A 57,073-nucleotide genomic window follows, 5' to 3' on the forward strand; every position below is an offset into this window, starting at 1 on the left:
CTCGCGGCCATGAGACGGTCCTACTGGATCTGGATAAGGACGGGCACATGACGACCCAGCTTGGGTACGACGATGCGTACGACCGAGATGCTAACCTTGGTGACGCCCTCATCGATGGTGAAGATCCCGAAGAACTGCTTATTGAGACGGACTTCGGTGTTCACCTCCTTCCGTCGAGCAACGAGCTCGAGAACGTTGAGACGAGGTTGAAGGACGAACGGTTCGCAGACGTGAAGCTTCGGAGGAACGTCGTCGATCCGCTCATCCAAAACGGATACGACTACGTGATAATTGATGCCGCAGGCGGCCGCGGGAAACTCTCCGATAATGCCCTCATCGCCGTCCAGCGCGTCATAATCCCGTTGATCCCACGTGCTGGCTCGATTAACGGCCTCAACAAGATGATTGAACGCCAGATTTCTCCAATTCGGCAGAATATCGGGTTAGATATTCTCGCAGTTACCCCCAATATGATTCGAGAAACAATGGGGCAACGCAACGAGCACCGGACTCTCGTTGAAAATCTTAATCGAGAGTTCGGTTCGTTCGTCCCTGAGTACGCTCGTGTCGACCCGGAAATCTTCGATGCCCTCGATGACTCGGGACGCACCATCGAGAGTATTCCGAAGCCAGGGATTCGCGAACGAACCGCGATATCTCGTGCTTTCAAGCAAGGAATGCCCGTCTCGGAGTTCGACGAAGACTGCGACCAGATCCCGAATTTCGACCACTTAGCGGATCTCGTGGAGGAACACAGTCATGCCTAATGAGGACAACCGATTTGGAGACGTCGCTGAACAGCTCAAACAAACGGAGGAAGGGGTAGAATCCGACGACGAACGTACTGATACCGAGGATGAACCGCAACCGGAGGAGGAGATAACTACTGAAGACACAGAGTCGGGGACTGAGTCCGTACCTGATCCGGATGAGGAGGATGTGGACGAATCCACTGGTGGACCGGCCTTCTCCTTTGACGAGACCGATATGCACGGCTTCTATGTCCGGGATGAGACGTGGAATGGCGTTACTCGGATGCGATCTTCGGTAACTGCCGCGTGCTCAATGTTTGATGTCCCCGAGTTTGAGGGAAGAGAGTTCCAAGATGCGTGTCTCCGGGTGATTGCAGATCACGGTGACGAAGTTGCTCTCCAGATACTCCGAGAACGTGGTATCGAAGCTGATGAGGACCGTGTTCAGGAAATTGTGGAGATGCTGAGTGAGCAGGCCACAAACGACTAATCTTGAATCCGACCGATTTCCCCATTATTCGGATATCGGACATATTGTACACAATGTAGATAATGTAAATGCCCATCCGCTTGCTGTCCTGCGATTATTCTCTGCACTGGATACCGACAGCGGTTCCCATTTTAGTATAGCACCATACAATTTATAACAGGATCTAAGTCCGTAGATACGGGGATAGAGACCTCCTAACGTGGAAATACTGGCTATGAGACTTTCCAAACTACTGGTCCTGATTATTCTCGTAATCATGACCACTTTGAAGTACCCCGCCGCCGTCGGTGAAGCACGAATGCTGCAACCGCCTCACGACGGCGCTTCCCCGGGGTAGAGCCGTCGAGACCAGGGTTCGAGTTTGCTCTGGCTCTCCTCAGCCAAGGTAGAAGCGATGGCGAAGGATGCAATTCGATATAGGACTAATGACCTCAACCTATATTAAGGCAAAGCCCGAACTGTGTTGTATGACCGAAGACGAATCGAACTCCGAGGGCCTGATGGAACGCCAGACCACGGGTGAAGACCGCGTGCGGATGACCGCCCGGCAGCTGTCGGAGCCGCGGACGGCAAACTGGATCGCCTCCGAAGCGGGCTGGTCACACGAACCAACTAAGCGCGTCCTCGAGCGACTCGTCGACGACGGCATCCTCCACCGTGACGAAAGCGGTACTCACACGACGTATTACCCTGATTACCGCCGCCAAGCGATGCAGGAGGCGATGCGCCTCCGAGATAGCGGACACACTGTCGAGGAGCTTACGGACCGGCTCGCCAATATGAAGACGCAGATTCGCGACTGGGAGGACGAATTCGGCGTTGAATCACCGAATCAGCTTCGTGGGACGCTCGCTGACGAGTCCCTTGCCGGTGACGAGGAAGACCGTCGCCGTGAGATTGCCCGCGAGTGGGAGCACCTTCAACGGCGTATCCAGATCGTTGGCTTCGCCATCCGCGAATGGGACTTCCTCGCTCCGACAACAGAGCCTGCCGAGGCCAGCAGCTAACGGATGTCGGTCCCGCATCCAGGTGGTGGCCCGAACGCGAACCTATACGCCCAGCTGAAGCGAGATGTCCTCGACCGTGTGCCACAGATTTCGGCGGTCGAGTTCGTACCTGACGATATCGAGGCCAAGGAGCTGCGGGCGGTTTTTGATCCAGCCCGCTTTGATCCCCCAACGGGCCCTGATTCGCCGGAACTGACCGTCAAGTGGTATCGACAGGACCCACACGATTGGTTCCGTATCAACTACACAGACCCGAACACGAGCTTTCACGCCGGCTGGCACCAGGACGAAGACCATCCCGATCTCGGACAGACGCATTTCCAGTACTCAGCTGCCGATACGGAGGACCGCTGGGGGATCACATTTGAACACGAGACTCCTTCCCTGATCCTCTGGGAAATCGTCGAAGCCCTCCTCGAGGATGTTCGTCCGACTTACCAGTACGCGAACGAGGAACCATGACTCCCGATAAGACATCCCGAGAGCGCGCTGAGCAGTCACTTGCGAACTCTTTCGAGCGCTACCTCCAGGACAAGGGGAAAGGCCGCGGTGGGGACGGTGGGAACTATCGACGAAACGCTGCACGCGAGCTCGAGCGGTTCGCCGAGTGGGCCGCCGGCGACCGCGGCGCCGACGACTGGACCGGGATCGTCCCCGACGATGTCGACCGGGAGCCGACCTTCGAAGACCTCGACGAGCGAGTGTTCCGCGAGTACGCGCGGCATCTCGGGGGAGATCGGGGACTCAAGCAGAACACCGTACAAACCTATTACCGCTATATCTCTGCGTGGTGCGGGTGGTGCGTCAACGAAGGGTATCTCGAAGCGCATTTCGCGCAGCGGGCGAGTGCGATGGCGCCGCTGCCGGAGGACGACGGCCGCAAGCCCGGCGACCAGCAGGCCTGGACGTCCGAACAGCGCCACGCCCTCACCCGCCACGTCGACGAACGGGCCCGCGACGCCGTCGAGGCGTACACGACACTCCCGGAGGATACTGGCCCCATCGACAAGCAACGAGCGCGCTACGCGGCGCTGAAGGCGGCTCGTGACCGGGCGCTCGTGTTCGTCCTCGCGTACACAGCTGTCCGCGTCGGCGAACTCCTCCGGGACCCGAACGACCCGCGCCGACGCGGCGTTCGCTGGGAGGATCTCTCGCTCGACGACGGCAGTATGGACGTCTACCGGAAGAAACAGCAGTGGGACGCCGCGAGTCTCCCCGACCCGGTGATCTCGCCGCTGCGGAGTTACCGCCAGCTGATGGACCCGCCGACGGAGCGCTGGCCGGTGTTTCCGACGTTCGACCAACGGACGCTCGCAGGACTTATTCAGGAAGAGCTAGCCGAACGAGGGGAACGCCCGGAGGCGATTACTGAGTACCGTGACGAATACGCTCGCGACCTGCTGCTGGCACTCGATGAGGACATTCGGCCGCCGTCGATCACGACGGACGGCGCACGGTCGATTCTCCAACGGCTCTCGGAGGCCGCGGAGATCGACATCGACCATCCGAAACACGATTATCTTGCTCCGCACGGTGGACGACGTGGCATGGGTGAGGTGCTTGTCCGCGCGTTCGGGTACACGGTCGCAGCCCGGTATCTCGATAACTCGGAGGAGATGGTTCGGGAGCGATATTCGCACATCGAGGCCGGAGAACTCGGCGACGTCGCAACAGAGGCGCTCTCAGAGATTGATGGGTAATTAACGGTACTCCCAGGCACCGAGTTTTCGGCACTACACTCTTGTCAGTACCTCTCGAACTATTTCGTATGCCTGACAACGTTCTCGTCCCCTTGGACGGCTCCCCGCTTGCCGAGCGTGCACTCATGTACGCACTCGAGACCTTTCCGAACGCCACGATCACCACAATTTACGTCATCAACCCGATCGACTCGGTAATCGATGTAGAGGCCGGTGGCTTGCCAGTCGCAGAGGACTGGTACGATGCCGCCCAGGACCGGGCGACCGAGATTCACACGACCGCGACGGATCTTGCGGCAGAACACGATATTGTGCTCGATACTGTCACTGAAGTCGGGAAACCAGCGCGTGAGATTCTCGACTACGTTGCCGACAACGGCATCGATCAGATCGTTATGGGTAGCCACGGTCGGTCAGGCCTAGACCGGACGTTCCTCGGAAGTGTCGCCGAGACAGTCACCCGCCGAGCACAGATCCCGGTAACAATCATTGGATGAGATTCTCGACCCGGATACCGAAATCGGGATCGGACGAAGACTCGCGGCCACACCTAAAACGTGAAATCAAACCAAATCATAGGTATGGAGAACGTGTCTGTTACTGAATCACCATCCCTCTCGACGTACACTATCCATATTGAACGACGAGGTGGTCGTGGGGATACGGGAGCTCGGGCACTCGAAAGCCACCTCAAGCGTCTCTCCGGCGTCCACGATGTCGATGTTTCGTTTCGAACAGGGGACGCCCGGATCACCTACGATGGGAGCGTCATCTCGGAAGAAACGATTCGAGACGCTGTCCGCGACCGGAACGTGACGATTCAGGAGGAATCTGAGACGGTCACGGATGACGTGAGCACCCGCTCGGAACTTCGGCGGGAGGCCGTGTTCGTCGGCCTGACGCTCCTTGGGATGGTGACTGGTCTCGTGACGGGATGGCTCGAAGGACCACAGCTCCTCATGTGGGCTGGCTACGGCGTTGCATACGTCTTCGGCGGGGGGTACGGGCTTAAAGGCGCGATCGAGACGCTGCGTCACCGTGCGGTCGACATCGATCTGTTGATGATCGTTGCCGCGCTCGGCGCCCTCTCGATTGGTGCCCCGTTCGAGGGCGCAATGCTGCTATTCCTATTCTCGCTGTCGAACACGCTCCAGCACTACGCCATCGGCCGCTCGCGCCGGGCGATAAAGTCGCTCGTCGAGATGCGACCGGACGAGGCGCGTGTCCTCCGCGACGGTGAGGAGGTCACCATGCCTATCGACGAGGTTGCCGTCGGTGACGTGTTCGTTGTTCGGCCCGGCGACAAAATTCCGCTCGACGGCGTCGTCACGTCCGGCGAGGGAACCGTCGACCAGGCGTCGCTCACTGGTGAATCAGTCCCCGTACCGAAGGAACCCGGTGACGAGGTGTTCGGTGGGACGATCAACGAGAGCGGCAGCCTCGAGATAGAGGTCACACGACAGGCCCACGAGTCGGCGATCAGCCGCCTCATCACCATGGTCGAAGAGGCTCAGAGCGAGAAAGCACCGACACAGCGCCTCATCGACCACCTCGAACAGCCGTACGTCCTCGGCGTGTTCGCACTCACGATCGCGGCGATCGTGATTCCGCTCACGCTCGGAAGCGAGTTCACCAGCACGTTCTACCGCGCGATGACGCTGATGGTCGCTGCCTCGCCGTGTGCCGTCATCATTTCCACGCCAGCAGCAGTGTTATCGGCGATCGCCTCCGGCGGGAGGCAGGGCGTTTTGTTCAAGGGTGGCGAACACGTCGAGACCGCCGCGAACATCGATGCGGTCGCGTTCGACAAGACGGGCACGCTCACGCGGGGTGAGACAGAGTTGACGGACGTGTTCGTCCGGGACGACCTTGCAGATGAGTCTCTGACACCGGACGAACTGCTTTCGCTTGCGGCCGCCGTACAGGCCCGCTCGGAGCACCACCTCGCCCGTGCGACCGTAGCGGAAGCCGAAGACCGTGCACTCGACGTTCCCGACGCGCGGCGGTTTCAGTCAAACGCCGGGAAAGGCGTCCGTGCCGACGTCGATGACGGGATCATCCACATCGGGAATCGAAGTTACGTCGACACGGTTCTCGAAGACGCTACGATCGAGGGGATCGAACCGGGTCTTGACCAGCTCCTGTCCTTGGAGGCAGAAGGAAAAACGAGCGTCGTCGTCGTCCGCGAACATGGAAATGACGTCACGGTGTTGGGGTGGCTGGCGTTCACCGACACAGTCCGCCCTGGGGCTGCAGAGATGATCGAGGACCTCCGATCGCTCGGCGTGGAGCACATCGTCATGCTGACCGGCGACAACGAACGTGTCGCACAGCAGATCGCCGACGAGGTTGGCATCGACGAGGTGCAGGCAGAACTGCTTCCGGAGGAGAAGGTGGCTACCATCGAAGAGCTGGTCGAGCGGTACGAGAACGTGGCGATGGTCGGTGACGGGGTGAACGACGCACCTGCACTGGCCACGGCGACGCTCGGCATCGCGATGGGTGGCGCCGGGACCGACGTCGCGCTCGAGACCGCTGACGTGGTCTTGATGGGTGACGACATCGGGAAGATCCCCTACGTGCTCGGACTTGGTCGCCGGACGCGCCGGACGTTGACTGTCAATCTCGCAATCGCCTTCGGTGCGATCGCGTTGATGGTCGGCACGATTCTGTGGCGGGGGATCCCATTACCGCTGGCCGTGATCGGCCACGAGGGGTCGACGGTCCTCGTGTCTCTGAATGGCCTTCGGTTACTTGGCTTCCGCGAGTAGGATGTCAGGGGCAGTCACACTGTCTCGACGGTGAAAAGCGAGTCGTCACTAAGGACGGCCTGCACGCGGCGGTGCCAGTCCTCCGCGAACGCCTTGCGCTGCTCGTCGCTTGCGGACCCGGCGAGAATCGTCTGAAGATTCCCAACTGCGGGACCGCCGTCAGGAACATCGCTAACGTGGTAGGTCACTTCAACAGTCTCGTCCGTGTCGGTCCGCCGAAACTGGAATGTCGGCTCCGGGGTGGCTGCCTCGAACCCATCGAAGTGTAGGAGTCCCTGTCGGCCACCGTAGCCGCCAGTGAGTCCGCTAAATCCGTCATCTTGGGTTGCACCGGTGACGTACGAGATGATACGACTCATCACGCCGTACGTCGCGTCCTCCCGAGAGCCTGCCGCCTGGACCTCGATTTCGCTTCGGATTGGATAGTCGTCGGGATACAGGGCATCGAGCCCGAGCTGGACGATCCGGTAGGCGCCCGAGGCAGTCGGACAGGAGTGACCGGCCTCTTTCACCGCGTCCGTGTAGGTGACGACGAACGGATCGCCTGGTGTGAGGACGCCGAGGGCCTCCGCGACGGGGTCGCGGATTTCGATCGGGTCGGCGTCGTAGTCGACCTGCCAGTCGGTGCTAGTGTGCGTCGCGTCAGTCGCAGGTGAATTTGTTGTCATTGGTTGTGGAGATTAGTGTCGCAGCAGTCGCATCCCGTTGAGGATGACGAGGAGAACGCTGGCTTCGTGGACGAGCATCCCGGCGGCGAGCGTGACGTAACTCGTGAGCACGCCCGCCAGCAGGACGGTCACGGTCAGTACCGCGAGCCCGACGTTCTCGAGGACGTTCCAGCGGGTCGCCTTGCTCAGCGTGACGGCGTAGGGGATGCGTTCGAGATCGTCGGCCATCAGCGCCATGTCAGCCGTCTCGATGGCGGTGTCCGTGCCGGCAGCGCCCATCGCGATACCGACGTCGGCGGTCGCCAGCGACGGCGCGTCGTTGATGCCATCGCCGACCATCGCAACGACGTGGCCGTCGGCCTGGTATTCTTCGATGACGGTCTGTTTTTCCTCGGGGAGGAGTTCGGCGCGGTACTCGTCGATGCCCACTTCCCCTGCGACGGCACTTGCCGTCCGCTCGTTGTCGCCGGTGAGCATCACCGTCTCGATGCCGGCATCCTGAAGCGCCGCTACGACGCCAGGAGCGGCCTCTCGAAGTTCGTCTCGCATGGCGATCACGCCGATGACGCTGCCGTCTCGCACGACGTGGACGACCGTCTCACCGCGTTCCTCGCGGCCACGGACGTACTCGGCGATGTGATCCGGGATGTCGATGCTGCGGTCGTCGAGCAGCGCCCGGTTCCCAACGACGACCTCGTGGCCGTCCGTATGGGCGACGACACCCATTCCGGCGACCACGTCGAAATCATCCGGATCCGGAACCGACCGGTGTTCGGCGCTCGTGGCATCGGAATGGGCGACCGCAGTTCCGCCATCGGTTGCGGCGGTCGGACGGTCGCGTGCTGCGTCGACGATGGCGTCGGCGAGGTGGTGTTCGCTTTTCTTCTCGGCGGTCGCCGCGAGCGAGATTACCTCGTCGTCGTCGATGTCGAACCCCTCGACGTCGGCGACGGTGGTCCCACCTTTCGTGAGGGTGCCAGTCTTGTCGAAGGTAACGAGGTCGGTCTTGCCGGCACGTTCGAGGTGTTCGCCACCCTTCATCAGGACGCCCGAGCGGGCGGCGTTCCCGATGGCCGAGACGATACTGACCGGCGGTCCGATGACCAGCGCACCGGGACAGCCGATGACCAACAGCGTCAGCGACAGGATTGCGTTCTGCGTGACCGCGTACGCGCTGATAGCGAGCACGATGACGGCCGGGGTGTAGTACTTCGCGAACCGGTCGATGAGGCTCTCCGTGGGCGACTGGGCCTCCTGGGCCTCCTCGACGCGGCGGATGATGCGTTCGAGCGTCGTATCCGAGCCCGCACCCGTCGTCCGGACCTCTAGTGCGCCTTCCTGGTTGACCGTCCCCGCGTAGACTTCGTCGCCGTCGGCCTTGTGAACGGGCGCGCTCTCGCCGGTGACCGGGGCCTGATTGACGGCACTCTCGCCGTCGACGACGCTCCCGTCGACCGGGATCTTCCCGCCCGGCTTCACGAGGACAACTTCACCCTCCTCGACGTCGCGGGCAGGTACTTCTTGGAGGTCTCCGTCGCGACGGACGGTCGCCGTGTCGGGCGTCATCTCCAGAAGTTCTTGGAGGGCCGTCCGGGTCTTCCGCATCGTCCGGCCTTCTAGGTAGCTGCCGAGGCTGAACAGGAAGACGACGGCGGCGGCCTCCCAATATTCGCCGATGACGATGGCACCAATGGCCGCCAAGGTCACGAGCGTCTTGATGCCGAGCGTTCGGTTGGTGACCTCGTAGTAGGCGGTTTTGGCGATGTCGTAGCCGCCGATGATCGCCGCGAGGATGAGAATACCGGCACTCGCTGTATCGAAGCCGGTGAAGTGGCCGAGGCTCCAGCCGCCACCGTAGAGCAGGCCGCTGGACGCCGTGACGATGGCTTTCCGGTTCTTCCGGTAGTACTGTGTGATCGGTTGTGCGTTCATTGATCTAGGCGGGCTGGGGCGTGTAGCCCTGGTTTTCGATGGCTTGTGCGAAGGCGTCGGGGTCAGCGACGTCGTCGTCGTACTCGATCTCGACTCGGCCGGTCGTGTAGTGGACTTTCACATTCTGGACGCCGTCGACGTTCGAGAGGGCGCGTTCAACGGTGCTCGCGCATGTCGGGCAGTCGAAGTTAATCACACGGAGTTGGGTTGTTTCGTTCATCACAGTTCTACGTAGCACCCGGACCGCCATATACATTTTTTAAATGATATGTTTGAATAGGGACATAGGTCGTTGGAACAGTCCAATAGGTCGTCTAGGGCTTCGACTCGATCCGACAGCAGGCCAGTCGTCCGGTCGAAGCGTTCGACAGCAGTGTTCGCCGCTACCTTTTCCCGCACGTGTCTCGCAGTCCCATTATGAGCAGTTCCGGTGCCGACCACCATCTCGACGACATCGCAATCAGGGATACCCGCGTCTCGGACGCCATCGACGAACCGATGCGGGCGATGATCCTCGACATACTGGCCGATGAGGCACGGACGGCCGGCGAGGTTCATGACCGACTCGCTGACCGGGGTATCGAACGCACCGAAAACACCGTTCGACACCACATCAACGAACTCCGTGATTCGGGACTCGTGGACGTCGTCCGCTTCGAGGAAGGGCGTGGCGGCACGACGAAGTACTACCACGCGAACACGATCGTCCTCTCGTACTCCCTGCCCGACACCGCTGATGCCGCCGTCGAGGAGATGACCGACGCGATCCAGCCAGAGATTACAGAGGCACTGAACCGGCTTACCGGGGAGTACGAGGAGTCTATCGAGGAGATCACGAGGGAGATGCAGCCGTGCGACCACTGTCGGGATCAGAAGTACGAGACGTACGTCCTGTTGACAGTCCTGCGGCAAGCGTTCGTCCGCGCCCACCGGGAACCGTAAGCCAAGCCAGCGGCTCAGCAGTGGTGGTAGCCCACTCCCTCGGGCAACTGAGATCGGATTCCAAATCGAAAATCAGCGAACTCGAATTGACGCTGCAGACGGCCGTCAGTCGTCGTCTTCCGCCATCACCCGGTTGGGAATCGTGTCCTCTCCCAGAGTCTCCGCCGGGTCAGAGACGTCCCGGAGCGTGAACCGCTTTTTCACCATGTCGTAGGCGAACACGAGTGTCCCGATGATGATGATGAGCGTGTCACCCGGAAGCCGCGCCCAGAACAGGAGCTGGATGATCTCGCTGTTGTAGAAGGCGAGGCTCCGAGCGGCACCGTAGGTTTGCGTGAACGCCGTCTCGAGTTGGAGGAACCCGACCGGGAGCACCGAGACGAACACCATGACGGCCAGTCCCACGTTCCAAAGCCAGAACGACCAGCGGAGTCGACGCTCCGCGAATATCGGGTCTTGTTCGGCGATTTGCCCTTCGACTATCTGGAAGACGTTCACCATCCACAGCTATAAACGGATCAGGGCTGTATTTTCGTTGTATGACAAATGAGCGAGTAACCGAGCTCCTCCAGCGAGCGTATAGTGACGAAATCGAGACCGTGATGAACTACTTGACGAACTCCATCGTCCTCGACGGAGTCAGCGCGGAGGAGGTAAAACAGAGCCTCGAGGCAGACGTTCAGGAGGAACTGAATCACGCTCAAATGTTGGGCAACCGCCTCAAACAACTCGACGAGCGCCCACCTGCATCCGCCGATTTCGAAGCTCGTCAGGAAAGTCTTCAACCACCGGAAGACAGTACTGACGTCGTGTCGGTCATCGACGGCGTCTTAGACGCCGAAGAGGACGCCATTCAGATGTACCGCGACCTCATTACAGCCGCTACTGATGCCGATGACCCAGTCACCGAAGATCTCGCAGTCACAATTCTGAGCGACGAAGAGGCCCACCGTACGGAGTTCCGCGGCTTCAGACGCGAATACAAACAGGACTGAAGTGGTAACGACTACCCTCGTCGGTCCTTGCAGCGCTGTGGCTTTGTTGAAATCCTATCATTCCAACATTTGTCTCGCTGGAATAACCGTTAGGTAGGTGTGCGAACTGAGCAGATTGGCAGTCAAAACAGGACGGGGTATAATTGATGCTACCGGTGAGAGTGAGTTGGCTTAGTCGTCATCGTCGTCATCATCATCATCGTCGTCGTCATCGTCGTCACCGCTTTGGGTCTGTTGGCTCTGTTGCGATAATTCGGTCGTCTCTCCGGAGATTTCACCGTCAACTTCGGCAGTCGGATGGAGTTCGACAGTATTCGCGGTAACGTCGCCGTCTACCTCCGTGTCTTCTTCGAGGCGAACGTTCCCGTCCGCGTCCGGAATTGGTTCGAGGTCGTCTCGTTCGAAGAGCGAGACGCCCGCTTCGAGGTCACCATCGACTTCCGCGTCTGATTGAAGCAGTACGTCACCGCCTGCTGCGATGATTCCGTCGATTTCTGCCTCCTCTTGGAGCGCGACATGCCCTCCTGCAGTTACATCGTCATCGACTGCTGCATCCGCTTCGAGGCGAACATGCTGGCCCGCTGTAACGGTTCCATCAACCTCAGCATCTTCTTCGAGGACGACCGACCCGTCCGCAACGAGGTTGCCATCAAGTTCGACATCAGCAGTGACGACGACGTTGCCACCGCTCTCTACGTCGTCATCAGTATCACTGTCGATGAGTACGTCCGCGTTCTCTCGGTTCTCGATGGGCCACGAGTCATCGAGTTCCGCCGAGTCGAGCGGACTATACTCCGTCTCTTGGGGAGTCGTCTCACTCCCCTCTTGGGCGGCACTGACACCCACAAGTCCAGCAGTGACTATTCCCCCGGTCAGCGCAAGCACCTTTCGCCGATGCAGTTGATTGTCCACACGGTGGCAGAAGGTGCGCAGAGGTAAAAAGGAGCAGTGAAGAACAGCCACAGAAAGTAAGTACTTGATATATAAAGTCACTAGACTATTCAATCGTCTACTTTCAAAAATGACTGGTTCGGCGAAAGCGCGTTCAGAGAAATCACATGAAACTCGTAATCACTACCTCTCCTATATCTACCGTTCAAAGTACCTTGTCGATGTTGTGAGTGAGACAGCCAACAACGAGTTCCCGGAACTGCTTCCACCAGCGTCGTGAACGGACGAATGCACCGTACTTGCGCTTGAGTCGAGAGTTCACCGTCTCGTTCTGACTACGCTGCCCGTAGAGATCAGAGTTCAACCGAGCGTTCCACGCCTTCTGGAGCGACGAAAACTCGCGGTCCAAATATTGACTCTCTATGGAGAGATGGTAAGCCCATCTTCGGCCACGATCACGTCTCCATCGAATACTGACTCGGCGTCTCGGCGCATCGATTCGAGATCACGGTACGGCATGATGTGCGTGAGAACGAGCGTCTCGACGCCAGCGTCCTGGGCGAGTTCTCCCGCGTCTGTGGCATCACAGTGATTGGCCGTCAGCGTCGATTGGTCCAGGTCTCGTTCTCCCTCGGCATACCGTTGCCAGACGAACTGGTTGTCCTCGTCCGGCACGCGGTCTTTGTCGACTGGGGCGGTGTTACAGTCCTGAACGAGGACGTCTGCATCAGAAGCGAATTCGGCGAGCGATGGGATCTTCCGCGTGTCGCCGGAGAAGACGAACGACGAACCGGTTTCGTGTTCGGTAAACCGATATGCGTACGTCTCGATGGAATGTTCGACTGGGAGTGCGTCGACGTCCCAACCGTCCATCTCCCGACTGAACTCCTCTGTCACGAGTTCGGTTTCGATGTTCGAGATGCCATCAGTCGGATAGATGTCTTTGCGGTACTCGATATCCTCTGCGTAGACGTCGTACAGCGCGTCGACGAGCCGGTCGGTGCCGTCGGGTCCGTAGACGGTGAGCGATTCGCGGCCACCCTCGGTCCAACTCGTGAACGCGAAGTGGAAGAACGACGCGTTGTGGTCCAGGTGGTGGTGAGTGAAGAACATCGTCTCGATCTCTCCAAATGGAATTCGCGCATCCATGAGGCCGTAGACGGTGTTTGGCCCACAGTCAATCAGAACGCGTTCGTCTGCGATGTCAACGACGATGCTCGTGCCACCACGCTCGGGAATTGGGATGGGACTTCCCGTACCGACGAGGGTGATTTCCATAATCGTTCTACGGGACAAAGCCGTTTGTACGTTCGCACCGTCGCTCGGATCACAGGGTTCCTCCGACGGATAGGCATCACTACTGTAGATGTCACGCTTCGCTGAGACGGCCCCAGAGACTCGCAACTGGGCCCGAGATGACGAGACTGAGGAGTCCGAACGCAACGATGATGGTGAGCACGCCCGGGTCGCGGAAACTCGTCGTGGCGATGAGCAACGCGATGGCAACGTTTCGCGCGGCGGTCGTCGTCGCGAGGACTTCCCGCGTGCCTTTACCTGGGCCGCCGAGGACGTATCCGAGGAGTAACGCAGCGCCGACGACAGCGACCGAGATGAACAGTGTCCCGGTACCGACGAGCTGGATCATTTCGCCGGCATAGACGAGCGTCAAGAGGATAACCAGGAGAACGAGCAAGACGGTCGAGAGTCGCTGGATCGGTGGATGCAATCGAGTTGCAACTGACTGAAAGCGCGCTTTGACGCCGAGGCCACCGATCAGAGGGATCAGCTGCGTCACGACGACGATTCGGGCGATTCCGAGCGGGTCAGCTGAGACATCGCCGGGCATGAGGAGTGCCACCGTAATCGGTATCGTCGCGACGGAGACGACACCCAGTACAGCCATCAGTCCGCTCGCGAACGCGACGTCGCTGTTCGAGATCTCGGCTAGTTTCGGACCAAAGGGTGCTCCCGGGGCCATGGCGATCAACAGGAGTCCGACGACGTGACCGGTCTCCATCGGAACAACAATGACAAATACGAACGCCAGCAGCGGAACGAGGACGAGATTCACGAGTAGTGATTTCGCCAGCAGCCACCGTTGTCCGAGTGATATGAGGATCTCGTTGGTCGTCAACGCAAGCCCCATCGAAAGCATCGTCGCAAGCACGAAGACGACCGTCACAAAATCGATGACTGCGGTGACTGTTATCGGCCCCATTCGCCTACCACCGTATTTCGTGGGTTGGAGAGAAAAGTGGCCCGCACGTCGGTGGGCACAGCCTTCGCATCGATGAACTACGTGGTCGGTCGAGTTCCGAGGGTGTCTGACTCGCTTCTGCTTCGAGGTGGCTCCTCTCTTTCAGGTATAGGACCTTGCCAATCCGACCCAATTTGAAGGAGTTGAATCGATGGCGATCAAACACCCGGTGTTGCTGCTTATGATAAGGGATAGCAGGCGATATGACCGGCATGATGAGCAGTTAGCCGCTGTAGTAGTATTCCCCACTCGATTTCTGTTTACGGTCAAGTTGACTCCCCGGCTTGTTCACCCGTGGTCTACCGGTCCGCTCGTCTCGCCTGAACGTAATTTCGAGCGAGGCGAGGAACGCATTCATTCCCGACCGCATTGCTTGTGGGGCACTTGCCCGCCCGTGACGACTCGGTTCTCCATCGAACACAATCAGTCGGTCTGCGACACGGTCGATGACGAAAAGGTCGTGATCGACGACCAGTACGGGGTGGTCAGTTTGCTTGCTGAACTGATGAATCTTATCGGCGAGGGACACACGGCGACTGACGTCCAGGAAGGCTGAGGGCTCGTCCAGGAGATAGAGATCTGCGTCGCGTGCAAGACAGAGTGCAATCCCAGTACGCTGCAACTCTCCCCCTGAGAGCGAACCGAGCGAACGATCGTACAACGGCTCGAGCTCGAACGGATCCTGGATTCGCCTCGTGAATGACTGTGTGTGAAGATCGGCGACCGCTGTGAACCGCTCACGAACCGTTTCGTCGCTATCTGGCGTGATGTACTGTGGCTTGTACGATACTGTTACCTCATCCAGAACCGTTCTCTCGTCGGCTTCAACACTCCCAGCAAGTAATTTCACGAATGTCGTTTTCCCGAGCGCGTTCTCCCCAACGATTCCGATTGACTCACCGGTATGTATCTGACCGGACTCGACTGTCAGCGAAAAGTCCTCAAACGATTTTTCCAACCGAGGATAGTCGAGAACCGGGTCACCATACTGGACGCCACGTTCACCGGCCGTGGGGAAGTCGATCGAGTTGCGGCGAATCTGGACGTTTTCCTCTTTCAGTCGGCCATCGAGGAACTGGTTGATGCCTGTTCGAACTGCGAGTTGTTGGGCGACGACACCGAATCCACCTGGTTCACCGTACAGTACGTGGATCGCGTCCGAGAGGAGGTCCAGTGTCGCTAGGTCGTGTTCGACGACAAGGGCCGCTGCATCCGTTTCTTGGACATGGCTGCGGATCGTCTGCGCGACTGACAACCGCTGTTCGATATCTAGAAACGACGACGGTTCGTCGAACAGGTAGAGATCCGCATCGGCTGACAAGGTGGCACCGATCGCGACCCGCTGCCGTTCGCCACCCGAGAGATCAGCCAGCGACCGATCCCGGATCGACCGAAGATCGAGGTCGTCAACGAATCGGTCCGGATCGTCCGAATGCGCAACAAGCAGGTCTCTCACCGTCTCGGCATTTGCATCGTGAAGCGAGTCCACTCGCTGCTGCTTGTAACTGATCGTGACGCTGTCGTCTCGAAGCCGCTCAAGATGCGTCTGCAAGGTTGTCCCACGGAAGGCTTCGATAGCCTGATTCCAATCCAAATCCCCAATCGTGGTGCCGAAATTCGGCACCAGCTCGCCGGCCAGGATGCGGAGCACAGTGCTTTTCCCGATTCCGTTGGGACCGAGGAGGCCGACGATTCTACCATCCTCCGGGATGGGGAGGTCATACATCCGGAATCCGTTCTCGCCATACTGGTGAACGAGTTGGCCGGTTTCGGATGGGAGCGGAACGATCTGGATCGCGTCGTTCGGAATTTTCTTCTCGATGAGTTTGTGCTCGCGCATCACGTTCACGTCGTCGATGTGGAGTTCTGCGTCTTCGGTGACGTGGAACCCCTCGTGGCCGGATCGATTCAGCGGATCGTATTTGACGGCGATGTTCCGTACTTCGTCGGTGACCTTGTCTTGGTCAATAATCGCGATGTATTTCTGGTCTCGAGAATTCATAGAGTTAGTCATGGAGTGCCGTTTCTGCGGTTACTCGTGTCTTCGAACCGTCGCTGGCACCGTATCCCTCGTGGGACAGCGTACTCGAAGTCACCTGGAATACCACCCGATTCCGGTCGGTTGGGCTGGTGGTTCCAGTGGACTCGAGGGATAGGATTTGTCGGCTTGGTAGGTGTGATACGCCGGTGGTGCAAGGTCGTTTGGACCGTTTGGATAGAACAGCGAGGCGAGCGCCTGTGAGTGCGCTCGGCCAGCGTCGAGTTCGAACATTCCGCCACCATAGAGTTCGAGATCGTGTTGCAAGCCATATTCGAGAATACGACAGAGTGATTCGAGCGTCCCAGACCGACACGGCTTGATGTTGAGAGCAGTTGGTTCCCACGGGAGGTTCCGGATACTTTCGACACCCGTTATCGGGGCGTCCCAGGAGACTCGGTCAGCATATTCGTCGAGCACAGGTCGTGTCGTATCCGTGACGGCCGGGTCTTCGATGAGTGCATCCGGGAACGTCTCGAACAGCTGCCGGTAGAGGTCCGGATCAGTGGGAGCCCCGACGTCCGAACCGTACTGTGCTTTCAAATCCAGAATTCGAACCGCACCAGTATCCGAGAGGGCCGAGAGTAACTCGTCGCTCGGCGTGTCGGGGACGTCGATCTTGAATTCGATATCCGAATCCGCGTCGAGGAACCGGTTCACGGGACGGATGTGTTGTGAATCCCCGAGCTGTAGACTGACGACGAATGCCATCGGCTCGTACGTACTGTCCAGTACCGATGCCAGCGATCGCCCCGACTGTTTGAGTGCCAGATCTAGAACTGCACTCTCGATCGCCCAACGCAAATACTCGGGAGCGTCTCTGGGCGCAGTCTGTGTCAAGATATTCGAATCGGCATCGAGAGCGTCCGAAAACGTTCCGATCGTCCAGTCACCCGTCGGAAGCGCTAGTCCCTCTTCGCGAAGTCGCTCGTGAGCCTCTCTGGAACGGGTGACATCTTCTCCGAATCCAGTTACGCCTTGACCGCGAACACGAATAATGGTTCGCTCGAACGTCCGGTGTTCCGTCTCGATACGCCTTCCGTCGAACGAGACCGCTTCGACGGTGACCGGTAACGAATTTAGCTCTTCATAGAGCTCGGGGAACTCACTGTGTATCGCGTCCTCCCGATCCCCTCCGGGTTTGTGGTCGTCCATACGTTCAGTGAGTGCTCTGTGCTGAAATACCCCAGACGACTTTCCACCCAAAGGGAGGAGACACCACCAAACCCCTTATCCGAACAGCAGACCAATACTAGAGGATGGCAAGTCACTCCCATGATCACGGCGACGACCACGCACACGGTGAGACTGAACCTGTCACCGACCGAAACCACGATAATTCCTGGTCCGCCAACCTCGAGAAGCCACAGTACGAAGACGACCTCTCGCTACTCAAGCGCCACGGAATCGAGGCGGTCGAGCACACGACCAGCGGTCACCACGTGAATCTCGTCACGCACAAGGCACACGGCCATCCCGAGGGGTTCCTCTACGATGCGCTTGATGAGCGGTTTGGAGATGAGGGCGTCGAGTGGGAATATATCGAGCAGTGTGGCTGCGGTGGTCATGTCGTCCGCGTTCACGTTAACTGATCGGCGCGAATCAGAGACTACCGTCTCTCTTTATTGATCGGGCTCTGGTGAATCGCCAGAGTACGTCGAGTTGATCCGTCAGAACTAGGGAGTTGAAGCGGGAAACCGCGGATGCTCTATGTCCAAAATCTCCCGCTTCACCGGGAAGGTCGTGACGTTGGCTAAAAATGCTGTTGGTGGTCGAGGCGAATCCGCCGCCCCGCAGGGTGGCGGCGGATTCGCCGACTACGCCGTCGTTTCGCTGCATTGTCTGCGGATTTACTTGGAGAAGTCCTACCGCGAAGCGCTCGATCTCTTGAGCGAGATGCCGCAAATACTGGCAGAGATCGGCCTTGAGAAAGCCGATCTCCCTGATCACTCGACGCTAGTGAAGGCGTTTGACAGGATCAAGATGGAAGTCTGGCGAGTGCTGTTGCGCCTGTCGGCGCAACTGCACGAGCCATCTGGTCACGCGGCGATGGACGCGACGTTTTTCGACCGCGAAAGCGCCAGCAAACACTACTGCCGTCGGACGAATTATCGTGTTCAGACGCTCAAAACAACCGCTATCGTCGATACAGCGTCACAAGCTGTCCTCGACGTTCACTGCACGACCAAGAAACGTCACGACACGCAGATCGGCTGGCAACTCGCCCGCCGCAACGCGGGCAAGTTGCACAGCCTCGCCGCCGACAAAGGCTACGACTGGTATCGGTTACGTGATAAACTCCGGGAAGAGGACGTAAGGCCGCTGATCAAGCATCGAGAATTCCGTCCCATCGATCACGCGCATAACGCGCGGATCGATGAGACTCTCTACGGCCAGAGAGCGTTGTCTGAGGCCGTCTTCTCGGTGATCAAGCGCACGCTCGGCGACGCCGTGCGTGCGCGAAGCTGGTATCGTGAGTTCCGTGAAATCGTCCTGATGTGTGTCGTCTACAACATCAAGCGTGCCGTCAACTAGCGAAATCAAGATCCGTATGGCGATTCACCACGGCCATTGATCGTAACAGCTGGCAGTCCCAAATTCCGCGAACAGGTATCAGATGTGTATTACTGTATGGGTGCCTCTACCTGCCCTCTTTTACTGGCTTCAACTGAACCAGTAGCGCGGAGTCTCTTCCCTCAAGGAGCGAGCATAGCGAGCAAGTAAGGAGGGGAGGAGAGTGTCCGTATCGACTACAATCACTCACTATCGCTTGTTATTCGAGAACCAAGCATTCTCAGGATTGGGAAAACGCTCCTCTCGACCGATTACACGCACAGCACGTGGACTGAGCTGTCAGCCAGCTACTACTCGTCGTCAGCTAATTCTGTCCGGACGTAGTATGGCCCCTCCCAGTTTTGGACCCACTCTGGAGCCGCAGGGTGAGATTGCAACTGATTTGCTTCGTACGACTCGTCTGGGAATATCGTTCCCTCTTCATCGGTTCCGTCTTCCCACGGCACTTCGAACGTTACTGAATCCCGGTTTTCGGCGGGATTCAGTTGTTTGTCTGCCCCATCGTCTAGATGGTATGGTCCGTCGACCCATTCTTGCGGATTGAATGTGACGACTATGTTAGATTTTTCGTTTGTCATAGTATTGCTGTCCGGTGCGTATTCGAAACTACTCGTGGAAGGCGAAAAAGCATAGGGGCGAATCCCACTTTTGAGCCCGAGAAACGCCAATATTCCTGCTGGACGGTGACTGTCACAGCACGTAATAGAGCCATAGTTCGATGCACATAGGGCTGTTCAGTCCCATAATGGATTCATGGCACCGGTGAAATCAATTGAGGACTGTGAAGGTGTACCGCACGCTGCCGTGTTCCCGACCGAAGAACCGAAAACAATCCGATTATCCCTGGACGAAGGCGAAAGCGTTGGTGCACACAGTCATCCTGAAAGGCAGGTCATTCTCTATTTGATCTCAGGTGAGATCGATCTGCAACTCGATGGGGAGTCTCATATTGTACAGTCGGGAGATGTCGTCCAGTTCGACGGGACGCGTGAAGTAGCGCCAGCAGCACAGGCCGATAGTACTGCATTGATCGTTCTCGCCAAAAAGAGTGATTAACAGCGTTTCGGTCCAATTCGTCGACTCGTTGCGATGACCATCCTTATCGGCTAGCTGAACGAACGTTGCTCTATGTACGACCAGATTCTACTCGCCACGGATGGCACGATTGCATCGAAGAACGCGGAATCCCATGCGATCGAACTCGCCGAGATGCACGATGCTACCCTTCATGCGCTCTTCGTCGTCGACGAGAGCATCTACACGGCATACAGTGGAGATGAGTACGTCGACGAGGCAGAGGGACCCGAACATGGGCTCGAAGAACGCGGACAGGAGGCAATCGAGGAGGTCCGAAGGAGTGCGGAAGACAGTGAGGTCGAGATGATCGCGGCAGTAAAACACGGACATCCCGTCGAAACGATACTCGAGTATGGGGATCGACAGGATATCGATATGGTCGTCCTCGGGACGAAACACCGGCCAGCGGAATACCGCGCGCTACTCGGAAGTGTAACCGAACGCGTGCTTCGGCTAACCACCCGACCGACAGTCGTCGTGAAAACGGAAGTCGATGAATAAACGAATTCTGTATGTACTTTGATAAAACTACAATTCCTGAGTCTTGGGAGGATATCATAGAAACATTCTACTCACAGTGATTACTCAACTCAAATTATGTGGTTCAAACTGACGGAGCCGCTGTTTGTCAGACTGCCTCGACGGCCTTGATGAGTTCATCGTAGTCTGGTTCGTTCGTCGGATCTTCAGCTACCCACCTGTAGGCCACAGTCCGATCTTCGTCAAGGACGATCACAGCCCGGTTGGCGACACCGTACAGGCCTAAGTCTGGGATGTCGATTGAAAGGTCGTATTCCGGAATCGCTTCGCCCCCCATATCACTGACGAGGTCGAACTCGAGATCGTACTCGTCTGCGAACGCTCCAAGAGAGAATGATGAATCGGCGCTGATGCCGAAGAGTGTCGCTCCCGCATCTTGAAGTTCATCGAGACGTTCTTGGAGGGCTACCATCTCGTTCGAACACGGAGGTGTAAACGCCCCGGGGAAGAACGCTAATACGGTAGGACCCTCTCCAAGATGCTCGACAAGTTCGAATGTCTCATGTTCGCTTCCTCGGTACGTCGCTGTGAAATTCGGCGCAGTATCTCCTGTTGAAACCATAGCAGATCTATTTAAATGCGGAAGCGCCCTAAACCCTTGGCCGAACGGTTTCAAGAACTCAAACCGAACCCATATCCAAACCCCAGATTGTGCACCATAAGAGCAATGATACAGCCTTTCGGCTCTGTTGAAATCCTCAAAGAGTTACATGTTCGCTGTGTAATTTGACGAGATGAAGGCCCTCCCGAAGTCGCAGATTCTCCGTTTTACTGAGAAGGCGATTCATCTGGCGCGTCGAGCGGTCTCTCGATACTCCTCTAAATTCTCTAAACACCGTTATACACTTCCCCAACACGTTGTTCTGCTGTGTCTCAAAGTTCGGAAGAACACGACCTATCGTGGCCTGCTTGACGAATTAATCGAGATGCCACGTATCCGTCGTGTTCTTGGGCTAGCTGAGCTTCCTACGCCATCAACGCTCTGTAAGGCGTTCAACCGACTTGATATGGCCGTATGGCGTATCATATTGATTCTCTCAACGACGCTACTTCCGACGAGCGGAGTTGTTGGCGTTGATGCGTCAGGGTTTGACCGCAGTCACGCTTCGAAACACTACACAAAACGCGCTGAACTTACGATTCAGCAGCTCAAAGTGACGTTGCTGGTCGATGCGAAGGTAAACGCGATTCTCGATTTACACGTGACGACGACTCGGAAACACGATAGCCAGATCGCTCCGTCGTTGATCAAGCGCAACCCCGAGGATATTGACATTCTGCTCGGTGACAAGGGCTACGACGACCAGAAAATCAGGCGACTTACCCGGCAACACGAGGTTCGGCCACTGATTAAGTACCGTGAGTTCACGTCACTCCATAAGGCATGGAACGCACGCTTAGACACTGATCTCTACGGCCAGCGGAGTCAATCAGAGACAGTTAACTCAACTCTCAAGCGGAAGTACGGTGCGTTTGTCCGGTCACGACGCTGGTGGAAGCAGTTCCGTGAACTCACCATCGCCTGTCTCAGTCACAACATCGACCGATCACTCTGAACGGTCAATACAGGAACTGCACGTATCACAGGGGTCGGATTCTCGTGGCCTTAGTCGGCGTTCAGTTCTTTGACTACGCTCGCGGGGTTGCCCTGTACGACCACCTCGTCGGGAACGTCCTCAGTCACGACTGCACCGGACGCGATGACACTGTCATCTCCAACAGTTACGCCAGGATTGACGACCGCCTGTCCACCGATCCAGACGTTGTCACCGATCGTGACCGGTTTCGCGTACTCCGGCCCTTTGATTCGTTCGGCGGCATCGAGCGGATGAGTCGCGGTGTAGATGTGGACACCGGGTGCGATCATACAGTTACCGCCGATTTCCACTCGTGCCGCGTCCAAAACGACGCAGTCGAAGTTCGCATAGAAGTTCTCCCCTAGCTGGATATTGTAGCCGTAGTCACAGCGAAATGGCGGTTCTATCTGACACTCGGCACCGACTGAGCCGAGGAGGTCTTCGAGTACTTCTCGTCGGGCAGTCTGTTCGTCAGGTCTGGTGTCATTGTATCGCCGCGTGAGCTCCCGTGCACGGTTCCGGTCGGCCACAAGCTCGGGGTCGGTCGGGTCGTATAGCTCTCCGTCCACCATCTTCTCCTTCTCTCTACACATGCCTGCTACTGCGAAGCCGTCTCAATAGAACCCTTCGAGTCTGCTAAAGGTCGTTCAGTTCACATCTCTCATCGATCTGCTGTTTCAAATGGGAACCTATCTGAAGAAAAGTATTTCAACAGAGCCAGCCTTTCTAAAACAGCTCCTCATCTAGAAATCCGACTCGTTGGCGAGCCCGCTTTCGCTCAGCATCGGTCAATCTGTACGCTGGTAACTCATCCACGAGTGACCCCAACTGCCTTCGTCGTTCTTGGTGACGTTCGAGAAAATCAGCTATGTTCTCTGCCGCGATATCCTTGAGTTCACCACTCAACAGCGATCCATCACGATATTCCTGGGCGAGTCGTTCCAGCCGTTCGTCGTCCGCTTCGAAGAAATACGAAAGAAACTGGAACGACGTGTCTCTCTCGGGATCTCCACCCAGGTCTCTGTGCTCGTCGATGGTCGATTGACCACCGGAATACGCGTGGGCCCGAATCTTCTCGAACACGGCCTCTCTGTCGTCGGAGAGGAGAATACTGGGCGCGTCGTCCGAAGAGCTCATCTTGCCTGGCCCTGCGAGGCTCGGAAGGAATTTCGAGAGCAACGCGCTCGGTTTATCGACGTCGTATCGCTGTTTGTCCGCAATGTCCCGACAGATGCGGATATGGGGGTCTTGATCGATTGCGATCGGGACGAGCGTCGGATGACGGCCCTCGATGAGTTGCGGCAGGAGGAGGTGTGTCGCCTGCACTGCGGGATAGAATGACAGACCAATATTCGCAGGTTCTCCGTACGTTGCCTCGATAGTCGATTGGGTCACCGCCTTTGCAAATGCGGTTGCGAGGGGATACACCACGTCTCCATCCGCTGTATCCACGATGATACGCGTCCGATCTGGATCAAATCCTACTGCGAGCAGATCGAGTAAGTTCTCACGAGTGTGAGCGCCGATTACTTCGAGAGACATCTCTTTGAGGAAGTATTTCTCGTCATCGGATACTGGAATGTAGACGAGAGCGTTTGTCTGCTCTTGTAGGTACTTGGCGAAGTAGAATGGGAGGACGTGACCGATATGTATCGGCCCTGATGGGCCACGGCCCGTAACAATAGAGTGTGGGTTCCCTGTGTTGACAGCGGAGAGGAATCTGTCTATGTCGCGTTCTGCGTAGAATACGTTTCGATGAACTAATGGATGGACTGGGTCGGGAAAGGCTGTGATCTGGTCGTTTGAGAGTTGGTCAGCCCCGAACTGTTCGAGGAGTTTCTCGTAGTCGATTTCTCCGTCGACGCTGTAGGGCGTGACGGTAAACTCGTTTTCTGCTGTCATTTGTGGGTCATGATGACGGCGATACAATCGAGAAAGCGAGTGAGCATCGGGGTTGGGCCAGTCGGGGGAGACCGGCTGGCCGTACTCCGCGATACTGGCCACTTCCGGACCTAACTACCGCCAGAGCCGTTCGTAGGTTTCGGGGGAAGTGAACACTACGTCTAGTCGAAGGTATGGGGCGGGTATATGTGTTGCTGCTCTCTCCAATCCGTTGAATACGAAGTACCGGCGTGCTGTTCCTTCGAATTCTGATTAACTAGGCGACTCAGCAGAGATTCGACGTTCCGGTTTTCAGAGCATATGCTTGGTCAATGAGGCAGTTTCATGTGACTCCTCGGAGACAGCTATTTGGATGTCCCCGCGTTACATTTTCACATGGAACTCCGGCACCCTCCTGAGCAAATTTCAGTACTTTACCCCTAAATATGAGCTCCCAACAAACATCCTCAGAGACAGAGGAGAAATCCAACACTGGCCCTTCACCACAGCAGCAGCGTCTCGATAAGAAACAAGCAAAAGAACAGGAGGCACAAGCGGCCGCTGAAGCACAGTCTTCCGCCGATGAGGAGACAACGCTCCTGAAGGTCTTCCGGTACGATCCTGAAGTCGAAGCCAAGCAAGAACCCCGATTCGATGACTTCCACGTTCCCTACGAAAAGGGGATGACTGTCTTGGATGCACTCATCTACGCTCGTGACCACTTCGACTCGAGTCTCACATTCCGTCACTCGTGCCAAATGGCGGTGTGTGGAAGTGACGGCCTATTCATCAACGGCAGCCAGCGACTCGGCTGCCAAACGCAAATTTCCGATCTCAACGCTCCAGTCCGTGTCGAGCCGCTCCCGCATGAACCAGTGATCAAGGACCTGGTAGTGGATATGGATCACTTCTTCGAACGGATGGAATCCGTCGAACCATATTTCCAGCCCGACGAGCTTCCTGATGGGGAACTCGAAGAACAGCGCCAATCCCCCCAGAATCGTGAGAAGATCAAGATGGCCTCGCGTTGCATCCAATGTGGCTGTTGTACGTCGTCGTGTAATCCCTCACAGTTCGACGACGAGTACATCGGTCCTGCAGCCATCGTCAAGGGATACCGGTTCTACATGGATGAACGCGAAGGGGAGGCTGCACAGGAACGTCGACTGGAACTACTCGACAAAGAACATGGGGTCTGGCAGTGTCATACGCAGTTCTCGTGTACGACCGTCTGCCCGAAGGATATCCCAATCACCGAGGAGATCCAAGAGATGAAACGCGAATCCGTCAAACAGAACCTGAAATTTTGGTAGCCGTCAGAAGGAGACGTTCCGTTCGTCGTGCGGGTAGTCCCCAGTCACCTCTTCGACGTTGCTGTCACGATCGTCGTAGTACTTTCGTCCGATGTAACTATCGTCGAGACTACCATAGATCGACGCGAAGAGGTCTTCAAGAGTTTCGTACGGGTTGTCGTTGTCCCTTTCCAGCATCGCACTAATAGACTCCGAGTCATCGTCGTCGGGAGCATTAACCGTTACGTCTCCGGCACGTTCGATGACCCCCGCTCGGTCAACCGGAAACTCGAATTCCTCGTTCAGATAGCCGCGTAAGCGTGGGGGTCTCATTGTAGTTGATGTGTTATCGGGGGTATCCACCGGTCGAATGGTGAATGGGGTCGGTCAGAACTCCTTCAAGGAGTGTTTCGGGCGCTCACGGGAAAAGTGTGCTCCTCAATTCGTTCCCAAGCGGTGTTCGCGCTCGATATCCTGCAGCTGGGGGATCAGTTCAGAATCCCGTGCGACGTGGATGATATACCGGGGGACGTCCTGTGTCGTCCGGGCCATGAACGGTTCGCCCCAGAAACTTAACAGCGCGTCCGTCTGCTCGTTTTCCGTCCCGCGAAGAATGAACGAGACGTTTTCATCGAGGTCGCGCCAGACAGGTTCCCGTACCGTCTCGGCGCCTGTACACTCCTGTACTTTCGGTTTGACCTGTGTCTTCCAGCGCTCTCGTTCACTCTCGTCGAGGACGAACTGAATTGAGGAAACATCTGGATTTTCAATCGGTGGCCGAAGCAACGCGTCGAACAAATCCTGGGGAATGAACATAAGCAGACAGACATTGAACCAGATCATTTCACCACGGGCACCCTGACCGAACTGGGTACTCCGCGGTCTGAGTTGTGCTGGACCGATGAGTTCGAGGTCGGGAGTATCCATACCGGCTCGGATTTCTTCGACAGTGCGTTCGGTGTGAGCGACGGACTCAGAGAGGTTCTCTGTTTCTGATTCGCGTCGAAGATGGCTGATGAACAAGAACGCCATAAGAACGAGCGTAATCTGAAGAAGCACGGATTCGTCTACGATGTGCAAGAAATGGAGTACAAGCGCGAGAACAGCCGCCAGGATGCCCGCGACAGCTTCCCATTCAATCTCCTTAATTTGCCATCTCATATCGACTGTCTCCCTGGCACAGGATTCTGGCTATAGGCACATTACTCTGTGCAGTCAAGTAGCGAGGTTCACAGGAGGCGTTCGTGGTTGAACCCAGACGGCCTTGTCCACACAGAATGGAACTTCCTCAACCTCCTTGCTCTGAGTTTGATGCTCCGTCGAGGATTTGAACCTCGGTCCTCGACGTGAGATGCCGAGATGATTGGCCGAGCTACACCAACGGAGCAGGCTTACTTCGATGCCGGATTCTGTTAAACCTATCCACCGGACACGCCGGAGGTGGGTGTCTGTCCTCTACAGATAAATCAATGGTTTGTGAGCTTGCACTGTCCTTCTGTAGGTTCGGAGCATCTCGAGACGCGAAATGATTCGAAATGAGATACAGATCGACCACCCTGTTGAAGCGTATACAGACGCAAATTGTAGATAATGGACGAACAGCCAAGCAATTCGGACCATCATCGTCATCGAGAGGACCAAGGCAAACACGATAGCTCTCACATCGGGGCAGGGTCAGAACAAGCGCTACTCGAAGACGAGTCAGGTACGCAACACCACCACGAAGAGGAGGAACACGGCGATCACGGGAGTGGTCATGACGGCCATGGCGGGATGCACGAGGGCCACGAACAGATGTTCCGCCGACGCTTCTTCGTCTCGACGATCCTCTCGATTCCCGTTCTTCTCTATAGCGAAACACTGCAGGAGTGGCTTGGCTTCTCCGTCCCAACGTTTCCGGGTAGCGAGTGGATAGCCCCGGTGTTCTCCGTCGTCGTCTTCGCGTACGGTGGAATCCCGTTCCTCCAGATGGCGATGCCGGAACTGAAAGACCGAGCGCCGGGGATGATGACGCTCATCTCGATGGGGATTNCGCTCTTCCGATCTGAGCAATGTGTAGTCTTCCCGACGGAGTCTGCGTTCTTCTGGGAGCTCGTCACACTCATCGACATCATGCTGCTTGGGCACTGGATCGAGATGCGGTCGGTTCGGCGTGCATCGAGCGCCGTCGATGAGTTGGCGAGACTAATGCCCGATACCGCCGAACGGATCACCGACGACGGTAATACCGAAGACGTACCCGTGGACGAACTCTCTGAGGGCGACCTCGTGCTCGTCCGGCCGGGCGCGAGCGTCCCCGCCGACGGCGTCGTCGAGAAGGGCGATTCGGACGTCGAGGAGTCGATGATCACAGGTGAGTCGAAACCGGTCTCGAAAGAACCTGGCGACGAGGTCATCGGCGGTACCATCAACGGCGACGGCAGCCTTCGCGTGCGCGTCGGTGCGACGGGCGAGGAGACAACGCTCGCGGGTATCATGCGACTGGTCGAGGAAGCCCAGCAGAGCAAATCCAAGACTCAGGTGTTGGCTGACAGAGCGGCGGGGTGGTTGTTTTACGTCGCGCTCGGGACGGCAGTCGTGACGGCACTCGCGTGGACAGTCGCAGTCTCGTTCGATGCGACCGTGATCGAGCGCGTCGTCACGGTACTCGTCATCGCCTGTCCACACGCCCTCGGACTCGCCATCCCGTTGGTCGTCGCGATCAATACGTCACTCGCGGCTCGCAACGGGATGCTCGTCCGTGATCGGATCGCGATGGAGGACGCTCGGAATCTGGACGCCATCATCTTTGACAAGACCGGGACGCTCACCGAGGGCGAGCACGGCGTCGTCGATATGATGACCGGCGATGGCGTCGACGAGGACGACGCACTCGCCTTGGCGGCAGCCGTCGAGAGCGACTCCGAGCATATGATCGCGCGAGCTATCCGCGAGGCAGCCGACGAGCGTGGTCTTAGCGCATCTGACGCGAGTGACTTCGAGGCGATTAAAGGCAAGGGTGTCCGCGCGAGCGTCGACGGAAACGAGGTGTACGTCGGCGGGCCGAACCTGTTAACCCAACTCGATAGCGAGATTCCAGACAACCTCCAACAATTCGCTGACAAGGCCGGCGAAGACGCCCAGACCGTAGTGTATCTCATTCGCGACACAGAGTTGATCGCCGCGTTCGCGATGGCCGACGTAATCCGCGAGGAGAGTTTCCGCGTCGTCGACGCCCTCAAAGATCTAGGCATCGAGGTGGCGATGCTGACTGGCGACTCCCAGGACGTCGCCAAAGCTGTTGCTGACGAACTAGGCATCGATACAGTGTTCGCGGAGGTCCTCCCCGAAGACAAAGACAAGAAAGTCCAGGAACTCCAGAATCAGGGGAAGCTCGTGGGGATGGTCGGTGACGGCGTCAACGACGCACCGGCGCTGACGCGGGCCGATGTCGGCATCGCTATTGGTAGCGGCACGGACGTTGCCGTCCAGTCGGCGGACGTCATCCTCGTCCAGAACAACCCAATGGACGTGGTCCGGCTCGTGAAACTCAGCAAGGCGAGCTACCGAAAGATGCAGGAGAACATCGTGTGGGCCGCCGGATACAACGTCTTCGCACTTCCGCTTGCAGCGGGTGTCCTTGCGCCGGTCGGGATTCTCTTGTCGCCTGCCGTTGGTGCACTCCTGATGTCGCTGAGTACGGTGATTGTCGCGATCAACGCACAACTGCTCCGCCGCGTGGATCTGGCCATCCCAGAGCTTCCAGGCGGGACACCATCGATTGACGCACAATCTGCAGACTGAAACGCTCCAAATTGCCTCGGAGGGCTTCTTTCAATTGAGTCCGGCTGGTGGACAGCAAATGACGACACTGGTAATTTAGGCGGGATCGCTATGGGGTCACCGATTCCACAGTTTTTAGCCGGGGATGCGTCGTTCGGTTTATCCGGATGCTTTCCCTGATGGGCTACATAGCTGCGTCAGCACTAGGTTTATACCGCTTGACGGACTTCTTTTCAATATGAGCCTCGAAGAGACGGTTGACTACCTCGCCGAGGAACTCGACCTCGAGCGAAGTGAACACGTTCGAGAGGTCGGTCAGTCGGTCGCAGAGCTTCGCGACTGATCAGAACAATTCTCTGAAGTCTCGTTCGATGAGTCCGTCCTCCAGATACGTGATGAACTCTTGTTTCGTTGGTCCTTGACGATCGAGCAGATCGTTCCGTTCTGCTCGTTCAAGAACTGCCTGCGCAAAGTCCGTACAGTGGGATTCGTGCTGCTCAGCGTACTTCGAAAGGGCTTCTTGCCAGTGCATATCCAGCTCGAACTCAGCTAATCGGATTTGGATCCCATCTTTCCGTTCAACGAGGTCGACGTCCAGCTCTTGGAGCTGCTTGAAACGGAGGTTGTTCCGACGAATAGTAATAAGCCGCTTGGAATCGACGATGTAGGGATCAACCCACTCTCGCCAGGTATCGTCGTCGACGTGCGTTCGTGGCATCTCAAAATCCAGTTCCACACTCTCGATGCAGAATTGAAGCATCGCGATGCCAGTTCGATGATTCGCATTTGGCAGCGAATGTCGGAGAATCAAATTCGACATTACTTCTCCAGCGACGTTTGGAAGTGGTGCTCCCCATGATACGTGATCGAGTGCCTGTTGGATTTTTTGTGGTTCGAAATCCTTGTAGAGACGGAACTCCTCCGCTTCTCGAACCTCTACTGCGGCTTCGAGCAACTCTACTAACCGGAATGCTACAACTTGCCCAGCGCGAGGAAGGTCACTAATACGGTCGCTCAGCCACTCTTTATCGAAGTCGATATCATGTGCTGATTCGATCTCCGAATCTCCTTCGTAGAGCACATAGACCGGTGTATCAAAGGGGTATCCGATCAGCTTCGTCGACTCGTTGGATCGCTCTTGCTGAGATCGGAGCTCTGCAACTGATGACGAGCTAAACTTGAGCGAGAAATTTTCGGCCTGGGGGTGATGATAGAAGACGAGCCGAGCCATCGTAATGCGAACTCGTGGGGAGTAGGTAAAGCAGTCCTGCTTTTATACTGGTCAGCGAGGCGAATACCCCGACCCACTGTGGTCGGGGATGAAGCCGACAACTCGTGATACAAACCATTAAGTAAACATATCCGTAACCAGCAGATAGCGATGGAGTACAGTCACCGCCACCGTGCCTACCCAACAGAAACGGTAGCGGAAGGGCTGGAACATCATCTTGACGTTCATCGCCAGCTCTACAACCACGTTCTCTGGGACTACGAGAACAGCCCAGAGGACGACAAGCTAAGCGAGTACGACCAGAACAACAAACTCCCCGAGTGGAAGCGCAAGTGGCCGGTGTTCAGCGAGTTGCACTCGAAAGCCGCACAAGCCACTGTAGCTCGCTTTCACCGCTATCTCTCGAACCTTCGGAAGAAGAAAGAGAAAGGGTACAAAGTTGGTCGGCTCAAGCGGCAAGCGCCTACCGAGTATCGGAGCGTGACGTACAGTCAGTCTGGTTTCGACCTCAATGAAAAGAGGGGCCACGACAAGTACGCATACGTCCACTTCAGCAAAATCGGCTGGGTCAAAATCCGGTACTCGCGTCCAATTCCCGACCACGCCACCATCAAAGAAGTCACGTTCAAGAAGGAGACAACCGGCGAGTGGTTCGTTTCCTTCGGATTGGAAACTGACGACACCAACCTTCCCGAGAAACCCGACGTAGACTCGCTCAATACGAGCAACAGCGTCGGGATTGACCTCGGCATCCTGAACTACATCCACACTTCTGACGGGAAGACCGTGGATTGGCTCGACCTCAAAGACGAGTACGAGCGTCTTCGCCGCGAGCAACGCAAGCTCTCACGGAAGCAGAAAGGGTCGAACAACTACGAGAAACATCGTCGGGAAGTAGCGAAGGTCAAGCGTCACATCCGGCGGAAGGTACTGGACTATCAGCACAAGATTACAACGTGGCTCGTCCGCGAGTACGACGCCGTGTTCGTTGAAGACCTGAACGTCCAGAGTATGCTTCAGGGCGACGGGAACTCCCGGAACAAGCAGGACGCGGCGTGGAGACAATTCATCACGCTCCTCGAATACAAAGCCGACTTGCACGGAACGCACGTTGTTCAGGTCAAAGAGCGAGGAACCACCAAAGAATGTGCGTCATGCGGTGTGGAGACAGCGAAACCCATCTGGGTGCGTGAACACTCCTGTCCGAGTTGTGGCTTCGAGACAGATAGAGACGCGAACGCGGCGATGAACGTTCTCAAGCGTGGTTTTTCTGAGTTAGGGCTGGGATGGCCCGAAGACACGCCTGTGGAGACTGTGACCGCTACGGACACCGCTGATTTCCAGCGCGTGTCTGCAAGTCACGTCATCGAAACAGGAAGCCTACCCTCGTGAGAGCAGGATTCCCCGCGCCACCGTGTGCGGGGTAACATTCAAAATCGGCTTCAGCGACAATCTTCCGCGATCAGCGCTGGATCTCGACTGGATCTTTCGCCAGTAGATATGTGTCTGGATTTCCTTCTTCGTGGACACAGAGCCCCGCTCGAGTAAATGTCACCGCCAATCGTGGTGCATGTCCAGCAGGGGCTGGAATGTGACCGTGTTCAAGGCCGTGAGCTGGAAGAACAAATTTAGGTTTCATTGGATAGTTTTTTTGGAGGGACTACTCCTGGTCAGAGGAGCCTGTAATAAGAATTGTCACGTCTCTTCTGCTGACTCGCCGTCTGAGATCTCGGCGTAGGTCATACAGGTGGGACATCCGTGGACGTTATTCTCATCAACGGCGAAGACACGGACGAAGGTTGAGGTAACGTGACTTCCACAGTTGGAACATTCAGGCATATTGCTTGGTTAGTTTCGATATTTAGGTTTTAGCATCCTTGAGTGTTACGTAGTTTCCCTACACTGACCACTTCGCTAGTTATCTTCTTGAATATCTCATTTATAATCACAACGGATGATAGCGAAGATCCGAAGCTTTACGTTTGATTATCACTATACAGATAACCACACAATGATGGAGCACGTCGACGATATCGCGGCGAAAATCGTGTTAGCCACGAGCGACGGTGACTCCATCCGCCAAATCGCTCACAAGATCGACGGGACCTACTCGTGGGTGTACACCTGGATCGAACGCTTGGAAGAGATCGGTGTCGTCGAGCGAAACGACGGCGTTCATGTGACCGCACCCGCTGTCCGTGAAGGGTACGCTCATACCATGGAAGCAATCAGTCGGCAGTCTCCGCCAACTACCGCAGAGGCGTACGTGTTGCCACACTTTTCGCAAATGCCGTTCACATATACCAAAATCGACGCTGTCTATGTGTGGACACATGGTGGGTACCAGATTGCACGCGGTTCCGACGCCTATCCTGTATTTATGCGCGTTCATGATACGGACGTTGAACAATGGATATCGTTCTTCGAGCGATATGGGATTCCGAGCACCGTTGGCGAGCGCGATGACAGTGTTATCAACGACGCCTCAGGAGAGATCTACTACAGCTTGTACCCGACGACCGAACAGTTCGATCAAGAGTGGGTAGATGGGAACCCAGTGATTCCATTAGCCGAGGCAGTCGAGTACATGCAGGAGTATCGCTGGAATTTCGAGCCAGCATTACAGATGATCGCCGACGAATATAAGGTCGACATCGACGTTGACCGGCCCAGCTACATTCCATCGCAATGAGCCTCCCCGAACGTGAGAACGAGCTCTTATCGACGCTTCAAACAATTATCGATGCCGGTCACCCATACGTTCTCGTCGGTGGATGGGCTGTCACTGCATTCAACCAACGGTTCTCAACCGATGTAGATCTCGTCATTCCCGAGATGGCATTGGAAGAGTACGAATCCTTCCTTGCTGAACACGGGTACGAGCAGACTAACGAGTACGATACGAGTGCGCTCTACGAAGGCCGATTTATTCAGTTTTCGAAAGACGTTGGTAACCCAGTGAGCATCGAGTTGTTGGTGAACGCACTTCGGTGCCGACAGACAGACGCAGAATGGTCGTATCGATACCTCACACAACATTCACAGCCAGCGACTGTCGGGCGGACGCTTACAGTTGATGCTCAGATCCCAGAACAAGAGTTGTTGCTGGCAATCAAACTCCATAGCGGTCGATTAACGGACATTCGCGACGTAATCGCGGCTGCAACAGATGCGGACTTTGACCGCGTCGAAACCCATCTCCATCGGGGGAACCCAAGAGCGCTCTCCACCCAACTTGAAGACATTCTTGAACAATTGGCTGATGAATCGTTCATCGATGCCTTCAAAGGCGAATTCCAACAGAAAACCATCCCAGAAGACGACATCAAACGGGTCCGCAGGTTTCTTCGTGATCAGCAGAACCGACTCGAATGATCGGAACCAGCTGTCTCTTTGGTGAGCAGAAAGTATTGGTTTGATATCTGTACAACATAGATATGTCTGCTATATGACTGAGCCAACGGAGACAATTAAAATCGAAAACGTCGTTGCGTCGACGGGTATCGATCAAGAACTCAATCTCGAACAAGTCGGTGATGATCTTCCTGAGGCAGACTACAATCCCGAGCATTTTCCTGGACTCGTGTATCGGACACAGGAACCGAAAGCTGCTGCACTCATTTTTCGATCGGGAAAGATTGTCTGTACTGGGGCAAGTAGCGAACCGGCAGTACGGGAATCACTCAGTATTGTCTTCGAGGTCCTACGTGGCCTTGGAATTGACATTCCTGAGTCACCCACCATCGAGGTACAAAATATCGTTGCAAGCATCGACTTCGGTAGCCAATTCAACCTCAATGCGATCGCCATCGGACTTGGCCTCGAGGACGTCGAGTACGAACCGGAGCAATTCCCCGGATTGGTGTACCGACTTGACGACCCATCGGCGGTTGCGTTGCTCTTTGGCAGTGGGAAAGCCATTATCACTGGTGCGAAGACTACCGATGCAGTGACTCATGCAACAAACGCCGTTGAAACAAGACTCACGGATCTGGGCTTGTTCGGGTGATGAGTACGTTGGCATTCCAGGGATGGGTTTTGACACAATCACAGCCAGTACTGTTCCGATTGGTTGAATCGTCCCATCAGTCCATACGTGAACATTCCGATATTTTCCCGATATGCGGAGTATCACTTTCACTCTGGTTACATTACCTATAAACACATCCTCTCCCCTCTATCAGATAGCGGGGTGAAAATCCTCCCACCGGAGTTTGTCACACGCTCCGGTCCCCTTTAGTGATCGATGATGAGTGGCCAATACCCCACGCTCGGAGACTGTCCACGCTGTGGAGCCACTATTCCATCATCCCGGCTTCTCATTGAGTATGAGACTGATGCTGGTAGTGGAGTATTCGCCGAATGTCCTGCCTGTCAAGAAGTCGTCGCTCCCGAGTGACTTTCCGATTCTCGATGCCCAGTATCGCACATCATTTGAAACGTGTTCTTCCATTCCCAGATCAGCCGAATTTGCTGCACGAATGCCGTCGATGTGGGGCTACTGTCGACGAGGATTCAGAGTCGTGTTCTGAGTGTGGGTCCACGGAAATTGCTGTCTACGATCTGTGAACGAATAGGGTAGGTTCATTCAGACTTCCCAATAGCATCCCAAACACCGAGTGACGCAGCACACGGACAGGTTCATGACGCTCGGCCAGCAGCGGTATCGAACTGACGAGTTCCACATCGCATACACAGAACCCAACTACTATCATTGGAGTGATTAGAATCGATCTTCGTCAATTTGACGGAAGACTTGCTTCATTTCTTCAGGTAATTCCGATGGATGTGGTCGCTGCTCTTCCCACATCATTTCTGTATACTTTTGTATTTCGTCTGGATCATCAACCCACTGGAGGAACTCCTCTTTGCGATCAGTGTATTCCCGTCTTGCATTCACCAACCGTTCGTGACTCTCTGTGAGTCCAAGATGGCGCATTCGCTGCCTAATGTAATGGCCCAATGCAGTCAGGGTCCACACGCGACGAAGCGTATCATCCCGATACGCCTGGTCTGGTACAATCAGTCCAAGGTGGACCGCTTCGTCTCTCCGATCGTTGAGATAGCCACGACTCACATCCAATAAATCGTCAATCTCGTCAAACCGATACCCCTCAGCATCAAGGAGAGAGATCAATTCAACTGCTCCTTTTCGATCAAAGAACTCTGATAGCTCGGTGTAATCAATTTCATCGGCTCTGTTGAATCGCTGTAAGGCGGTGGATTTCACTGTTTGATGGCACGCTTGATGTTGTAGACGACACACATCAGGGCGATTTCACGGAACTCTCGATACCAGGTTTGCGCTCGCACGGCTCGTGGCACGGCGAGCACCGGCCACTGGATCACGATCCACAACTGCTCTAACAGGAAGCCGACGCCTACGTAGAACAGCCCGTGATGGTCCTCGGGCGGTCACGTGAGCCTCAATTGGGCCGTCTGCGGTCGGTCCCGTGAGTAACTACGCCCGAACCTGCCGCGGAGCTGCTCAGAGCGGGGGAACGAGCATCGCGAACTCGTAGTCGTAGATGTGGTTGAGCATGAAGTAGGTGACCACACCCAGCACGAGGCTCAGGATCCAGCTCCCCGCGGCGATGCGGCCGACGCGTGCGTGGGCAGTCTCTCGTAGCTCGGCGGGCGTATGGGTGAGCCCGAGGATCAGCGCGTACAACACGACCGGGACAGCAACGATCGAGAGCACGATGTGGATCGCGAGCATCGCGAGGTAGAGCTCGTATACCGGGGAGACGGCGACAAACTCCTTCGTCCCGCCGCCGCCGACCCGGATCAGGTAGACAACCAGAAACAGGATGATCGTGATGAATGCGCCCGTCATCGCCGCGCGGTGTTTGTCGACCTCATCCGCTCGGATCCAGTACCAGCCGGCGACGAGCAGTGCGGTCGTCACGGAGTTGATTACCGCGATCGCGTGGGTGAACAGGTTGACCTGCGCGTTCGTCAGATCGGGATAGATCGGAACGTCCGCGACGAAAGTTCCGATGACGAGTCCGTAGCCGACGATCGTCAACAGGATCGTTACGCCTACCGGCCGCTCTCGGAGTCGCTCTTTCGCGTCGGCAGTTGCCATCGGTCGACGTTAGGACAGGCCCCGTATCTGTCTTGCCGTTTCGAACCTTGATCCGTTAGGAGAGCTCTAGCGTGATCCCGTTGTCGCCGTCGACCGCGACGCAGACGCCGTTGACGCACTGGGCGTACTCGCTGGAGTGTCTACCCGACTAGCGGATCCGAGCCGCTCTTCGGGCAAGCCGCATCCTTGAGCAGCTCGTGCTTTCGGTACATCGTCGAGAGAGGACTGTCGCAGCGCTCGGAAAGCTCCGACGCGGTGACGATATTCGAGCGGTAGCTCTCGATTTCCTCGAGAACGGCCTGTCGGCCCTCGTCGTCGACGTCGAACAACACCAGCGCGTCGTTGAGGTGGGCCGCAATCGCATCAAACTCAGTCGACGTGATACCCATCCCCTCGTGGGCCGTCTCCATCTCCCCACCTGAGTACCCGACTGGTCCTCCTGTTACGGAGCTGATGAACTGCGCCTGGTGGATCCGCACTCTCTGCATGTCGATGTCCTCGAAGTAGTACGTGACTCGCTCGTCTTCGAGCATTCGGTTATAGAACTCGTCGACGATAGCACCGATCGCGTCCTGACCACCGAGTCAGTTGTCCAGTACCTCTGTCATTCCGCATAGTTTGTGACTTCGACCGGATGAATTCTCTCCTGATACTGTCTGGTTGAGTCAGTTTGAGAACTGAGCAGGTCGTGATGTTGAATTGAATTGAATTGATGCCCACAGACCTGCTCAGCGAGAGCTATGAGACGGAGTTAGAAGAATCTTGAGCTGGGACTCCGCTTTTCATCGCCTAAATCACTATTGCGTCAACCACAATTGCAAGCAGGATAGCCCCGAGGTAGGCATTGGAGGCGTGGAAGGCACGGAATGCGGCTTGTTTGGTCTGCTCGTGGTGAAGACGGATCGTCGCCCACAGAAAGATGATCCCGACAAAGGCAGTCGTGACAGCGACAAGCCAGCTTAGTTGCGTGAACCAGATCAGCACCGTTGTAGCGGCGAGCGTCGTTCCGAGCCAAAGTACGATGTGTTTGCGTGTCGTTGTTTCGCCACGAACCACCGACATCATCGGGAAGCCACCTCGGGCATAGTCTTCCTTGTATGCTAATGCAAGATTATAGAAATGAGCAGGTGTCCAGACGAAGATCACTGCGGCGAGAGCAATACCAGTGATGCCAATTCGGCCGGTGACGGCGGCCCAGCCGATCAACGCCGGGAGTGCCCCCGCGGCACCACCAATGACAGTATTCTGGACTGTGTTGGGCTTGAGAACAAGTGTGTAGATGACGCTGTAGAACAGGATTGCGATCAACCCAAGTGCAGCTGTGAGTGAGTTCAACTGTAGGAAGATGATCGTTGAAAGTACGGTAAGTGCGATTCCAAAGAGGATGGCATTCCGTTTGGGTAGCTGGTGAGTGACCAACGGTCGGTCGTTTGTTCGTGACATCTTCCGGTCTACATCGCGTTCAAAGACGTGATTGAACGTGCCACTTGCACCGATAGCAAGTACGCCACCGCCGATCGTGAGCAGAATCTCACGGGTTTCTAGGGCAGAACCAGCAGCAAGCGCCATCGCAGCAACGGCGACGAGACAAAGCAGCCACATCAGCCGAGGCTTCATCAACTGGAAGTATGCGAACATACGACCCTTCAGCCGAGTCCCGAGTGGCTGTTCTGAAAGGATGGTTGCTACGGAAGATAATTCAGAGTTGGCACATTCCATATCCTCCGAGTGAAGTGGTTCGTCCGCACTGCCGGTCTCGTATTCCAGTTGCCACGCAAGGGCAAGCACCAATGTTCCGAAGATAGTGAGTCCGAAGCCTAAATGGAGCCAAGGAATAGGGGGTGAACCAGCAGTTATTGACAGCAATGCGCCATGAGCCATCTGTAGTGGATAGAGCACAAGTGCTACAGCGATTGGTGCAGTCACGCGGCCGGAGGTGTCACCGTATACGATGGCATAGGTCGTGGCGAGTAAGAGAACCCCTGTCAGGAACGCAAGCAAGCGGTGTCCGGTTGCGACTGCCATCGTGAGATCGTTCGTTGCGCCGGAACAGATCGGCCAGGTCGTACAGGCTGCTGCTGCGTCCCCAAGCGAGGCTGTTGCCCCGATCACGACCAATAGGTAAACCGCCACGGTCGTAGTTCCTAACGCCGTTATAGGATTATCGATAAACGCCGCATATATCTGTGTTGGTCTTTTCATTATTTTGATCTTCGTTCCTACTCTCAGTACCTTCGATAGCTGATGGTACCTTTTGTGTGAGTAAATACCTTGGCTTGATTCAGAATGAATATCAGTTGGTGATCTGTCAAAAAACATCGGCAGAAAGAATGAGAGGTGTCATAACCGTTTGAGGTGACGGATTACCGTAAACTCACCGTATTATCACCGATCAAATCACAGAAGTAGTGTCAATCAGTCTGTCGAATTAAACCCCAGAAGTAATACTATAGGCTCTGATGAATCGCCATACAGCGTCGGGTTCTTGTGTTCCGATGGCGTTGTGAGAGCATCTACCCGCTTCATCACTCCCGGAACCCTCGACGTCACAGTCACATCCGTCCCAGTGTGACGCCTCAAGCGTCGTGCGTTTTCACCGAAGGTCGCCGCCATCTAGCGATTCACCAGAGCCTCCTCTAGCCAAATGTACCGGTCAGAGGGGACGAAGAGGTTCCCCAGGCGGTTGATTTCTTGTTCTCGGAGATCGGCTTCGTCCGCTTCCCGTTCCTCCATTTTGAACGGCTTCGCCGTCTTAATGACGTCCTCTGCCAGCGATCCAGCGGTCGTGATCAGTACGTCAACGTACCCTTCGCAAACGAGGTAGGCGACGACTTCACGCAGGCCCGACGAGATCATATTCGACGTACACGTGAGATAGATCGTTGCATCAGCGTCTCGCATCTTCTGTGATGTCGATGGCCTCTGCAAGTTGCATCGCCTGAAAGCCCGTCGTTGCATAGGCATCCAGCAGTTCCTGAAAATCGAGTTCTCCGCGGAAGTCGTAGCCTTGTACATTTGATGTGGACAGGCCTTCATCACTTCCTGACAATGTATTTGTGAGAGTTGTCGTCCATACCACCAATTAGAAAGATGTTAGTTTGAAACGTTCGAGATCGGTCGGCGAGTCTCGACACACACAAGTCCAGCATCGACCAACTGTCTGGCATGTCCCGGCCAACGGTGGCTGTGCTCCGACCCGACGACAACCGGATCGTCGAGGCGGTCGAGTATCTCCAGTCACTCGGTGTATCTCCGATCTCAGACCCGATGCTGACAGTCGATCCGACCGGTCAGAGCCCACAGCACGCGGACTACTGTGTCTTTACGAGCGAGACTGGCGTCGACCTGACTGCCACAGCGGGGTGGGAACAACGGGACACCACCGTTTGTGCCGTTGGGGATCAGACTGCGACCGCGTTACGTAACCACGAATACTCGGTCGACGTTGTTCCGTCGACGTTCACGTCCGCAGGTCTTGTCAACGAGTTATCCGCCGGTGTTGACGGACAAACGGTTGAACTTGCTCGGAGTGCACACGGCAGCGACGTACTGGTTGAGGGGCTAAAAGCAGCGGGTGCAACCGTCCACGATACGCACCTGTATCGCTTGCAACGACCAGGGACTGCTGGACAGTCAGTTTCACTTGCCGTAGACGGTGAACTGGACGGGATACTGTTCACATCGCCGAAGACCGTCGAGCACTTCTTCGGGATCGCGATTGAACGCGACGCTGTCGCTACACTACAACGCGGGCTAAAGGAGACAGTTGTCAGTGCGATTGGGGCACCGACAGAGCGTGCTGTCCACAATAACGGTGCCGCTGTCGATGTCATGCCTGATACAGTAGATTTCACCCGGCTTGCTGAGGTCACCGTAAACCAAATTCAGAGGATTCAACGGTGAATTCGCTCCATTTCCAATCAATCAGGCCGTCACGAAAGGTATTACGAGCGTCTAATTATGAAGGCGCTGTATCCGTCTTTAGCTAAGCGAGAAACCACGTGACAGCGGCGACTTATCGAGGCATCTTTTCGAGAGGAATGAGGAGGGAACGGCTGTGTCAACCAATGCCTCCTCATCTCGGATTATGCGTCGGCTCACTCCATTGTTTCCCTCCGAGTTCCTCGAAGAGCACGCCGAGGAACTCGGCGTGGTCGAACGTGACCGCAAGCTCCAGATTCCGGCCTTCGTTTGGGCATTCGTGTTCGGCTTCGCCGCAGGCGAAAGCCGAACACTCGCTGGCTTCAGACGCAGCTACAACTCCACTGCCGACGAGACGATCTCTCCCGGCGGTTTCTATCACCGGTTGACGCCGTCTCTCGCAGAGTACTTCCGCAACCTCGTCGAGCGTGGCCTCGACGAGGTCGCTGTCCCTGACACTGTTGATGCCGATATCGACCGATTCAGGGACGTGATGATCGCTGATGGAACGGTATTGCGGTTGCACGAGTTCCTTGCCGATGAGTACGAAGCTCGCAAGGAGGAGCAGGCTGGAGCGAAGCTCCACCTGCTCCATAATGCCACTGAGCAGACGATAGAACAGCTCGACGTGACTGACGAGAAAACGCACGACAGCACGTTGTTTAACACAGGATCGTGGCTCGAAGATCGGCTCGTTCTGTTCGACCGAGCCTACTTCAAGTACCGCCGCTTCGCGTTGATCGATGAGAACGACGGCTACTTCGTGAGTCGGCTGAAAGAGAACGCAAACCCGGTCGTAACGGAGGAATTACGGGAATGGCGCGGACGCGCCATTCCCTTGGAAGGTGAGAAGATCCACGATGTTGTGGATGATCTGCACCGCGAGTACATCGACGTGGAAGTCAAAGCCGAATTCGACCGAAGACCGTACGGAGGGACGCAATCACGCGATACGAAGCGGTTTCGCGTCGTCGGCGTCCGCAAGGAGGACGCCGACGACTACCACCTGTATATTACGAATCTGCCGAGAGAGGAGTTCCTGCCGTCGGATCTAGGGACGATCTATCGCTGTCGGTGGGAGGTGGAGTTGCTGTTTCGGGAGTTGAAGACGCAGTACGAACTGGACGAGTTCGACACGACAAAGAAGCATGTTGTCGAAACTCTGCTGTACGCGGCGTTGCTGTCACTGCTGGTGAGTCGTGAATTGCTCGATCTGGTCACCGAACAGGCGGACGATGAGATCGTGTTCCCGCCGGAACGCTGGGCGGCGACCTTTCGGTCGCACGCCCAGCTCATCCTCCACGAACTTGGCGAATACCTCGGCTACTCGCCGCCACCGCTGCTCGACCGACTGATCGAAGACGCACAGAAGATCCACCAGCAACGGCCAGTGTTACAAGAGACGCTCGCTACTGCTACTCAACCGAGGTATGAGTCTTAGCTAAAGACGAATAGCTCGCTGACTTCCGAGTCCCATAGCGATGTCTGTCTCCTGGGCCGCGTTGGCCAGAGCCCGGTTGATGTCCGTTGTGTTTTGATGCCCACCAGTCATACTCTCGATGAAAATCGGAGCAGACAATTCGTGTCCCAAAAACTCAACGGAAAGATCGATAGCATCGTAATGGAGTTCCGGAAGCGCTTCGTGAACGAGTTGTACGTCCTCGAAGCCCGTTCCCGAGGTTTCAACGTCTTTCTCTTGAACAATTCGGATGTGGTCGTCTTTTCGATCCTCCGTTTCCGACGAGCTTCGCTCTACCATTGTTCGTCCTTGCGAGAGGGAGTAGTAAAACGGTGCTGTTCCTCCTACCCAAGTCGAGTCCGGCGGTTGCCAATGTCGAACTGTCTCGATACCAGCTGCGCGCTCTGTACGCACGTGAAGCGTGTGTGCGTGAATAAGTCTCTAAAGAAGAGGATTTCAACAGAGCTGTGTATTCATATGAAGCCCCATCACCATAGATGTATGAAGATTTGGCCCTTTGCGGCGGTGACGTACCCACTGGCGTAATCTGAACCGACCGAATAGATGATAGAGGAGATGCTACACCGAACCGGACGGGGTGTCTGAATGACAGCGCCCACTTAAACTGGGTCAAATAGTTCGGTGCGATTATAACCGAGAGAACCTAATATACGAGATGTCGAAGCTGACCTAACAAATAGGAGCCCGTACGAGAGCTTCGAGTCGAAAAACGTCATCGTTGTGGACACCACTAACCGCTGTCCTGACTGTGGCGGACCGATGCGAAATCGTCGAATATCGCTAAAATGACCATGGCATCCAATTCCGATAAAGACCGCAACAAGACGGAGGATTCGACAGTACAATCTGCGAAACCAGAATCAGCGCTCGAAACGGCACGCCGGCAGCTCCACCATGCCGCAGACCATCTCAGTATTGACCAGCATATCGTCGAACGACTCAAACACCCAAAGAAAGTCCATGAGGTTACCGTCCCTGTCGAACGTGATGACGGCACAGTCGAGGTCTTCACGGGATACCGAGCCCAACATGATAGCGTCAGAGGTCCGTATAAGGGAGGGCTCCGGTACCACCCTGAAGTGACCAGAGATGAATGTGTCGGACTCGGAATGTGGATGACCTGGAAGTGTGCATTAATGGATCTCCCGTTCGGCGGTGCCAAGGGTGGCGTCGCTGTCAATCCGAAAGACCTGAGTTCAGCGGAAAAAGAGCGGCTTACCCGGCGGTTTGCACAAGAGATTCGCAACGTCATCGGCCCCAACAAGGATATTCCTGCCCCAGACATGGGGACGGATCCACAGACGATGGCGTGGCTGATGGACGCGTACTCGATGCAAGAAGGTGAGACGACACCGGGCGTCGTAACCGGAAAGCCGCCGGTCGTCGGTGGCAGTAAAGGCCGTGAAGAAGCCCCCGGACGGAGCGTGGCGATCATCACACAACTCGTCTGCGAGTACTACGATCGTCAACTCGAGGAGACGACGATAGCAATACAGGGATATGGAAGTGTCGGCGCGAATGCTGCCCGACTGCTTGACGAATGGGGGGCAACGGTCGTCGGAATCAGCGACGTCAATGGAGCGATGTACGACCCAGAGGGGATCGATACGGCTTCAGTTCCCTCGCACGACGAGGAGCCGGAAGCCGTCACCGACTACGCGGATACCCTGATTTCGAACGAAGAGCTGCTCACGCTTGACGTCGACGTGCTCATTCCCGCGGCTCTGGGGAACGTTATTACGGAAGAGAACGCAGAGGCGATTGCTGCGGATCTCGTCGTCGAAGGAGCAAACGGTCCGACCACTTCGGCAGCAGATTCGATACTCACCGATCGAGATGTTGCAGTGATCCCCGACATTCTCGCCAACGCCGGTGGAGTTACAGTCAGCTACTTCGAGTGGCTCCAAGACATTAATCGTCGAGCGTGGTCTCTCGAACGAGTGAATGATGAACTCGAAACAGAGATGCAGGCCGCCTGGCGTGACGTCCAAGCAGAGTTCGAAAGCCGTGATGTCACCTGGCGTGATGCAGCCTACATCGTCGCGCTTTCTCGAATCGCTGAGGCTCACAGGGCCCGGGGGTTGTGGCCGTAATAGATGGGTCATCCTCCACTCAAGCGAACTCGGCAGCCATCCACTCCGCTTGAGCGAGGACTATTTCGGATATTCCGACTGTCATCGCTCGGTACCACTGCTGTAGTTGTTTGGTTATTTGGGTATCTATTCATCGCGTTTACACTCAGCGTGATTGGCATCTACGATCCTGAATTCGGCGTGATGAGCTTTACCGATCCCTTCTTTATTGTGTCGAGCTTCCTGGCGGGAGTTTTTATGTGTGCGATGTCCGGGACGCTCACACTACTCACACTCCTTCTTGAGACGAAGAATGCAAACGCGGAATTTGTTATACTGGTGAGTTTGATTGCCTTTGGCTTTGGTGCAGCCACGATGCGAGTTACATCCAATCCTGTGCAAGCGTGGCTCATTGATGTATGGAGCGCTATAGTGTGAACCGGCTTGAAGGCAAGTGGTTCGAGAGATTTATTCCCTCATCATCACGAGACGGCTTTTTTGTCGTCTCGGACGACTCCAAGCACGCCGCCTACTCAGCCTGGTGATCTGGATAATCCTATTCGAAGTGATCGACGGATTTCTCGTACTGCTCGGTCGCGTGTTCCCAGTCGACGACCTCGAAGAAGGCATCGATGAAGCTTCCCCGATCCGGGCCGTAGTCGTAGTAGTAGGAATGCTCCCAGACGTCGAGCGCAAGGACGGGATGAGCGCCCCAGAGCGCGCCCTGGTCGTGCTTGTCGACAACAACGTTCGCAGCTGCTTTGCGACCGGATCGTACACTAGGAGAGCCCAGCCACCAGCGGCGCTCGCGGCGGCTTCGAACTCTCCTTTCCAGCCCTCGTCGGTCCCGAAATCGTCTTCAATACGCTCGCGGAGATCGCCAGACGGTTCGCCGCCGCCGTTGGGCGACATATTGTTCCAGAACAGCGTGTGGAGATAATGGCCACAGCCGTTGTGGGTGACGCTGCGCATCGCGCTTCCGGAGGAACCGAAGTCACCTGATTCGCGGTTCTCCGCCAGCGTCTTTTCGGCGCTATCCAGGCCATTCACATAGCCCTGATGGTGGGTATCGTGGTGCCACGTCAACACTTGCTCGGAAATGTGCGGTTCGAGTGCATCATAGTCGTACGGGAGCGGTGGCAGTTCGGGATCGGATTGCTCGGACATTGCACTTGAGATGTTGTACCCCGTTCATCCATCCGTTCTAGTTTAGCGCAGCGATGCATCCAGAGACTCCGAACTATAATAGTCAGTAACTAGGAATGTAAGAATCCGGTAGAGAGTGTGTATACCCTACCGGATTCAGTAGTTGTGAACCGTATTCAAAGAGCGTTTCCATCCGATGAGTTGCGCGAGCGTGCTCGCGCAACGAATCTCATCCAGCGAGAGCGGAAACTCGACGTCGTCGCNGTTGTGAACCGTATTCAAAGAGCGTTTCCATCCGATGAGTTGCGCGAGCGTGCTCGCGCAACGAATCTCATCCAGCGAGAGCGGAAACTCGACGTCGTCGCGTTGTTTTACACGCTCTCCCTCGGCTTTGCCACCGGTTCTGATCGGTCAATTCAGGCGTTTCTCGAACGCTACGTTGAGATGGCTGACTGTGACGAACTCTCGTATGCGACGTTTCATGGGTGTGGTTCAAACCAGGGTTCGTTGCACTTCTCAGAGAGATTCTCGATGACGCCATCGAGAATCTCGACACGGGCCAAACCGATCTGACCGGACGTCTCGAACGGTTCCGAGATGTCCTGATCGTTGACGCTACGATCATCTCGCTCTATCAAGACGCCAGGGACGTCTACACACTTGATGAAGACCGAGCCGGGGCGAAACTCCATCTCACCGAATCGCTCTCGACTGGGCTTCCGACGCGATTCCAGACAACCGATGCAAGCACCCATGAACGGAGCCAGCTACCCACCGGAGAGTGGGTAGCTGGCGCCCTCATCCTGTTCGATCTTGGCTACTACGATTTCTGGCTGTTCGACCGCGTTGATGCCAATGACGGCTGGTTTGTCTCTCGCGTCAAAGATAACGCAGACTTCGAGATCGTCGAAGAACTCCGTACGTGGCGCGGGAACAGCATTCCGCTGGAGGGGCAGTCGCTGCAGGCCGTCCTGGACGACCTGCAGCGACAGGAAATCGACGTACAGATCACGCTCTCGTTCGACCGTAAACGAGGGTCGGGCGCCAGTGCGNCGATTAGTCGGCGTTCGCAACGATGACAGCGGCGAGTATCATCTGTACCTGACGAATCTGGACAGAGACGACTACCGCGCGCCCGATATTGCACAGCTCTATCGGGCGCGCTGGGAGATCGAACTGCTGTTCAAAGAACTGAAATCGCGGTTTGGCCTCGACGAAATCAACAGGACCGACGCTTACATCATCGAGGCGCTGATCATCATGGCAGCACTCTCGTTGCTGATGAGCCGGGTTATCGTCGACGAACTCCAGAAACTCGACGCAACCCAGCGAGACTGCGACGACGACGCCTTGGCGTCGTCGATGCGGCTTCCTCGACGACGATGTTCACACGCTGTCGAACGGCACGCGCATCTGATCCAGTTGTACCTGATGCTGGATTTGGGGTACGAGCTACCGGATCTCGATTCGTTGTTACTGTGGTCGTCACGAGATCCAAATCCACACCGTCCGAGGCTACGCGAGCAAGTAGAGTCAGGCGAGTTCTGGTAAGGAACTCGCCTGACGAAATGGGCCTGATCAGCGACGGCTCTGGAACGGCGGCGCACTCACGACCGCGAGTGCGCCGCCTTCGACGGGAGACATGACCGACCATCAGCCGGTCTGCCGGAACAGCAGCGACCTCGGTACGTTGCGGTCAGACTCGACGCAATTTCGGCGTGATCCCCGTCTCAGCCAGTCACTAAACTAGAACGGATGGGATAGATACAAACGGCTTTGTCGGGTCCACCATGGTACTCAAGATCCGCCTGACGACCACCCTCGAGATTCGTCTCACCGAGGAAGCAGTCACCCTCAATAGGATCTTTGAAGAAGGCCGTTTCCCTCGGTCGATTCATTGGATCAGAGGCACCCTCACTCCCGTAGGTGGCTGGCGTTCCCACCTGAATCGACCGGATGGATGCGGCAGTATCGACTGTCATTGTCTCATTGAAAGCACGTCCTGATATGAGTCGAGCGTCCGTTCGATGTCGGCTTCGGTATGAGCGTAACTCACGAACTGACTCTCGAGTTGGTTCGGCGTGAGTAACACGCCTCGCTCGGCCATTGCTGGCCAGAACGTTCGCTTCCACCGATCGGTCTCTCCGGCTTCGACGTCCGCACCGGTTTTCGGACATAGATCGAATCTTGGACAGTCCGGATCCTGTACACATCCGGCCCGACAGTGGCCATCGAACGTCTCGGGGGCCTCGCGGGTAAACAGCAGTTTGAACATTGAGTCCGTGCCCACGACGGTGTACTCGGGCGCGTAATCTTCGACGATATCTACTAATCCGGACCGGAGTTGGTCTCCGAGGTTGTCGACGTGTGAATAGACGTCGTGTTCCTTTGCGAACTGCAGGGTTTCGAGACCGGCAGCCATTGTTACCGGATGTCCGTTGAAGGTACCGGATTCGAAGACATCACCCGTCGGCGTAAATTCCTGCATGAGTTCGGCCCGACCGCCAATCGCCCCAACAGGGAATCCGCCACCAATGATCTTCGCGAATGTCGTGAGGTCTGGCTCGATATCGTACTTGCCCTGTGCACACTGCAAGCCGCCGATACGGAAGCCGGTGATCACTTCGTCTAGAATGAACAATGATCCGTATTCGTCACAGAGTTCCCGAATCGTCTCGTGGTAGCCTTCGATCGGAAGGACGATCCCACAGTTACCCAACAGCGGTTCGGTCACGACCGCCGCAATATCTTGACCGTACCGCTCGAAGACTTCTTTGAGTGCTTCACCGTCGTTGAACGGCACTGGGATCGTTTCCTCGGCGAATGTTTCGGGCACGCCTAAACTGCTCGGTCCACGCTTGTCGAGACTACCCTCGACGAGAACCGATTCGTGACCACCGTGGTAACCACCTTGCATTATAATGATTTTATCACGACCGGTATAACCTCGAGCGAGGCGGATTGCTGCTGCAGTCGCCTCCGTCCCGGAGTTAACAAACCGGAGCCGCTCGACACTGTCGACGTGGTCGATGACGAATTCCGCGAGTTTGACTTCGACGTCGGTCGGGATCCCGTACATCGGTCCGTCGGCGACCGCCTCCGAAATCGACTCTCGAACAGAATCGGGGAGATCGTGACCGAGGAGCAGGGGTCCGTACCCCATGATGTAGTCACAGTATTGGTTGCCGTCGGCGTCGACGATGTCGGCTCCCTCACCGTGATCAACGAATACTGGCGTCGGCTGTGGATCGGCCCGAACGGATGAGTTGACACCGCCAACCAGCAATTCGAGTGCGTGATCGTAGAGTTGAAAGGAGGTGCTCTCGTCGTGGTTCTGAGTCATATTTTTTCTTGATCGTGGTTTCTAAAGGGTCTGTTGAAACTCGTTGACAGGCGGTCGAGGTGAACGCCTAGGGTTTGACTGAGGCGGTTCACCAGTCGTTTCCTTCGACGTACGGGTAGCTCCAGAGCATCACCTGAAGTACAACAGCTTTGAACCAGGCGTGGTACATCGCGTCGACCTCGTCAGCGCTATGTTCACCATCGTCAAGGAAGTCTCGAACGGTCGCAGTGATTGGATAAATGAATCCGATCACGTACCGAAGATCGAGGACTGGGACAGCGTCTACATCGTCAGTCTCGTTTTCTTCATGTGGTGACGGCGACCGATCTCGAACAGGCCGGTCCCGACCGCGACGGGCACCCCGATGGTCGTACTCTCGACACCTACGAGCACCATGGTATTATGTCGATAGCTACTGCAGTAATTCCCCGTATGGGACTCAACGCGCTCACGCCGCGGCACGCGCTCTTAGTCGGGCTACTAGCGTTACTTCCCGTTGGCTGGTTCGCATTCGGGAGGTCGACAACTGGCGGGCTCGTAGCTGCTGTCAACGTCGTGCTGATCATCGTTGCACTATATGTTGCGTTGGGGCCGGTTGAAACCCGACACGGTACTACACAACGCGATAACTGATGTCCAGGATCGCGGCCTCCGTCACATTCGCAGCTAGCTCTCCGATCGTTTCCGGACCACACGTTGACCCGCTGGGGTTTTTCGCAGCTGGGTTACTCGCCGGGGGCGCACTGTCTCGGAATGTGTGGATCGCTCGTGACGGTGAACGCAGACAAGGTTCAATCCCACGGTTTCCTCCCATGTCCATCATTTTCCCCGCCTATCTCTATGCCTTCGTGCTCGGCGATCCTGCTCGCGGTGGGATATCCCTTGGAGTACTTGGAATCGATGTGGTTCCGACATTGTTCGCCTACGGAATACTCCTCGGTTCGCTGGACTCGTCAACCCGAAGGCGACTGCACCGCGTTCTCGGGTCTCCTTTCTCGTCCTCGGGTACGTCCCGCTGCAACACGGATTGGTACTCTATGGGATCCACCTTCCGCATCCACCTGTTCCGTCCTATCAGCCGCTCTAAATGGTCACCGTATCAATGACAGACCCACCTCGATCCGAACCGAACTCGACCGACGGAACCGATACCAAACAGTCGGTGGACTTCACCGCTACGAGCACCGAGGATGTCGAAACCTCGTCAGGAAGTTGTACGCTTTGTGGTCTCGTGACGCCGTCCCCACCAGTTACTGACCCGAACGTCGCTGGAACGTTCTGTTGTCCCGGCTGTCTCGAGGTCCACCGCACGCTCGACGATGTCGATACAAACGCTGATGCTGTCCGTGACCGCGCGGCGAGCGAGTCGTCGAATCTGGACAACCTCGACGGAGAGGACGCTTTCCTCAGCGTCGATGGGATGCACTGTGCAACCTGCGAAGCGTTCCTCGAGGCGCAAGCGATAACCACTGAGGGGATTCTCGGAAGCGAGGCGAGTTACGCTACGGATACAATCCGATTGGTGTATAACCCTGACGTTATCGACGATGATCAACTTTCCGAGGTTATCTCGGGGTACGGCTATGACGCTCGCGAGCGAACGGACGACTCGAACGAGGAACCGCGGGACGCTGCGCTCGTGAAGTTTCTGATCGGTGGTGGGTTGTTCGGGATGATGGTGATGGTCTGGTACGGTGTTTTCCTGTACCCGACCTATTTCGGTTATGAGCCGCTGGCCGAGTTCGGGAGCTACGACGGCTACTACGTTGGCGTGAATATCTGGCTCATGACCTCGTTTGTGCTCTTCTATACGGGGTACCCTATCCTGCGAGGTGCGTACGTTAGTCTGCGGGCAGGAATGCCGAACATGGATCTCCTCGTCTCGCTGGCAGCGGTTGGCGCCTATGCGTACAGCACCATCGCGATGGTACTCGGCCGAACAGACCTGTACTTTGACGTCTCGGTCGCAATCATCCTCGTAGTCAGCGCGGGAACCTACTACGAAAGCCGGATCAAACGCCGTGCCGCGGGATTGCTGTCCGATCTCACTGAAACACAAGTTAACGAAGCCCGCCTAGCCGATACCGGTGAGACGGTCCCACTCTCGGCGGTTGAGTCCGGTGATCAGTTGCTCGTCCGTCCGGGCGAGCGCGTCCCGCTTGACGGAACCGTCTGTGAGGGTCAAGCGGCTGTCGACGAATCGCTGATTACCGGCGAGTCGCTGCCTGTAACAAAGAACGTCGATGATCCCGTCCGCGGCGGTACCGTCGTCACGGACGCAGCAGTCGTTATCGAGGTTGGCGATAACGTCGAGAGCACGCATGATCGATTGCTCTCCCTGCTCTGGTCGATTCAGAGCGCCCGTCCAGGTATCCAGCGACTTGCGGACAGACTTGCGACGGTTTTTGTCCCGGTTGTCGTCGGACTTGCGTCGGTCGCGACAATCGCGTTGCTCGCGACTGGTGCGAGTCTGGGGACAGCAGTGTTGGTCGGATTATCGGTCGTAATCGTCTCCTGTCCGTGTGCACTGGGTCTCGCGACGCCGTTAGCGATCGCATCAGGCGTCCAGACCGCGGCACGTCGGGGGATCGTCGTCGTGACAGAGACGTTTTTTGAGGATGCCCCTGACGTCGATATCGTCGTTCTTGACAAGACGGGTACCCTCACCGAGGGACAAATGTCCGTCACAGCCGTCCACAGTGCCCAAACTGGAGCCGAGGACTCGGCGACCGCGATCACTGACGGGATCCTGCGACGCGCCGGGACCGTCGAAGCGCTTTCTGAGCATCCAATCGCCCGTGCGATCGCCGATGAGGCATTCGAGGACTGTGAACGCGACTCCATCGTGAACGTAGACGAATTCGAACGGGCACCTCGAGGCGTTAGCGGCGTCGTCGACGATGAGCGGATATTCGTCGGCCACCCGGAATTCGTCCGCGAGCACGGCGTGTCGATACCGTCGTCACTCGAGTCCCGAATCGAGTCCGTCCGATCCGACGGCGGCGTACCGGTTGCCGTCGGTTGGCGAAACCGCGTACGCGGTGTCATCGTGGTACGCGATTCGCTTCGCGAGAACTTACACCGCGTAATCGATCGGCTGGCAGCTGATCGCGAGGTCGTCGTTCTCACTGGCGACGAGGGCGCAGTGGCCGATCGGTTCCGGGATATCAACGGCGTCGACGAGGTCTTCGCGGCGGTCCCGCCGGAGGCCAAAGCCGAAACGATACGTCGTCTTCGCACACGTGGGACAGTCGCGATGATCGGCGATGGGAGTAACGATGCGCCCGCTCTGGTCGCCGCGGATGTCGGGGTTGCAATGGGAAGCGGCACAGATCTCGCGATTGACGCCGCAGACGCCGTGATCCTCGGCGATGACCTCACCGCCATCACCGACCTCCTCGACGTTGCCTCGGGCACATATCGGCGCATCCGGCAGAACCTCGGCTGGGCGTTCGCGTACAACGCGATAGCCATCCCGCTCGCGATTTCCGGCTTCTTGAATCCGCTGTTCGCGGCGGTCGCGATGGGAATGAGTAGTCTACTCGTCGTCGTCAATTCCTCGCGACAACTGTGAGAGAATACGTGTTTGCACTTCGCCCTTGGGTATCATCAGTCTCAGTACCGACTAACCTCACCTCTCGAGCTCTCTCTGAGCAAACCGATGCGAGTTGATCACGAAATCGGTTCAACATCGAACGGCGGCGGTGCCGCACTGGTCGACGAGCCGTTCAGTCATTCGCCGCGAAAGCACTCCAAATCAGCTAATTGTTTGGCGGTCGGCCACACCGCCCACAAGAGAAGTGTCCCGATCGCGACCAGCCCGATAATCGCCGCCTCGAACGGTGAGATTCCGATGCCGAAGAACGCGAGGATAGTGCGCCCCTCGACGAGAGCGACGAGAATCAGAGCGATGAGGATCAACAATGTAGCAAAGGAGATGCGCATCAGATTGGGACAACTTCGATAGACGGCAGTACGTACTGTAGAATCTTGAGACCATCGATAACGACAGGGAACGGATTGACATCAGGGCCCAAGAGACCGCCTCGGCTTACGATGGCGGCCAGCGGAAGCGTGTACGCGAGGGCAACCAGCACGAGAGCAATCGCCGTCCATAAACGCAGATTATCGAGGACTCGTGGCGAGTCCTCTGGACCGGACAGCGCTGGTGGGATCGACCCGTCGACGATTGGTTCGCTATCGGTATTGAACACTGTTAGGAGCAGCAGTCCGAGAAAGAGCATCGCGGAGATGAACAATAGTGTTCCGCCGAGGGCAATCTGAGCGTCGAGTTCAGCCATCGATCCGACACCGACATCGTACTCGAAACCGTACTGCGGTTCCGCCGTGCGGCGCGGAACGCCAAAAAGGCCGGCTCGGTACATCGAGTTCGTCATGAACACGATGCCGATGAACCAGAGCACGACCTGAATGAGACCAAGCCGCCGGCTGATGAGTTGATTTCCGGTTAGTTGGGGGATGAGCCAGTACGTGCCAGCCATGAATGTCAGCGCGCTTGCGGTGCCGACCTGCGTGTGAATATGACCGGAGACCCACAGCGAGTTGTGGACGAGGTAATTGATGTTCATTCCAGCGTTGACGATACCGGTGAATCCCCCGAACGCAAACACCGCGCCGGCCAGTGCCATGCCAGTAAATGCCGGATTTCGCCACGGTAGGGCTCGTAACCAACCGAACGTCCCCTTGCCACCCAGCTGACGTGCACCGTGTTCCATACTGGCGACGACGGTGAATGCTGTCAATAAACTGGGTAACAAGAGGAACATTGTGTTCGTCATCGCTATAAATTTGAATCCTTCCGCGATGCCAGGATCGAGATATTGATGGTGGATTCCGACCGGCGTCGACAGCAGGACGAACAGGATAAATACGACTCTGGCGAGCGGATCACTGAACAGTCTTCCGCCGGAGACCTTCGGCAACACGTTATACCACAGCAGATACGCTGGCAACACCCAGAAGTAGACAACCATGTGGCCAAAGTACCAAAACAGCGTTCGCGTTAGCAGCGGATTGACGCTCTCGATGATCTCCAGTGACCACGGGAGGAGAAATACCACGATTGCGACCACGACGCCGATCGACCCGACGTACCACATGATCATGGTCATCAGCACCATGAACGTCGGCAGCGGGATCCGCTCGTCGGGATGGTTTCCTTTCCAGACCCACCACGTCCGGAACCAGTCGGCTCCCGCGAGCCAGATTCCGATAAAGAAGGTGGCAAGTCCCGCATAAAACAGCGGATGGGCTTGCAACGGTGCGTAGAACGTAAAGAGAACGTCTGCGCTCAGTTCCGAGCCAAGGACCGTTGGGGGGTCGTCGAGAAATCCCGCAAGTATGGAAATCGCGACGAGAAGCGTACCGATCGACATGAGCCCATACCACGTCCAACTGATTCGCATATCGACGGGGCCTCGCTCGAGGCTGACGGTCACCGCCCATTGATAGAGTCCAACGAGAAAGAAAATTGCGAACGTGATGACGAGGAAGACACCGTGCCCAGTTAGAACCGTATAGTACGTTTCCGATTCAAGAAATCGAAACACATCGGTCCGGTGAAGCGCCTGGATGAGACCGAAGAGTGCCCCGACACCGAACGCGGTGAACGCAGTCAGAAAGGCGGCTCGAACGAGTCGAGCTTGTGCGGGATACTCGTCGACAAACAGTGCAGTCACGTCCCGCCACCTCCGGTAGTCTCGTTTGTCTTGGTGTCTGCACTATCATCACCATCGCCGTCAGCGTCGGTTTCGTTGCCGTCCGTTCCTGGAGGTTCGACCGTCACAGTCCCGGTTTCTTCGTATCCGTCGACGGAGACAGTCCAGTCGTGGTCTCCCTCACCGAGGTCTTCGCTATCGATGGTAATCGAGATGTTTTCGGTACTGTCTCCCTCGACGGTGATATCCTGCTGAATCGTTTCGTTGCTGATTTCGGTATCAACCGTTGTCTCGAGGGGATCGAGTTCGCCGTTCTCGATCGTCACTGTTAGCTCGACGTCCGCTCCCGGTTCGACGGACTCCAGTGCTTCGACGGTCAGTTCAGTCAGATCGAACTCGTCTTCGGGCTGGACGATCAGTTCACCTTCCATATCGTGGTGGCCAGCACCGCAGTACTCGTTACAGATGATACCGTACTCACCGGGCTCGTCGAACTCGACGGACAGTTGCGCGGTCTCTCCGGGGATAACCATCGCATTGATGTTCGTTCCAGGGACAGCGAAACCGTGGACAACATCTGGGCTTGTCACGTAGAATGTGACCTTACTGCCAGCGGGAACCTCAATTGGGTCTGGCTGAAAGGTCCACGTCTGAGCGATAACGTACGCTTCGTATTCGTCCTCGCCGACCTGTTCGACGCGCGGCTCCCCGAACTGATCGTCGTCTCCGATATCGTCTGGTGCGATCGTCGATTCGTCATCACCGATCATCGTGATCCCGAGTCCAACCGATCCGTACGTTACCGTCGCGATGAAGCCGACGATCAACACCATCGAGGCGACGAGCCACAGCTTCTCGTAGGTATGAATCCTCATCGCTCACAACCCCGCCAAGAGCCCGAGATGACCAATTACCGTCGGCTCGTTTCCGAGGAACTCGACGAAGTACGTGAACAGCCACATCAGCGTCAGGACCACGAAGTACAGTACGATCAGGGCGAGCGTCCCTCGAGGATCAAACTCGTCGTGGTCAAGTTCTCTCGAAATCGATGTCTTGTCCATATGGATCTCCCCACCACAAATCGGTCAATAAATGTGTGGTGAATCCCCATGATATCCCAATAGACATGAGATCTTACAGTACTGTACGACACTCTCTTCATATATAGATTTGATTTTCGCTCTTCTGTAGGAGATTGTTGATACTGTCCAGCTGTCGCTGTGGAATCGAAGAGAGCAAGGACACCGCGTCAGCGGTGTCCGTTAGGCATGATTCCGATAGATGTGTTTGGATCGGAATCGGTCGCAGTGAACCTGTTGGAGCAGGTTCGCTGGCGTAATGGTGTTACCTGCCCTCGCTGCCGTTCTTGACCGTTAGGACAGAACGGCAGCTATGGGAACTTTCAGCGCTATCTCTGTAAGAATTGCGACCGCACGTTCAACGGTAAGACTGGCACGATCTTTGCCCATTCGAAGGTCGTACTCAGAAAGTGGTTGTTCTCAATCTACGCGTTTCTCCGGTTTAACACGAGTTTTCGCCAACTTCAGCTAGAAATTGACGTCCAGTACAAAACGATCTACCAGCGCGTCGAGCGCTTCACGAAGGCGCTCGATGCGCCTTCGCTCGACCTCGTTGGTCCGGTCGAAATCGACGAAGTCTACGTTTCTGCAGAGCTGAAAGGCCGCGAGCGCGACCGACCGTCGCGCTCGCGTGGCCTGTCCACACGTGGACGAGGATCGTACGATCAGGACAAACCGCCGGTGTTCATGATCATCGATCGTGGCACCGGCGACCGATACGTGATCCCAGCGAAGTCAGACGATGAACCCACAATCCGGCTCCTTCTCGCAAACCGCGAGAAGGAGCCACTGACCGTCTACACTGACGGATTTCGTGCTTACGATCCATTAAACGAGGACGACGCATTCGACCGCGAATACGTCGTCCGCGACGACGACGAATACGCTGACGAAAACGTACACGCCAACACCTGCGAGAGCCACGGATCGCTGCTGCGACCGTGGTTCTCGCCTCATCGAGGCATCTCAAAAGATAAACTCACACAGTATCTCCGAGCTTTTCAACTTCGACGAAAACTACTGCGGAGACCGGGAAGAGAAGTGCTCAAACGCGCTATCAAAGCCACGCTATGCATCCGTTCTAGCTTAGTGACTGGTTGAGACGGCGATCACGCCGAAATTGCGTCGGGTCTGACCGCAATCATACCGAGATAGCTGCTGTTCCAGCAAACCAGCCGGTTCTTGCTCATGTCTCCCGTCGAAGGCGGTGCACTCGCGGTCGTGAGTGCGCCGCCGTTCCAGAGCCGTCGCTGATCAGGCCCATTTCGTCAGGCGAGTTCGTTACCAGAACTCGCCTGACTCCACCTGTTCACGTAACCGCGGACGGTGTGGATTTGGATCTCGTGACGACCACAGCAACAACGAGTCGAGATCCGGTAGCTCGTACCCCAGATCCAGCATCAGGTACAACTGGATCAGATGCGCGTGCCGTTCGACAGCGTGTGAACATCGTCGTCGAGGGAGCCGCGTCGACGACGCCTCGGCGTCGTCGGCGCAGTCTCGCTGGGTTGCGTCGAGTTTCTGGAGTTCGTCGACGATAACCCGGCTCATCAGCAACGAGAGTGCCGCCATGATGATCAGCGCCTCGATGATGTAGGCGTCGGTCGTGTTGATCTCGTCCAAACCGTGATTTGAGTTCTTTGAACAGCAACTCGATCTCCCAGCGCGCCCGATAGAGCTGTGCGATATCGGGCGCGCGGTAGTCGTCTCTGTCCAGATTCGTCAGGTACAGATGATACTCGCCGCTGTCATCGTTGCGAACGCCGACTAATCGNCGCACTGGCGCCCGACCCTCGTTTACGGTCGAACGAGAGCGTGATCTGTACGTCGATTTCCTGTCGCTGCAGGTCGTCCAGGACGGCCTGCAGCGTCTGGCCCTCTAGTGGGAT

At 56.4% G+C, this 57,073-nt stretch carries 52 protein-coding genes, 1 tRNA gene and 11 pseudogenes (2 of these 64 only partly in view); 30 read left to right on the forward strand and 34 right to left on the reverse strand.

What is annotated here, in order from left to right; all coding sequences use genetic code 11:
* The 7 genes from C484_RS06975 to C484_RS07005 form a co-directional block, all read left to right on the forward strand.
* Window positions 1-767, forward strand: the 3' portion of a protein-coding gene (locus C484_RS06975) for a ParA family protein (RefSeq protein WP_006825239.1). Its footprint begins 106 nt before the window's first position; 767 of the gene's 873 nt are visible here — the last part of the coding sequence; the start codon falls outside the window, past its left edge; its stop codon occupies window positions 765-767.
* Window positions 760-1,242: a hypothetical protein gene (locus C484_RS06980; RefSeq protein ID WP_006825240.1), complete on the forward strand. Its 483-nt coding sequence runs from the start codon at window positions 760-762 to the stop codon at window positions 1,240-1,242. Before C484_RS06975 ends, C484_RS06980 begins: the two co-directional genes overlap by 8 nt.
* Window positions 1,243-1,667: 425 nt before the next feature.
* Window positions 1,668-2,249, forward strand: a complete 582-nt coding sequence (locus tag C484_RS06985) for a DUF7342 family protein (protein WP_006825241.1) — start codon at window positions 1,668-1,670, stop codon at window positions 2,247-2,249.
* A gap of 3 nt (window positions 2,250-2,252) precedes the next feature.
* Complete coding sequence (locus C484_RS06990) at window positions 2,253-2,711, forward strand: hypothetical protein (protein WP_006667194.1); 459 nt, start codon at window positions 2,253-2,255, stop codon at window positions 2,709-2,711.
* Window positions 2,708-3,949: a phage integrase SAM-like domain-containing protein gene (locus C484_RS06995; RefSeq protein WP_006667195.1), complete on the forward strand. Its 1,242-nt coding sequence runs from the start codon at window positions 2,708-2,710 to the stop codon at window positions 3,947-3,949. The genes C484_RS06990 and C484_RS06995 overlap by 4 nt, the downstream gene beginning before the upstream one ends.
* Window positions 3,950-4,017: 68 nt before the next feature.
* A complete protein-coding gene (locus tag C484_RS07000; protein ID WP_006667196.1) occupies window positions 4,018-4,446 on the forward strand; it encodes a universal stress protein in 429 nt (142 codons plus the stop codon).
* Between the two features lie 84 nt (window positions 4,447-4,530).
* Window positions 4,531-6,720: a heavy metal translocating P-type ATPase gene (locus tag C484_RS07005; protein ID WP_006667197.1), complete on the forward strand. Its 2,190-nt coding sequence runs from the start codon at window positions 4,531-4,533 to the stop codon at window positions 6,718-6,720.
* A 14-nt stretch (window positions 6,721-6,734) separates the two neighbouring features.
* Here the strand turns inward: C484_RS07005 and C484_RS07010 are convergent, their stop codons facing one another.
* From C484_RS07010 to C484_RS07020, 3 genes are read right to left on the reverse strand one after another with little or no spacing between them, the layout of a single operon-like run.
* Complete coding sequence (locus C484_RS07010; protein WP_006667199.1) at window positions 6,735-7,388, reverse strand: FmdE family protein; 654 nt, start codon at window positions 7,386-7,388, stop codon at window positions 6,735-6,737.
* 12 nt (window positions 7,389-7,400) lie between these two features.
* Window positions 7,401-9,320 (reverse strand): heavy metal translocating P-type ATPase, encoded by a 1,920-nt coding sequence (locus C484_RS07015; protein WP_006667200.1) that lies wholly within the window; start codon window positions 9,318-9,320, stop codon window positions 7,401-7,403.
* 4 nt (window positions 9,321-9,324) lie between these two features.
* Complete coding sequence (locus C484_RS07020; RefSeq protein WP_006825242.1) at window positions 9,325-9,540, reverse strand: heavy-metal-associated domain-containing protein; 216 nt, start codon at window positions 9,538-9,540, stop codon at window positions 9,325-9,327.
* A gap of 197 nt (window positions 9,541-9,737) precedes the next feature.
* On the opposite strand from C484_RS07020, the gene C484_RS07025 reads away from it, so the two are divergent.
* Window positions 9,738-10,262, forward strand: coding sequence for an ArsR/SmtB family transcription factor (locus C484_RS07025; protein WP_006825243.1), 525 nt, complete (start codon window positions 9,738-9,740; stop codon window positions 10,260-10,262).
* 105 nt (window positions 10,263-10,367) lie between these two features.
* On the opposite strand, the pseudogene C484_RS07030 reads toward C484_RS07025, so the two are convergent.
* A pseudogene (locus tag C484_RS07030) lies at window positions 10,368-10,694 on the reverse strand (nitric-oxide reductase large subunit); the annotation flags it as partial.
* Window positions 10,695-10,801: 107 nt separating this feature from the next.
* Here C484_RS07030 and C484_RS07035 point away from each other — a divergent pair.
* Window positions 10,802-11,257 (forward strand): ferritin-like domain-containing protein, encoded by a 456-nt coding sequence (locus C484_RS07035; protein WP_006825245.1) that lies wholly within the window; start codon window positions 10,802-10,804, stop codon window positions 11,255-11,257.
* 171 nt (window positions 11,258-11,428) lie between these two features.
* On the opposite strand, the gene C484_RS07040 is transcribed toward C484_RS07035, so the two are convergent.
* The 6 genes and pseudogenes from C484_RS07040 to C484_RS07060 form a co-directional block, all read right to left on the reverse strand.
* A complete protein-coding gene (locus C484_RS07040) occupies window positions 11,429-12,169 on the reverse strand; it encodes a polymer-forming cytoskeletal protein (RefSeq protein ID WP_239640934.1) in 741 nt (246 codons plus the stop codon).
* A 184-nt stretch (window positions 12,170-12,353) separates the two neighbouring features.
* Window positions 12,354-12,554 (reverse strand): annotated as a pseudogene (locus C484_RS22085) (IS5/IS1182 family transposase); the annotation flags it as partial.
* A 14-nt stretch (window positions 12,555-12,568) separates the two neighbouring features.
* Window positions 12,569-13,426, reverse strand: a complete 858-nt coding sequence (locus C484_RS07045) for an MBL fold metallo-hydrolase (protein WP_006825248.1) — start codon at window positions 13,424-13,426, stop codon at window positions 12,569-12,571.
* A 91-nt stretch (window positions 13,427-13,517) separates the two neighbouring features.
* Complete coding sequence (locus tag C484_RS07050) at window positions 13,518-14,366, reverse strand: bile acid:sodium symporter family protein (protein WP_006825249.1); 849 nt, start codon at window positions 14,364-14,366, stop codon at window positions 13,518-13,520.
* 262 nt (window positions 14,367-14,628) lie between these two features.
* Window positions 14,629-16,407 carry a ribosome biogenesis/translation initiation ATPase RLI gene (locus C484_RS07055; protein ID WP_006825250.1) on the reverse strand — a complete coding sequence of 593 codons (1,779 nt, stop codon included), beginning with the start codon at window positions 16,405-16,407 and terminating at the stop codon, window positions 14,629-14,631.
* Window positions 16,408-16,497: 90 nt separating this feature from the next.
* Complete coding sequence (locus tag C484_RS07060) at window positions 16,498-17,598, reverse strand: hypothetical protein (protein WP_006825251.1); 1,101 nt, start codon at window positions 17,596-17,598, stop codon at window positions 16,498-16,500.
* Window positions 17,599-17,702: 104 nt separating this feature from the next.
* On the opposite strand from C484_RS07060, the gene C484_RS07065 reads away from it, so the two are divergent.
* Both C484_RS07065 and C484_RS07070 read left to right on the forward strand, forming a co-directional pair.
* Window positions 17,703-18,035 carry a CGCGG family putative rSAM-modified RiPP protein gene (locus C484_RS07065; RefSeq protein ID WP_006825252.1) on the forward strand — a complete coding sequence of 111 codons (333 nt, stop codon included), beginning with the start codon at window positions 17,703-17,705 and terminating at the stop codon, window positions 18,033-18,035.
* Window positions 18,036-18,153: 118 nt separating this feature from the next.
* Window positions 18,154-18,978 (forward strand): IS5 family transposase, encoded by an 825-nt coding sequence (locus C484_RS07070; RefSeq protein ID WP_006825253.1) that lies wholly within the window; start codon window positions 18,154-18,156, stop codon window positions 18,976-18,978.
* Between the two features lie 329 nt (window positions 18,979-19,307).
* On the opposite strand, the gene C484_RS07075 is transcribed toward C484_RS07070, so the two are convergent.
* Window positions 19,308-19,595 carry a hypothetical protein gene (locus C484_RS07075; RefSeq protein WP_006825254.1) on the reverse strand — a complete coding sequence of 96 codons (288 nt, stop codon included), beginning with the start codon at window positions 19,593-19,595 and terminating at the stop codon, window positions 19,308-19,310.
* A 175-nt stretch (window positions 19,596-19,770) separates the two neighbouring features.
* Between C484_RS07075 and C484_RS07080 the strand changes: the two genes are divergently transcribed.
* A complete protein-coding gene (locus C484_RS07080) occupies window positions 19,771-20,073 on the forward strand; it encodes a cupin domain-containing protein (RefSeq protein ID WP_006825255.1) in 303 nt (100 codons plus the stop codon).
* Window positions 20,074-20,145: 72 nt separating this feature from the next.
* Window positions 20,146-20,595, forward strand: coding sequence for a universal stress protein (locus C484_RS07085; RefSeq protein ID WP_006825256.1), 450 nt, complete (start codon window positions 20,146-20,148; stop codon window positions 20,593-20,595).
* A gap of 127 nt (window positions 20,596-20,722) precedes the next feature.
* Here the strand turns inward: C484_RS07085 and C484_RS07090 are convergent, their stop codons facing one another.
* Complete coding sequence (locus C484_RS07090; protein ID WP_049915093.1) at window positions 20,723-21,196, reverse strand: redoxin domain-containing protein; 474 nt, start codon at window positions 21,194-21,196, stop codon at window positions 20,723-20,725.
* Between the two features lie 172 nt (window positions 21,197-21,368).
* On the opposite strand from C484_RS07090, the gene C484_RS07095 reads away from it, so the two are divergent.
* Window positions 21,369-22,190, forward strand: coding sequence for an IS5 family transposase (locus C484_RS07095; protein WP_006825258.1), 822 nt, complete (start codon window positions 21,369-21,371; stop codon window positions 22,188-22,190).
* 50 nt (window positions 22,191-22,240) lie between these two features.
* Here the strand turns inward: C484_RS07095 and C484_RS07100 are convergent, their stop codons facing one another.
* Together C484_RS07100 and C484_RS07105 are read right to left on the reverse strand one after the other, a co-directional pair.
* Entirely contained in the window at window positions 22,241-22,804 is a 564-nt protein-coding gene (locus C484_RS07100; protein WP_006825259.1) for a maltose acetyltransferase domain-containing protein, read from the reverse strand.
* A gap of 133 nt (window positions 22,805-22,937) precedes the next feature.
* Window positions 22,938-24,113 carry a tryptophan--tRNA ligase gene (locus tag C484_RS07105; protein WP_006825260.1) on the reverse strand — a complete coding sequence of 392 codons (1,176 nt, stop codon included), beginning with the start codon at window positions 24,111-24,113 and terminating at the stop codon, window positions 22,938-22,940.
* Between the two features lie 425 nt (window positions 24,114-24,538).
* On the opposite strand from C484_RS07105, the gene C484_RS07110 reads away from it, so the two are divergent.
* Window positions 24,539-25,405, forward strand: coding sequence for a succinate dehydrogenase/fumarate reductase iron-sulfur subunit (locus tag C484_RS07110; protein WP_049915094.1), 867 nt, complete (start codon window positions 24,539-24,541; stop codon window positions 25,403-25,405).
* A 3-nt stretch (window positions 25,406-25,408) separates the two neighbouring features.
* On the opposite strand, the gene C484_RS07115 is transcribed toward C484_RS07110, so the two are convergent.
* The 3 genes from C484_RS07115 to C484_RS07125 all read right to left on the reverse strand — a co-directional run bounded on the left by C484_RS07115 (window position 25,409) and on the right by C484_RS07125 (window position 26,771).
* A complete protein-coding gene (locus C484_RS07115) occupies window positions 25,409-25,747 on the reverse strand; it encodes a DUF5789 family protein (RefSeq protein ID WP_239640935.1) in 339 nt (112 codons plus the stop codon).
* A 75-nt stretch (window positions 25,748-25,822) separates the two neighbouring features.
* Window positions 25,823-26,545, reverse strand: a complete 723-nt coding sequence (locus C484_RS07120; protein WP_049915095.1) for a hypothetical protein — start codon at window positions 26,543-26,545, stop codon at window positions 25,823-25,825.
* Between the two features lie 151 nt (window positions 26,546-26,696).
* Window positions 26,697-26,771 (reverse strand) — tRNA-Glu (locus C484_RS07125).
* 386 nt (window positions 26,772-27,157) lie between these two features.
* On the opposite strand from C484_RS07125, the gene C484_RS07130 reads away from it, so the two are divergent.
* Window positions 27,158-29,167, forward strand: a complete 2,010-nt coding sequence (locus tag C484_RS07130) for a heavy metal translocating P-type ATPase (RefSeq protein ID WP_049915119.1) — start codon at window positions 27,158-27,160, stop codon at window positions 29,165-29,167.
* A gap of 322 nt (window positions 29,168-29,489) precedes the next feature.
* On the opposite strand, the gene C484_RS07135 is transcribed toward C484_RS07130, so the two are convergent.
* The gene (locus C484_RS07135; RefSeq protein WP_006825266.1) at window positions 29,490-30,377 is read right to left on the reverse strand and encodes a hypothetical protein; all 888 of its coding nucleotides are present in this window, start codon (window positions 30,375-30,377) and stop codon (window positions 29,490-29,492) included.
* Window positions 30,378-30,527: 150 nt separating this feature from the next.
* Between C484_RS07135 and C484_RS07140 the strand changes: the two genes are divergently transcribed.
* Window positions 30,528-31,769 (forward strand): RNA-guided endonuclease InsQ/TnpB family protein, encoded by a 1,242-nt coding sequence (locus tag C484_RS07140; RefSeq protein WP_006825267.1) that lies wholly within the window; start codon window positions 30,528-30,530, stop codon window positions 31,767-31,769.
* A gap of 303 nt (window positions 31,770-32,072) precedes the next feature.
* On the opposite strand, the gene C484_RS25135 is transcribed toward C484_RS07140, so the two are convergent.
* Window positions 32,073-32,216, reverse strand: a complete 144-nt coding sequence (locus C484_RS25135; protein WP_420883934.1) for a DUF7563 family protein — start codon at window positions 32,214-32,216, stop codon at window positions 32,073-32,075.
* A 172-nt stretch (window positions 32,217-32,388) separates the two neighbouring features.
* Between C484_RS25135 and C484_RS07145 the strand changes: the two genes are divergently transcribed.
* The 4 genes from C484_RS07145 to C484_RS25140 all read left to right on the forward strand — a co-directional run bounded on the left by C484_RS07145 (window position 32,389) and on the right by C484_RS25140 (window position 34,776).
* Window positions 32,389-33,069 carry a helix-turn-helix domain-containing protein gene (locus C484_RS07145; protein WP_193364804.1) on the forward strand — a complete coding sequence of 227 codons (681 nt, stop codon included), beginning with the start codon at window positions 32,389-32,391 and terminating at the stop codon, window positions 33,067-33,069.
* The gene (locus tag C484_RS07150) at window positions 33,066-33,752 is read left to right on the forward strand and encodes a hypothetical protein (protein WP_006825269.1); all 687 of its coding nucleotides are present in this window, start codon (window positions 33,066-33,068) and stop codon (window positions 33,750-33,752) included. The genes C484_RS07145 and C484_RS07150 overlap by 4 nt, the downstream gene beginning before the upstream one ends.
* A 73-nt stretch (window positions 33,753-33,825) precedes the next feature.
* Window positions 33,826-34,386, forward strand: a complete 561-nt coding sequence (locus C484_RS07155; protein ID WP_006825270.1) for a TATA-box-binding protein — start codon at window positions 33,826-33,828, stop codon at window positions 34,384-34,386.
* A 240-nt stretch (window positions 34,387-34,626) separates the two neighbouring features.
* Entirely contained in the window at window positions 34,627-34,776 is a 150-nt protein-coding gene (locus C484_RS25140; RefSeq protein ID WP_449289169.1) for a DUF7837 family putative zinc-binding protein, read from the forward strand.
* Window positions 34,777-35,100: 324 nt separating this feature from the next.
* Here the strand turns inward: C484_RS25140 and C484_RS07160 are convergent, their stop codons facing one another.
* From C484_RS07160 to C484_RS24585, 6 genes and pseudogenes are all read right to left on the reverse strand, one after another.
* Entirely contained in the window at window positions 35,101-35,607 is a 507-nt protein-coding gene (locus C484_RS07160) for a hypothetical protein (RefSeq protein WP_006825271.1), read from the reverse strand.
* Window positions 35,604-35,693 (reverse strand): annotated as a pseudogene (locus C484_RS23875) (IS5/IS1182 family transposase); the annotation flags it as partial. The pseudogene C484_RS23875 and the gene C484_RS07160, both read right to left, overlap by 4 nt.
* A 172-nt stretch (window positions 35,694-35,865) precedes the next feature.
* Window positions 35,866-36,465: a DUF420 domain-containing protein gene (locus tag C484_RS07165; protein WP_006667299.1), complete on the reverse strand. Its 600-nt coding sequence runs from the start codon at window positions 36,463-36,465 to the stop codon at window positions 35,866-35,868.
* A 245-nt stretch (window positions 36,466-36,710) separates the two neighbouring features.
* Window positions 36,711-37,031 (reverse strand): annotated as a pseudogene (locus C484_RS07170) (group I truncated hemoglobin); the annotation flags it as partial.
* Window positions 37,032-37,254: 223 nt separating this feature from the next.
* Window positions 37,255-38,667, reverse strand: a complete 1,413-nt coding sequence (locus C484_RS07175) for a heme o synthase (protein WP_006825274.1) — start codon at window positions 38,665-38,667, stop codon at window positions 37,255-37,257.
* Between the two features lie 423 nt (window positions 38,668-39,090).
* Window positions 39,091-39,539, reverse strand: a pseudogene (locus C484_RS24585) (deoxyhypusine synthase family protein); the annotation flags it as partial.
* A gap of 91 nt (window positions 39,540-39,630) precedes the next feature.
* On the opposite strand from C484_RS24585, the gene C484_RS07185 reads away from it, so the two are divergent.
* Together C484_RS07185 and C484_RS07190 are read left to right on the forward strand one after the other, a co-directional pair.
* Entirely contained in the window at window positions 39,631-40,368 is a 738-nt protein-coding gene (locus C484_RS07185) for a uroporphyrinogen-III synthase (protein WP_006667303.1), read from the forward strand.
* Between the two features lie 184 nt (window positions 40,369-40,552).
* A complete protein-coding gene (locus C484_RS07190; RefSeq protein WP_006825277.1) occupies window positions 40,553-41,827 on the forward strand; it encodes an IS4 family transposase in 1,275 nt (424 codons plus the stop codon).
* A gap of 12 nt (window positions 41,828-41,839) precedes the next feature.
* Here C484_RS07190 and C484_RS07195 read toward each other — a convergent pair.
* Window positions 41,840-42,145, reverse strand: a pseudogene (locus C484_RS07195) (alpha-hydroxy-acid oxidizing protein); the annotation flags it as partial.
* A 441-nt stretch (window positions 42,146-42,586) separates the two neighbouring features.
* Here C484_RS07195 and C484_RS24895 point away from each other — a divergent pair.
* The 3 genes from C484_RS24895 (at window position 42,587) to C484_RS07205 (ending at window position 44,376) form a co-directional block, all read left to right on the forward strand.
* Window positions 42,587-42,655, forward strand: coding sequence for a rubrerythrin-like domain-containing protein (locus C484_RS24895; protein WP_394295305.1), 69 nt, complete (start codon window positions 42,587-42,589; stop codon window positions 42,653-42,655).
* Window positions 42,656-42,657: 2 nt separating this feature from the next.
* Window positions 42,658-43,959: a glutamate dehydrogenase GdhB gene (gdhB, locus tag C484_RS07200; RefSeq protein WP_204366369.1), complete on the forward strand. Its 1,302-nt coding sequence runs from the start codon at window positions 42,658-42,660 to the stop codon at window positions 43,957-43,959.
* A gap of 150 nt (window positions 43,960-44,109) precedes the next feature.
* Window positions 44,110-44,376: a hypothetical protein gene (locus C484_RS07205; RefSeq protein WP_239640936.1), complete on the forward strand. Its 267-nt coding sequence runs from the start codon at window positions 44,110-44,112 to the stop codon at window positions 44,374-44,376.
* Window positions 44,377-44,494: 118 nt separating this feature from the next.
* On the opposite strand, the pseudogene sod reads toward C484_RS07205, so the two are convergent.
* Window positions 44,495-45,105 (reverse strand): annotated as a pseudogene (sod, locus tag C484_RS07210) (superoxide dismutase).
* Window positions 45,106-45,315: 210 nt separating this feature from the next.
* Here sod and C484_RS07215 point away from each other — a divergent pair.
* Window positions 45,316-46,635, forward strand: a pseudogene (locus tag C484_RS07215) (IS4 family transposase).
* A gap of 427 nt (window positions 46,636-47,062) precedes the next feature.
* Here the strand turns inward: C484_RS07215 and hemL are convergent.
* Both hemL and C484_RS07225 read right to left on the reverse strand, forming a co-directional pair.
* Entirely contained in the window at window positions 47,063-48,427 is a 1,365-nt protein-coding gene (gene hemL / locus C484_RS07220) for a glutamate-1-semialdehyde 2,1-aminomutase (RefSeq protein WP_006825286.1), read from the reverse strand.
* Between the two features lie 88 nt (window positions 48,428-48,515).
* Window positions 48,516-48,680, reverse strand: coding sequence for a protoglobin domain-containing protein (locus tag C484_RS07225; protein ID WP_006825287.1), 165 nt, complete (start codon window positions 48,678-48,680; stop codon window positions 48,516-48,518).
* A 545-nt stretch (window positions 48,681-49,225) separates the two neighbouring features.
* Between C484_RS07225 and C484_RS22865 the strand changes: the two are divergent.
* A pseudogene (locus C484_RS22865) lies at window positions 49,226-49,514 on the forward strand (urease accessory protein UreH domain-containing protein); the annotation flags it as partial.
* Window positions 49,515-49,529: 15 nt separating this feature from the next.
* On the forward strand, window positions 49,530-52,001 hold the full coding sequence (locus tag C484_RS07230; RefSeq protein ID WP_006825288.1) for a heavy metal translocating P-type ATPase: 2,472 nt from the start codon (window positions 49,530-49,532) through the stop codon (window positions 51,999-52,001).
* A 158-nt stretch (window positions 52,002-52,159) separates the two neighbouring features.
* Here the strand turns inward: C484_RS07230 and C484_RS07235 are convergent, their stop codons facing one another.
* From C484_RS07235 to C484_RS07250, 4 genes are read right to left on the reverse strand one after another with little or no spacing between them, the layout of a single operon-like run.
* Entirely contained in the window at window positions 52,160-52,372 is a 213-nt protein-coding gene (locus C484_RS07235) for a hypothetical protein (protein ID WP_006825289.1), read from the reverse strand.
* The gene (locus tag C484_RS07240; RefSeq protein WP_006825290.1) at window positions 52,372-54,126 is read right to left on the reverse strand and encodes a b(o/a)3-type cytochrome-c oxidase subunit 1; all 1,755 of its coding nucleotides are present in this window, start codon (window positions 54,124-54,126) and stop codon (window positions 52,372-52,374) included. Before C484_RS07240 ends, C484_RS07235 begins: the two co-directional genes overlap by 1 nt.
* Window positions 54,123-54,980: a cytochrome c oxidase subunit II gene (locus C484_RS07245; protein ID WP_006825291.1), complete on the reverse strand. Its 858-nt coding sequence runs from the start codon at window positions 54,978-54,980 to the stop codon at window positions 54,123-54,125. The genes C484_RS07240 and C484_RS07245 overlap by 4 nt, the downstream gene beginning before the upstream one ends.
* Before the next feature lie 3 nt (window positions 54,981-54,983).
* Window positions 54,984-55,166, reverse strand: coding sequence for a hypothetical protein (locus C484_RS07250; RefSeq protein WP_006825292.1), 183 nt, complete (start codon window positions 55,164-55,166; stop codon window positions 54,984-54,986).
* A gap of 207 nt (window positions 55,167-55,373) precedes the next feature.
* Here C484_RS07250 and C484_RS07255 point away from each other — a divergent pair.
* Window positions 55,374-56,285, forward strand: a pseudogene (locus C484_RS07255) (IS1595 family transposase).
* 180 nt (window positions 56,286-56,465) lie between these two features.
* Here C484_RS07255 and C484_RS24200 read toward each other — a convergent pair.
* A pseudogene (locus C484_RS24200) lies at window positions 56,466-57,073 on the reverse strand (IS4 family transposase) (it continues 708 nt past the right edge of the window).

Origin of the sequence: Natrialba taiwanensis DSM 12281, from assembly GCF_000337595.1 — an archaeon.
Classification (GTDB): Archaea; Halobacteriota; Halobacteria; order Halobacteriales; family Natrialbaceae; genus Natrialba; species Natrialba taiwanensis.

What these genes read in the sequence shown, in the direction of transcription:
- C484_RS06980 (WP_006825240.1), top strand. Translation starts at nt 760, where the DNA reads ATGCCTAATGAGGACAACCGATTTGGAGACGTCGCTGAACAGCTCAAA.
- C484_RS06985 (WP_006825241.1), top strand. Translation starts at nt 1,668, where the DNA reads ATGACCTCAACCTATATTAAGGCAAAGCCCGAACTGTGTTGTATGACC.
- C484_RS06990 (WP_006667194.1), top strand. Translation starts at nt 2,253, where the DNA reads ATGTCGGTCCCGCATCCAGGTGGTGGCCCGAACGCGAACCTATACGCC.
- C484_RS06995 (WP_006667195.1), top strand. Translation starts at nt 2,708, where the DNA reads ATGACTCCCGATAAGACATCCCGAGAGCGCGCTGAGCAGTCACTTGCG.
- C484_RS07000 (WP_006667196.1), top strand. Translation starts at nt 4,018, where the DNA reads ATGCCTGACAACGTTCTCGTCCCCTTGGACGGCTCCCCGCTTGCCGAG.
- C484_RS07005 (WP_006667197.1), top strand. Translation starts at nt 4,531, where the DNA reads ATGGAGAACGTGTCTGTTACTGAATCACCATCCCTCTCGACGTACACT.
- C484_RS07010 (WP_006667199.1), bottom strand. Translation starts at nt 7,388, where the DNA reads ATGACAACAAATTCACCTGCGACTGACGCGACGCACACTAGCACCGAC.
- C484_RS07015 (WP_006667200.1), bottom strand. Translation starts at nt 9,320, where the DNA reads ATGAACGCACAACCGATCACACAGTACTACCGGAAGAACCGGAAAGCC.
- C484_RS07020 (WP_006825242.1), bottom strand. Translation starts at nt 9,540, where the DNA reads ATGAACGAAACAACCCAACTCCGTGTGATTAACTTCGACTGCCCGACA.
- C484_RS07025 (WP_006825243.1), top strand. Translation starts at nt 9,738, where the DNA reads ATGAGCAGTTCCGGTGCCGACCACCATCTCGACGACATCGCAATCAGG.
- C484_RS07035 (WP_006825245.1), top strand. Translation starts at nt 10,802, where the DNA reads ATGACAAATGAGCGAGTAACCGAGCTCCTCCAGCGAGCGTATAGTGAC.
- C484_RS07045 (WP_006825248.1), bottom strand. Translation starts at nt 13,426, where the DNA reads ATGGAAATCACCCTCGTCGGTACGGGAAGTCCCATCCCAATTCCCGAG.
- C484_RS07050 (WP_006825249.1), bottom strand. Translation starts at nt 14,366, where the DNA reads ATGGGGCCGATAACAGTCACCGCAGTCATCGATTTTGTGACGGTCGTC.
- C484_RS07055 (WP_006825250.1), bottom strand. Translation starts at nt 16,407, where the DNA reads ATGAATTCTCGAGACCAGAAATACATCGCGATTATTGACCAAGACAAG.
- C484_RS07060 (WP_006825251.1), bottom strand. Translation starts at nt 17,598, where the DNA reads ATGGACGACCACAAACCCGGAGGGGATCGGGAGGACGCGATACACAGT.
- C484_RS07065 (WP_006825252.1), top strand. Translation starts at nt 17,703, where the DNA reads ATGGCAAGTCACTCCCATGATCACGGCGACGACCACGCACACGGTGAG.
- C484_RS07070 (WP_006825253.1), top strand. Translation starts at nt 18,154, where the DNA reads ATGTCCAAAATCTCCCGCTTCACCGGGAAGGTCGTGACGTTGGCTAAA.
- C484_RS07075 (WP_006825254.1), bottom strand. Translation starts at nt 19,595, where the DNA reads ATGACAAACGAAAAATCTAACATAGTCGTCACATTCAATCCGCAAGAA.
- C484_RS07080 (WP_006825255.1), top strand. Translation starts at nt 19,771, where the DNA reads ATGGCACCGGTGAAATCAATTGAGGACTGTGAAGGTGTACCGCACGCT.
- C484_RS07085 (WP_006825256.1), top strand. Translation starts at nt 20,146, where the DNA reads ATGTACGACCAGATTCTACTCGCCACGGATGGCACGATTGCATCGAAG.
- C484_RS07090 (WP_049915093.1), bottom strand. Translation starts at nt 21,196, where the DNA reads ATGGTTTCAACAGGAGATACTGCGCCGAATTTCACAGCGACGTACCGA.
- C484_RS07095 (WP_006825258.1), top strand. Translation starts at nt 21,369, where the DNA reads ATGAAGGCCCTCCCGAAGTCGCAGATTCTCCGTTTTACTGAGAAGGCG.
- C484_RS07100 (WP_006825259.1), bottom strand. Translation starts at nt 22,804, where the DNA reads ATGTGTAGAGAGAAGGAGAAGATGGTGGACGGAGAGCTATACGACCCG.
- C484_RS07105 (WP_006825260.1), bottom strand. Translation starts at nt 24,113, where the DNA reads ATGACAGCAGAAAACGAGTTTACCGTCACGCCCTACAGCGTCGACGGA.
- C484_RS07110 (WP_049915094.1), top strand. Translation starts at nt 24,539, where the DNA reads ATGAGCTCCCAACAAACATCCTCAGAGACAGAGGAGAAATCCAACACT.
- C484_RS07120 (WP_049915095.1), bottom strand. Translation starts at nt 26,545, where the DNA reads ATGAGATGGCAAATTAAGGAGATTGAATGGGAAGCTGTCGCGGGCATC.
- C484_RS07135 (WP_006825266.1), bottom strand. Translation starts at nt 30,377, where the DNA reads ATGGCTCGGCTCGTCTTCTATCATCACCCCCAGGCCGAAAATTTCTCG.
- C484_RS07140 (WP_006825267.1), top strand. Translation starts at nt 30,528, where the DNA reads ATGGAGTACAGTCACCGCCACCGTGCCTACCCAACAGAAACGGTAGCG.
- C484_RS25135 (WP_420883934.1), bottom strand. Translation starts at nt 32,216, where the DNA reads ATGCCTGAATGTTCCAACTGTGGAAGTCACGTTACCTCAACCTTCGTC.
- C484_RS07145 (WP_193364804.1), top strand. Translation starts at nt 32,389, where the DNA reads ATGATGGAGCACGTCGACGATATCGCGGCGAAAATCGTGTTAGCCACG.
- C484_RS07150 (WP_006825269.1), top strand. Translation starts at nt 33,066, where the DNA reads ATGAGCCTCCCCGAACGTGAGAACGAGCTCTTATCGACGCTTCAAACA.
- C484_RS07155 (WP_006825270.1), top strand. Translation starts at nt 33,826, where the DNA reads ATGACTGAGCCAACGGAGACAATTAAAATCGAAAACGTCGTTGCGTCG.
- C484_RS25140 (WP_449289169.1), top strand. Translation starts at nt 34,627, where the DNA reads ATGAGTGGCCAATACCCCACGCTCGGAGACTGTCCACGCTGTGGAGCC.
- C484_RS07165 (WP_006667299.1), bottom strand. Translation starts at nt 36,465, where the DNA reads ATGGCAACTGCCGACGCGAAAGAGCGACTCCGAGAGCGGCCGGTAGGC.
- C484_RS07175 (WP_006825274.1), bottom strand. Translation starts at nt 38,667, where the DNA reads ATGAAAAGACCAACACAGATATATGCGGCGTTTATCGATAATCCTATA.
- C484_RS07185 (WP_006667303.1), top strand. Translation starts at nt 39,631, where the DNA reads ATGTCCCGGCCAACGGTGGCTGTGCTCCGACCCGACGACAACCGGATC.
- C484_RS07190 (WP_006825277.1), top strand. Translation starts at nt 40,553, where the DNA reads ATGCGTCGGCTCACTCCATTGTTTCCCTCCGAGTTCCTCGAAGAGCAC.
- gdhB (WP_204366369.1), top strand. Translation starts at nt 42,658, where the DNA reads ATGGCATCCAATTCCGATAAAGACCGCAACAAGACGGAGGATTCGACA.
- hemL (WP_006825286.1), bottom strand. Translation starts at nt 48,427, where the DNA reads ATGACTCAGAACCACGACGAGAGCACCTCCTTTCAACTCTACGATCAC.
- C484_RS07230 (WP_006825288.1), top strand. Translation starts at nt 49,530, where the DNA reads ATGACAGACCCACCTCGATCCGAACCGAACTCGACCGACGGAACCGAT.
- C484_RS07235 (WP_006825289.1), bottom strand. Translation starts at nt 52,372, where the DNA reads ATGCGCATCTCCTTTGCTACATTGTTGATCCTCATCGCTCTGATTCTC.
- C484_RS07245 (WP_006825291.1), bottom strand. Translation starts at nt 54,980, where the DNA reads ATGAGGATTCATACCTACGAGAAGCTGTGGCTCGTCGCCTCGATGGTG.
- C484_RS07250 (WP_006825292.1), bottom strand. Translation starts at nt 55,166, where the DNA reads ATGGACAAGACATCGATTTCGAGAGAACTTGACCACGACGAGTTTGAT.